Below are 57,671 nucleotides of genomic sequence, written 5' to 3' on the forward strand. Positions count from 1 at the left end.
TTGGAACACTGCGAGAAGCCATGGAGCATGTCTTGACTTTAGCGTCCTAGCTAACCTGGCGGTTGCTATAATAAAGATTAGAGTTTGTTTTAATTCCTGATTTTGTAATACCAAGGTTGAATTAGAACTATTGGTTGTTTTAGGTAAAAAAGATACTCATTTATAGAATTCATAACGCCATACAGCAACCAATTTTTGGGTTAGGAAAATTTTTCTCTCTTCCCTGTTTACTGTTTCCTGTTCCCTTTACATAACCTTACTGCTATTAATTCACCTGCGTCGAGGAAATTGGTAATGATCCCCAGTATGACAGATTCAGCTGTTAAAGCAGCGATGAAAGCTATTACCGAAACTTCAGCAACCACATCAGAAAAAATTGAGATGCTGATTGAGATCGCACAGGGGGTTCTTAAAAAGCCCAAAACTGCTAATGATGTATGGAATGCAGTTGCACTGTACGATAAAGCTGATGAACTATGTCAAGGGGAACATCCTCTTCTAAAAGCTCGAGCTAAACTAGGTAAAGCCAATGCTTTAAGGACAATTCCAGATAATGGAACACAATTACTTTTACAAGCTAAAACCAATTACCAAGAGGCTTTACCAGTTTTACAAGAGTTAGCTTCACCCCCAGAATTAGCAGAAGCACAAATGAATTTGGGTTTGGTATTGCAATCACTTATACCGTTTAAATTAGCTCAATTTACGGAATGCATCCAAATTTATCAACAAGCTTTGCGAGTCTTTACCTATCAAGAGTACCCCCAGGAATACGCTATTTTGCATAATAATATTGCGATCGCATATCTTTCTATGTCTACAGGTTCGCAACAACAATATTTATATGAAGGTTTAGCGGTACAGTCATTTGAAACTGCATTGAAGCACATTAACCTGATCGAACACCCGAAAGAATATGCAATGTTGCAAAATAATCTGGGTAATGCACTGCAATATTTACCATCTTCCCATCCCTTCAAGAATAATTTGCGGGCTGTTACCGCTTATGACGAGGCGCTAAAAATACGTAACGCTCAAGATACACCTTTAGAATATGCAAATACAATTGCGAATAAAGCTAATGCTCTAATTAACTTACCAGATAATCCAGAAAAACCGGAATCAGGAAATAGTAGAAATCTCCAAGAAGCAATTAATTATTATCAACAAGCATTTGAGATTTTTATTAAAAATAAACAAGATGAACAGGCACAAGTTGTCAGTCAAGCATTACAAGAATTGGAAGCCGGGAATGAGTAATAAGTAATAAGTAATGAGTAATGTTGACGTAGGTGAGGCGCGTTAGCATTCGCCGCTCGCGGCGCGGTCTAGCGGGACACGTAAGTGTACACAGCGCACAGTAACGGGTAACGGGTAATGGGTAATTGGTAATTGGTGATAAAGAAATTAAATAAATATTAATTCTATATAGTGTTTTAGTTTTTCTTTGTGTAACTCCTAGAAGTAAATATCTTTATTCTGTAGTTGCTATTCAAAAGGAGAAAAAATATGTCTGAAATTTTGGCTAACCCAACAGTACAAGAATTAGTGACGAATTTAGCCGCTGGTGAAATCAATTTAACTACAGGATTAGTGTGGTTAATATTGGCAGCACTTGTATCTTTAACTGGTGGTGCTATTGGGGGAATGATTTTAGCCGGAAAAGATTTGGGCTATAAGTTCTCCGCTATTCTTGGTGGAATATTTGGTACTGCTAGCGTAATTCCCGCAACACTTGTAGGTTTATTTGTTCTCAATTTCTTAGCTGATTTATAGGAGGATTTATGTTAGAGATTGGCTGGTTTTCTACCAAGTTATTTTTTAAAGGCAAAATGCTAAGAGATCCAATCTACTTTTTCCAACAGATTGGAATTGGTTTTAGTATTTCCCTGTTATTACTAATGTGGTTGTCCCAAACTTCAATTCCTTTTTGGGGTACAATCGCAATATCTAGTTTCATTCCTGGGAGCATGATGCCATTCTTACTTAAGGATTTCAAAATTAAGTAATTATTAGGTATTGGGGATTATGGATTGGGAATTGAATATTACACATCAAACAAATAGTTCTTTCCAGGTCTCAAACATTTTCTACGGGTAACTCATTACCTTTCCCGATTCAAAAGCACGGGTTTTCTCTTCTTCCCAAAATATCTCTTATGAATTTTTATCATACCGAACAAAAATGAATGATACTGAATTGGAACCTGCAAGCATTGATGAATTGGTAAAGGAAATCAATCGCTTTGAAACTATTATTTCTGAATGGGATGAAAGCCAACGGTGTGTGGTAGTTGGTATACAAAGGGCTATTGAAGACTTGCATAAAGAAGCATTGACACGATTGATTAAGAATATCAAACAAGAATCAATGCCAGTTTTACGTCAAGCTGTTGAAGATGAGGTTGTCTACGGAGTGTTGCTATACCACGGACTAGTTAAATCTCCCTTACAGCTACGGGTTCAAACAGCTCTTGATCAAGTTCGACCGCGCCTACAAAGCCATTATGGTGATGTAGAATTGGTTTCAATCAAATTACCAGATACAGTGGAAGTCAGATTGACTGGAACTTGTAGTCATTGTTCTGCCTCTGAGTTAACCCTATCCCAACTTGTTGAAGAATCTATTCAAGACCACTGTCCTGAAATCAAACAGGTTATTGCAGTTCGATAAAGAAACGACTTAAATCTCATTCTCCCTCCATAACAAGATTTAAGTTTTAAGGTTTTTTACTGTTCCTCCTTAAAAGGAGGATTTTCAACCCTCAAGAATTTCACAGTTAATTTAGACAGTTAATTTAGCTCGTTGATTTATTTCCTATGTCCGATTCCCCATGTTCTATACCTATTTCCCATACCCCTCTAATGTCACCTAAAGGTGCGGCAGTTATTTTAGGACATAGTATTAAGCCAGGGGAATTAGCTATTCCGATCGCACCAAGCAAAATAAATATGTTTGGACCTCGAGGAGCTTGTTTAATATCGGAAAATGGTCCTTTGTGGGTTGCAGATACAGGACATCATCGCCTATTGGGATGGCGAAATATTCCGGCTACCGATTATCAACCGGCTGATTGGGTAATCGGACAACCAGATTTTTGCCATGAGGGACAAAATGCTAAAGGTATAGCAGGAAAAACAACTTTTAGTGTTCCCACAGGTATATGTAAATTTGGAGAAGGTTTAGCAGTCGCCGATGCTTGGAATCATAGAGTTTTGATTTGGAGAACCTTACCAGAAGATAATAATGTTCCAGCTGATCTAGTTTTAGGTCAAGCTAATTTTACTGATAACCAGGCTAACCGAGGTCAAAAAGATGCTGCCGCCAATACCTTAAATTGGTGTTATGGTGTTTTTTCCATTCACAATAAATTGTTTGTTGCCGACACTGGGAATCGACGAGTATTAATTTGGCATCAGTTACCGGAAGAAAACGGTCAATCTGCAGACTTAGTCTTAGGACAACCTGATATGATTTCTCACAATGAGAATGGTGGTGATCGCCCTTCAGCATCAAGTATGCGCTGGTGTCATGACATTACCTTATGGGGAGAGCATCTGGTTGTAACTGATGCAGGCAATAATCGCGTTATGATCTGGGAAGGAATACCAACAGCAAACAATACTCCTTGCAAAGTAGTTTTGGGACAAAAAAACTTTATTTCTGTAGAAATGAATCAAGGGGTTTATTTTCCTAATGCTAGTAGTTTAAGTATGCCCTATGGAGTTGCTGTAATTCAGAATCAAACTCAAAGTCAAACTCAAAATAAAAACCAAGATTGGTTATTAGTTGCAGATACGGCAAATTCTCGATTATTAGCTTGGAAAAAACCCTCGTTGATAGAATCTTTGCAGGGAAAAGCAGCTGATATTGCGATCGGACAAAACAACTTTCAAAGCAAAGGAGAAAACCGAGATTATGGATTACCAACTAGAAATAGTCTTAATTGGTCATACGGAATTAGTACATGTGGTAACAAGACAGTAATCAGCGATTCAGGCAACAACCGCATTTTAATATATTCCCCTCTTTCTTTTCTCTAAAGAGGATGTATTGGGAAGACCACGGACGACATACTTGAGCACCTAAAATAAGTGCAAATTAATTAGCAGCTTCGGTTATGTACTGCTTTAATTTTTTTGTCCGTGCTTGTGTAGTTTCTCCTAAACAACCATAATAAATAGTAGGAGCCAGTGTACCTCCCTCAACCGAACTTCTTTCAAAATCACAGCTAGTATCGCGAAATCTTATCCATACCTGCTGTGCTGCGACCAGTTTTTTGCGTCTTGATTCCTGTAATTTTGGTAGCAACTCTTGATAGGCTTGATTCAATTTTTTATCGTCTTCCTTATAAGATATTTGAGCGCATTGATTCATTTGTTGCTGATTTAAATTTCCAGCATCATCGCAGTTAAGTCCTTGAGCTATAACTGTTTCTTTTACTGGCGTTAATTCTGATGTTTCTTTTGTTTTTGATACTTGTGATGCTTGAGGTATTTCTGAGGTTTTCTCTAGCTTAGTAGTAGTTTTTGCAACGCAACCTACAGATACAATGCATATTAAAACGGGTAATATTCGGCGCATAGAATCATCCCATAATCTTGCACTAATAAGATAAAAGCATAAAAAATAACCATATGTTTGAAAAATTTACATTGCTTATTGGCTTTGATTAACACATTAAGAATATTGAAATTAATACTGAGATATTAAAAGTAATTAATGTTTTATGATGCGAGATGTTAATACTCAAGGGACACAATAGCCTCACTGCGGCACTTTAGCACCTATAGCAACCAACAATGAATAAAATAAACATATTACTCTTGTTCCCTTTTCGTTGTTAAGCAAGATATGATGTCCTAACCTATACACTGACTCCTATGTTACTGAATTGACATTTGTTTATAATGCTTAAACCTTTTGTAAATACTTAAACTTATGCGCTTCACATCCTACACAATTAATCAAAATAAAATATGCCTATAGAAGAAATTAGAATTTGCGGTACAGTCCAAGGAGTAGGTTTTCGTCCTACTGTCTATCGTCTTGCTAAAGCTTGCGAATTAAAAGGAAATATTTGCAATGATGGTGAAGGGGTTTTAATTCAAGCATCTGGTAGTAAAACATCTATAGAAAAATTTATCCATAGGTTGTACGCAGAATGTCCGCCATTAGCAAAAATTGATCGACTCAAACGAACTCCCTATCAAGGAAAATTTGACTATGATGATTTTGTCATTTCTGACAGCATCACTACAAAAGTCAAAACAGAAATAGCTCCCGATGCAGCAACTTGTCCCCAATGTCAAAAAGAAGTCTTCGATCCACTCAGCCGTTACTATCGTTATCCTTTTACCAACTGTACTAATTGTGGTCCGCGTCTGAGTATTATTCGTGCTATACCCTATGACCGTGACAACACGAGCATGGCAGCCTTTTCTATGTGTCCGCAATGTAAGCAAGAATATAACGACGTGACAAACCGTCGCTTTCACGCCCAACCTGTTGCTTGTTATACTTGTGGTCCTCAAGTCTGGTTGGAGCGTGCTGATGGTAAACCCATTACAGCAGCGATGTTTTCAATGGTAGATGACATTGATGCTGTTTGTAGCCTGTTGCAGAAAGGTGAAATAGTAGCAATTAAAGGTTTAAGTGGATTTCATATAGCTTGTGATGCGACCAATGAAGCCGTAGTGCAAAAACTACGCGATCGCAAACGACGCGTTCGTAAGCCTTTTGCTTTAATGGCAAGAGATATAAAAATAATTGAAAAATACTGTATTCTCAATCCAAAAGAACGAGAATTACTTGAAAGTCCTGCAGCACCCATTGTGTTATTGGGGATTAGGGAATGGGGATTGGGGAATGGAAATCGGGAAATTAGTAGTCAAGAAAAGTTTCCTGCGATCGCTAAATCCGTCGCACCGGGTCAAAACACTTTGGGTTTTATGTTACCTTATACGCCCTTACATCACTTAATATTGCGACGGATGGAGCGTCCAATTGTTTTAACTAGCGGTAATATTTCTGATGAGCCACAATGTATTGATAATAATGAAGCAAAAACCAAATTAAATAAAATTGCTGATTATTTTATCTTCCATAACCGAGATATTCTCAATCGCGTAGATGACTCAGTTGTTCGAGTGGTTAACGATAACTCAAAGGGAAATACACAAAGTAAAAGACTTTTAACTCTGCGTCGGGCTAGGGGATATGCACCAGCACCCCTTAATTTACCACCTGGATTTAAAAAAGTAGCGCCAATTCTCGGTATGGGTGGAGAGTTAAAAAATACTTTTTGTTTATTACAAAATGGACGAGCAGTTTTATCCCAATATTTAGGCGATTTAGAAAATGCTGCCACATTTCAAGCCTATCAAGAAGCATTACATTTATATTTGAATCTATTCGAACATCACCCCAAGATCATAGCTATAGACAAACACCCAGAATATCTTTCCAGTAAACTGGGAAAAGAACTCGCGAATGCGAATCAAATAAAGTTAGAAAATATCCAACACCATCACGCTCATATTGCTGCTTGTATGGCAGAAAATAATATCCCTTTAAATACTTCTCCGATTTTAGGTATTGCTTTAGATGGCTTAGGTTACGGCGAGGATGAAACTATTTGGGGTGGAGAATTTTTATTAGTAGATTACCGCCAATTTACCCGCCTTGCAACCTTTAAACCTATAGCAATGATTGGTGGAGAAAAAGCTATTTATCAACCTTGGCGTAATACCTATGCTCATTTAATATCTGATTTCAATTGGCAAGAATTAGAACAAAAATATAGCAACTTAGAAATTATCAATTTCCTAGAATCAAAACCACTATTCTTGCTGAATCAATTACAACAAAAACAAATTAATTCTCCCCTCGCCTCATCAGTAGGACGCTTATTTGATGCGGTCGCAGCAGCTATCGGTATTTGCCCAGAAGAATGTAGCTATGAAGGACAAGCTGCTATAGAAATGGAAGCATTAATTAACAATAAAAATTTAGAGAATTGTGAAAAAAATCAAACTTATCCTTTCCAAATCAAAAACTTAGATAAAATTTACTATATGGACCCACATCCCATGTGGAAAGCCTTACTAAATGATCTCCAATTTCATGTAGGTCAACAAATAATTGCGACAAAATTTCATTTAAGTTTAGCGAACGCTATTACACGAATCGTTGATTTACTCCGCCAAAAATATCCTATAGATCGAGTTGCACTCACAGGAGGAGTATTTCAAAACAAAACTTTGTTACAACAAACAACCAGATATCTCAGTTCCTTAGGAATAAAAATATTAACTCATAGTTTGATTCCACCAAATGATAGTAACTTGTCTTTAGGACAAATAGTAATTGCAGCAGCAAGAAATGTTAAAGAAAAAAGTTAACGGGGAACAGAAAAATGTGCTTAGGAATTCCCGGTCAAATTATAGAAATTAATGACACCAACGATAAATTAGCAACTGTCAGCATCGGTGGAGTCAAACGCCAAATTAACATTGCTTGCATCGTAGATGAAGAACATCCTCCTCAATCCTGTGTTGGGGAATGGGTGTTAGTTCATGTTGGTTTTGCTATGAATCGTATTAACGAAAAAGAAGCAGCAGAAACATTAGAGCTATTAGAAGAAATGGCGGAATTGATGGTTGATTATTGAAGAGGTAATTGGTAATTGGTAATAAGTAATAAGTAATAAGTAATGAGTGATGAGTGATGAGTGATGAATTAATTTTTCTGACTCCTGACTTCTGACTCCTGACTTCTGACTTCTGACTTCTGACTCCTGACTTCTGACTTCTGACTTCTGACTTCTGACTCCTGACTTCTGACTTCTGACTTCTGACTCCTGACTCCTGACTTCTAACTCCTGACTCCTGACTTCTAACTCCTGACTTCTAATAAATATGAAATATGTTGATGAATTTCGCGACAATTATAAATGTGAAGCCTTATTGTGGCAAATAGGAAAACTATCTCACATGATAGGTAGACCCCTAAAAATTATGGAAGTCTGTGGGGGTCACACTCATTCGATTTTTAAATATGGAATTGAGGAGATTTTACCAAATACAATTGAATTAATTCACGGTCCTGGTTGTCCGGTATGTGTAATGCCGAAAGGTAGATTAGATGATGTTATTTCTATTGCTGAAAATTCTAATGTTATCTTAACAACTTTTGGCGATGCCATGCGAGTGCCTGGTTCTAAAAATAGTTTGCTACAAGCGAGAGCGAAGGGTGCAGATATTCGTATGGTTTACTCACCCTTAGATTGTCTGCAAATTGCTAAAGATAATCCCGATAAAGAAGTAGTATTTTTCTGCATTGGTTTTGAAACTACTGCTCCTAGTACTGCTTTAACTATTTTGCAAGCAGCAGCGGAACATATTCCAAATTTTAGTATGTTTTGCAATCACGTACTTGTGATTCCTGCTCTAAAAGCATTACTAAATAACCCTGACTTACAGCTCGATGGTTTTATTGGACCCGGTCATGTGAGTATGGTTATAGGAACTCAACCGTATGAATTTATTCCCCAGAAATATCACAAGCCAGTTGTAGTTTCCGGTTTTGAACCTGTAGATATTCTCCAGTCAATTTGGATGTTGTTGTGGCAATTTTTAGAAAAACGTTGTGAGGTTGAAAACCAATATAACCGTCTAGTAACAGAAACTGGAAATCATCAAGCTTTAGAAGCAATTAATCGAGTATTTGAAGTTCGAGAAACTTTTGAATGGCGAGGTTTAGGTGAAATACCTCATTCTGGGTTAAAAATTCGTTCCGAATACGATCAATTCGACGCCGAACAAAAATTTACTATTCCCTATTTTACAGTTGCTGACCATAAAGCTTGTCAATGTGGGGAAATCCTTAAGGGAGTATTAAAACCTTGGGAGTGTAAAGTTTTTGGAACTGCTTGCACTCCAGAAAACCCAATTGGTGCTTGTATGGTTTCTTCCGAAGGTGCTTGTGCAGCTTATTACAAATATGGGCGATTATCTCAAATTCGTAATGCTGATCGCTCCATTCCGGAAAAATTAATCAAATAAAATAAATTTAAGTTAAAAAAATCGCTGAAAAATCTTCCTACTTATCTTAATAAGAACTATTATTTGAGGATTTATTATGCCATTTGTTACAGTTCAAATTGCTAAAGGTCACTCCATTGAAAAGAAGCGAGAATTAGCAAAAGCAATTACTGACACTTTGGTTGCGACTATGGGTACAAAGCCTGAATGGGTAACCGTTCACATTGATGAGTTTGAACGAGATAATTGGGCTGTTGGCGGTACGCTCCACTCGGATAAACACAAAGGTAGACACCTTGAAAAAGGTGTTTAATTGGAAAAGGTGTTTAGAACTAATCAAAATATTAACTGTAAAATATTTTAAATTTGAGGTGCATTAGTTTTTAAATTAATGTACCTTGAAAACCTAAAATTATAGCAAATGCAATTACGGGCTGCTAACTTAAAAGATATTGAATTTATTCTTAAGCAAGAAAACCGAGATGAATTCATTAACTTTGTTTTTTAATGGACCAAGGAAGAATATACACGAAACTTAAATCATCCTGACAAGCAATATTTCATCATTGAAAATAGTTCTGCCGAAACAAAAGGTTATGCTATTATATCTGGTTTAACATCTTCTAATAGTTTTATTGAATTAACTCGAATTATTATTACTGAGCCAGGAAAAGGATATGGGAAAAAAGCATTAATACTCATACTAAAAAAATATTTGAAGAGCACAAAGCCCATAGCTTATATTTGGACATAATTGAAACAACCAGCGTGCTATAAATATTTATCAATCTCTTGGTTTTAAGGAAGAAGGAATATTACGGGAATCTGTAAAGTGAGAGAATTAATATGATTCATTAGTACTGTTCTCAATGCTAGGAAATGAATATTTTCTAATTTACAAATGATTAAAATAAGTCATAAGTTGTAAGCGGTCAAAATCAAAGTCATTAAAAAAACAAATTAATCCTATTAAGTAGTTTTACTCTGTATTTAAGAACAGGAAATTAATATGAAAATAACTTCACATAATGCATCACATAATTCGTTATTTCAAAATATAGAAAGAGTCCGCCGTCGCCGAGGTAAAGTACGCGAGCGTAACATCACCCTCGCACATGGTAGTGGTGGGAAAGCCATGCAAGATTTAATTGATGATATTTTTGTTGATACTTTTGATAATCCGATTCTTTCCCAGTTAGAAGACCAAGCAAGTTTTAATATCGCAAGTTTAATGGAACATGGGGATAAACTGGCTCTTACCACTGATTCCTATGTTGTAGATCCTTTATTTTTTCCTGGCTCTGATATTGGGGAGTTAGCTATTAATGGAACTGTTAACGATTTAGCTGTTAGTGGTGCTAAACCCTTATATCTTACTTGCAGCGTTATTTTAGAAGAAGGATTTTCTGTAGAAACTTTACGACGTGTCGCCACAAGTATGAAAAGTGCGGCAAAAAAAGCAGGCGTTCAAATAGTTACTGGTGATACTAAAGTTGTCCACCGTGGTGCGGCAGATAAACTATTTATCAATACCACCGGAATCGGCATAATTCGCCCTGATGTTTGTATCTCTGCCAACAATATTCAACCTGGAGATGCGGTAATTATTAATGGTGAACTAGGGAATCATGGTGCTGCTATTTTAATTGCCCGTGGGGAGTTAGCTCTAGAAACTGATATTGAAAGTGACTGTCAACCACTACATGATTTAGTCAAAACAATCCTTGATATTTGTCCTGAAGTTCGTGCAATGCGGGATGCTACTCGGGGTGGTTTAGCAACGGTTGTAAACGAATTTGCTCTGAGTTCTAATGTGGGAATTCGCTTAAAGGAAGAATGTATTCCCGTATGTGAAGAAGTCAAAGGTGTTTGCGAAATTCTTGGTTTAGACCCCTTATATCTTGCAAATGAAGGTAAATTAGTAGTCGTCGTCGGATCTAAAAATGCCGAAACTGTTTTAGCTGCAATGCACTCCCACCCCTTCGGGAAAAATGCTCGGATTATTGGCGAAGTCATTTCCTCACCGACCGGTGTAGTCCTATTAAAAACTAGTTTCGGTAGCGATCGCATACTGGATATGCTTGTTGGCGAGCAACTACCGAGAATTTGTTAATTGTTAATTGTTAATTGTTAATTGTTAATTGTTAATAGGTAATTGGTAATGGGTAATGAGTAATGAGAATTACTTAATAATTACCAGTCACCAATCTCCAATCCTTGGTCCCTAATACCCATATGCCGCAAGGCGGCGGGCGGGCTATCCCCAGTCGCTAATCGCTAATCCCTAATAATGCACGAACTTGGAATCACTAAAAACATTGTGGCTATTGTCACAGAACACGCTCAAGGAAAGAAAGTAAATCGCGTGTTATTAGAAATTGGTCAACTTTCAGCAATTATGCCTGAATCTGTACGATTTTGCTTTGATGTGGTGTCTCAAGGTACTGTTTTAGCCTCAGCTAAACTGGAGATTTTAGAAACTCCCGGTGTAGGACACTGTTGTGAATGTGGAGCGGAATTTACTTTAGAGCAATATGTTTTTAGATGTAATTGTGGAAGCTCAAAAATAGACGTAGTTGCCGGTGAAGAATTAAAAATTAAAGAAATAGAAGTGGAGGAAATATGTGTGTAACTTGTGGCTGTTCTGATAATGGAAATACAAAAATAACCGATCTCCACAAAGGTGAAGTAGAGACAATTCATTCTCATACTTTAAGTGATGGTACAGTCATTACCCATTCTCACAGCCACGAGTACCATGCCAAACCAGCTTCAGAAATTCATGCTCAGCAGCATGGTACAACTATATCTTTAGAAAAAAATATTCTGGCTAAGAATAATTCAATTGCAGCCCAAAATCGCAGATGGCTCAATCACAGAGGTATCCTAGCATTAAACTTAATGAGTTCTCCTGGTGCGGGGAAAACTACCCTTTTAACTCGTACTATTAATGATTTAAAACAACATTTGAGTATTAGTGTGATTGAAGGGGATCAAGAAACCTTCAATGATGCAAAAAAAATTCAAGAAACTGGTTGTCCTGTAATACAAGTCAATACGGGAACAGGTTGCCATCTAGATGCGACAATGATACAGAAGGGTTTGCAAAAACTCCAACCGCCCAATAATTCCTTAGTGGCGATCGAAAATGTAGGAAATTTAGTTTGTCCTGCTTTATTTGATTTAGGAGAGAACTTCAAAGTTACCATACTTTCTGTAACTGAAGGAGAAGACAAACCAATCAAATATCCCCATATTTTTCGTAGCAGCCAAGTTATGATTGTTACGAAAATTGACTTAATCCCATATCTACAATTTAACCTGGAAAGTTGTATAGAATACGCACGTCAAATCAACCCACAAATTAAAATATTTCAGTTGTCAGCATATACTGGCAATGGTTTAGAAAGTTGGTATAATTGGATTGTTAAAAATGCTACTAATAAACGTTCAGCTTAAAACTTAAAAAATTGAAAACTTGAAAAATTGAAAACTTGAATTTTTAATTCAAGTCAAATTATATGTAAATGCGATTGGAATTTAATTAATGATTTCATCGCAAATTATTTTTGCTCTGTAATATATTTCAATTCAATCTCAATTTAATTGCTACATACTAGGAGGCAAATACATATGCTGTAAAGCATTACATTTACCTATCCTTCAGTTTGGTGTGTTGCATCTAAAGATTAGGCGACAGCTTAAATAGTTTTAAATCAGAGTTTTAAGTTAGATTTCTTGACACTTAAGATTTCTATAAACGATTCCCTATTATTTATCAATAATTTCTTAATTACTCCTTATTCTCTTCTTTATCGCCTAACAGCGAAATCTTATTACGAGAATAATATAATTGCATGTGTTTGCAACGGTTGAGTTTGGTTCTTATTTGCTAACATTTTTTAGCTATAAACATGGTGCCTAAAAATAATAAATCTTCCCGACCAAATAAACGTTACAGATACGTTGCTTTCTTCGGTCTTGCATTGGTAGTTCCAGGTTTAGTTCTTCCTTTAAGTTTATTTATTAGTCGAATTGGTAATTTTTCTTTATCATTAAATGAATTAGAAGTACCTAAGACTTTAAACGTTAATAATTATATTAAAAAGCCACTTGCATTAGAGCAATTTTGCGATAAATACGAAACTGTCGGGAGGAATTTTGAGCCCGATAACGATAAAACATCAGTTGCAGCAGAAATAACCTTCAAAAGTACTGATTACCCCGATACTTTGACTTTGACAGCTGCACCTTTCCCAAATATCCATGAGCGAGCGCAAAAAGCTAAAGTTCCGGTAGTCATGTATCATGACATCCTACCGAAGAAGGAAGTATTTTTTGACGTTACCCCTAAAGAATTAGAAGCGGATTTTGAACTAATTAAATCAGAAGGGTTAACCCCCATTAGCTTACATCAACTAATTACTCATTTACGTACTGGAAATCCCTTACCAGAAAAACCGATTCTATTAACCTTTGATGATGGTTATGGGGGTCACTACGAGTATGTTTATCCTTTATTGCAAAAATATAACTATCCAGCTGTATTTTCTGTTTACACCAAAAATATGGGGATCGATACAGGTCGTTCCCATGTAACTTGGGAGCAATTAAAAATAATGTCAAAGTCTCCATTAGTTACAATCTCCAGTCACAGTAAAACCCACCCTCAAGACTTGACAAAGATGTCTGATGAGGAACTCCAGGAAGAAATCGTAGAGTCTAAAAATATTCTGGAAAGGGAATTAGGGGAATCTATTGATTACTTTACTTATCCAGCCGGGAAGCACAATGATAGAGTAAAAGAGCTTGTTAAAGAAGCCAGGTATGTAGCTGCATTAGCAATGGATGACAATAAGGAAATATTTGCTGGTGAGTCTAAAGACTTATTTGCAATCGGTCGTTTTGGTCAGTCTAGTTTAGAGGAAATTGTTAAGCAAGCTTCAGGTGGTCCATCATTACCAAAGTGTGGTTTCGACTTCCAAGCAACAATCCACAAAGAAAAAGTTAGAATTGGTAGAACTCCCCTAATCTTAATTTCTGGCGGTAAACCTGAAACTATTCATGCTGATACTCGCTATCAGGTTCCAGACATTATCAAAAATACAGGTGCTGTTGCTGCAGTAGATGGTGGTTTCTTCTCTCTTAAATACCTCAACTCCAATGTGATGATTGGACCAGTTTTAAGCCAACGAGGTGAAGGTTTTATTCCTGGGAATCCTGGAGAAATTCCCAAATTAACAGGTCGTCCTCTAGTTTTGATTAACAACAAAATGGCAAAATTTGTGTTTTTTAATTCCGAGAAACATAACACCTTGGAAGGGATACAATCGGAACTAAATTCTGTTAATGATGCTTTTGTCGCTGCTGCTTGGTTAGTCAAAAACGGAGAACCTCAACCTAGAGAAACATTTGGTGACCTTTATGGTTTTGACGCAATACGTTTCCGGGCTTTTTGGGGTATTAATCAAAATGGACAACCAACTATTGGAGTTAGTGCAAAACCAATTGATTCAGTAAGACTAGGAAAAGTATTAGCTGAAGCTGGTTTACAAGAAGCAGTGATGTTGGACTCTGGTGCAAGTACTTCCTTAGCTTATAAGGGTGAATCGCTGGTGGGATACAAACCCCGTCCAGTTCCTCATGTAGTTGCTTTATTTCCAGCTAATACTCCTATTGAGTCTTCAGAAACGGATGAAAATTTAAGTAAACAAGAAGATAATGGGAAACAAAAAGCAGGGAACAGGTAGACATCACCTTTTTCCTGGTCCCTAATAAATAAAAATATTGGGTTTAAGTCCCCCACAAGCGTTGATGGTAAATGTTGGTGGGGGTTTTCAAAGCCCCATCACACGCATTCACTGTTCCGTTTTTGTTTATTTATTTTGTTTATACAGCACTTTGCAAGTAAATGAGGTACATTTCCCCTGTTCCCTACATTATAAAAAATATGTGTACTTCACTTAAATGAAATCAGTTGTATGTAAAAATCGTGGAACTTTTTAATTTAATTTTTAGTTAATATTTTACTAGTTCATTAAAAGCTCTACAATATCGGTTCTTACCTACGGTACGCTTACGCGTTCATCTTTGATGCGGCTAACACGAATGATTTAGGATTGCTATACAAGTAATATCAATATAAAAGCTAATTCTTATTTATGTTTTAATTGAAAAAAATTTGTGATTCCTTCTTTGTCTAATTTTTATTTAAATTCTTATACTACTTATAGTAAAATTAAATGTATTTACCTTTGTGCTTTTTTTGCTCAGTTTTAGTCTGTAACTAAGCCCGTCAGTACGACAAAGCAGTCAAAAATGTCACATAGTTTTAACATTAACTTTTGATATTATTAAAACAATCAATTATTTTAATTCTTTATTGTCGTTTTATTACGTCCACACTTTTCAGAATCTATTTGATAGTTAATATTTGGGGAAATTGTTTTAAATTTTACGATACTTAAATTAATACATCTTAATTGCAAGGTATTACATTTAACAACTTAATCCTAGCTAAATTGAATCAGTATAAAAAAATGACAGAAGATTAGATTTTTTAGTCATCTGATGGATGTATATTGTTACTAAATGTTCCCTACCTTAAATTTTTAAATATCTGCATGTTTCAAATAGTTGATATTACTAGAACTCCTTCGTCTGAGCGCATGATTGAACTTTGGGGAAAGCGTTACACAGTTGACATATCTTCTCTCTCCCAAAATCCTAAATTCTATGGAGAATTGATAAATGCAGCTTCGCCGGAATCTCGATCTCTAACAGCTGCTAAATTATTGAATAATTCCTTAGATCGCACAACCAATCAGATTGCCACTCAAGCACAATCTCTATACGACTATATCCCCGAGATTATTGGTGAATTTCATATGGGGCAGCGAATTACTGAATTCGCGTTTCAAATTTATCAAAGATTATTAGAGTCCTATCAACAGCAGTATGGAGTTGTTGTCAACACTACAAAAAATCTAAAAGCAACAATCAATGACTCTGATCAATTTAATCTTACCTTATCTACAATCCCAAAAGTAGAAGATTTAGCAAATCAATTAGAAGCTTTGCTGTTTAAATATCAAGACTTACACTTGATGGCAAAAAATTGGCGTGTGGTTGGCTTTCTTACAACATTATTCAATTTTACAAACAAATTTCTTGTCAACCAGTTGACGTCAGTTGAAAAAGTATTGGTATGTCCTTACTTTAAATTTATTGAAGAACATGTCGCCATTCCCTGGCAACGAATCTGTGCAGCAGCAGCCCAACATGAACGAGACTCAGAGCCTTTAGCTTTAGTTGAACAAATGTTTCCTCAAACCTCTGAAATTAGCTCGACAGTTTACTGGAAACTTTTAGAATCGTTTCCCGCTCATCGTAGTGCAAGAGGAGGATTGGGCAATCCAGATGTAGCACACTCTTGTCTTCGTGACTTCGACATGTTCCAAGCTTACTTGTGGCTATGTGTACTAGAGGGAAATCAGCAATCTGTAAAACAGGAATTGGTACGCTTGTGTGTAATGGTTATGCCAAATGTTGGAGTGAGATGGGAAATGATAGATAAATCCAAACAAATCTTATTTGAACAGATAGAAAAACGCACCTCTCCAAAATACAAACCTCTTTTGCTAAATTACACTCAAAATATTGAAGCAGAGTTTTACCACATGCGTAAGGAAATGTGTCAAAAGGATGAGTTAGTCGAAGTTCCTTTTTACCCCGAAGAAGACTCAAATTATCATCCGATGACGGGAGAAACTGATTCAGCACTATTGAAAGCACAATTGGAACCTTGATTTTCTCCACAGCCCACTTTTACCTGTTGCTATTACCGCTGACCAGGTAGCTCGGAGTAATCTTTCTGCATGATATCTTTTGAATATAAACCAGTGTTTTATGATGGGAATTTAACGATTGTTGAGTGTTGGTACCCATCCTCAAAAATATATATAAATCTACAATTTTGCGTAGTTTTTATGAAATGCAAATAAACTATCGATAAAGACGTAGCATTGCTACGTCTCTACATTTTGATTACTAATTGTGTGAGTAATTTGTAACCCATTCAATGAGTGCTTGATGTAACCCATCTAGGGTATGTTCTTGTGCCTCAACATCAACGCGCCCAATTAAGGAATTGCAGGTTTTAGAAGTTTGTGGACCAATAGAAGCAATACAAACTCCTTCTAAACAATGGGACAACAAAGATGATTGGGTATCTCCAGTATTTTCAGCAAATATTTTTTCTGCTAATTCATAGAAAAATGCTACGGTTTTAGAACTAGCAAAAGTAATCACATCTACCGCTCCACTTTGCAAAGCCAACTCAGCGGAAGGAGGAACACCCTGGGGACAACAAGATTGGTAAGCTGCAACTTCTAGTACTTGTGCACCCTGTGCAGTCAATCCCCTAACTAAAACTTCCCTACCACCACTTTCAACTCTGGGGAACAAAATCTTTTTACCTGTTAGTTCTTCTGGAAAATGTTCTATTAAAGAATCAGCAATGAAATTTGGTGGAATAAAATCTGGTTGTAAACAACGTTTTTTAAGGCTTCGAGCAGTTTTTTCCCCCACTACAGCAATTTTAGTATTAACAAGTGCGCGTATATCTTTACCCCGTGCGATCAATCTTTCAAAGAAATAATCTACACAATTAACAGAAGTCAAAATTAACCAATGGAAATCAGCTAAATTCGCGATCGCAGCATCTAAAGCCTCCCAGCTAGAAGGTGGAGCAATTTCCAATGCTGGCATTTCAATAACATTGCCACCTGATGTACTTAAAAGTTTTTTAAATTCACTTGACTGTCCAGTGGCACGGGTCACTAGAATTGTTTTACCATTAAGGGGAAGCTGCGAATTTTTAGAAGTAACAGCTTGTGAACCGGTAGATCGGGGTTTTTCTGTTTCATGAATAGCCATTTTCTTCGAGTGTAATGCTCGCTTAAGTGGATTCCTTAGATACATAGTCTCAAATTCTAGAAACGAGCGTAACCCCACGACCTCACCAATAACAACCACTGTTGGTGAGAGATTTATTCCGGATACTTTTTTCAGAATAGTTTCTAAGGTTCCCGTCCACACTTCTTGTTGTGCTGTTGCAGCCCAACGAATAATAGCAATTGGTGTATTTTGTGAACGCCCATGTTGTTGTAGTCGCTTCACTATTTCAGTAATGTTGCGTCCACCCATCAAAACTACTAATGTGTCTATTTTTGATAGTGCTTCCCACTCAAGGTTATTTGGTTCGTGACCGCTAAATACAGCAAAACAGTGGCTGAGAACTTTATCAGTGAGAGGAATCCCTGTCAATAAAGGTGCAGCTAAAGCCGAGGAAATTCCAGGTACGACTTCAAATTCACAATCTTCTTTGCGCAAAGCATTAATTTCAATTGCACTGCGTCCAAAAATAAATGGGTCTCCTGACTTCAGTCGAACGACTTGTTTACCTTCTTGACAATACTTAACTAATATTTGATTAATTATATTTTGGGGAGTACTAGGTTTTCCACCGCGTTTACCTACATCCAACTTCAAGCAATTATTTGGTACCAAATCCAGTAAACTAGCATCTACAAGGGCGTCATATACCAATACATCAGCATGATCTAAAAGCTGATAAGCCCTCAAACTTAAGTATCCTATATCTCCTGGTCCAGCACCTACAAGGTAAACCTTACCCTTATGTTCTCCCATTCACCTATCACCAGTTGTCAGTTAAAGTTGTCAGTTAACAGTTTATGGCTTGCGCCACGCCCTTACGGGCTACAGTTAATGCGCAATACTTACAGTACCCTTACACTAGATTGCGCACGCAATACCTAGAGCTTTTATGGCGACGGCAGATCCGCAGGTAAGGCATTGCTATTGCTACGCTAACGGCGCAAGCCGCGTGCATTCGTCTTTAGACGCGTCCAAACCGGTACGCTTACACTAGCCGCTAACGGTTCTCAGTTAGCAATTAACGATAACCAATTATCCATTAGCAATCCTCAGTCGCCGTCGCTATATGCCGCAAGGCGGCACGCAGTGCTATCCCCAACTACCACTTATACTTGTTGAGATTAATTTTGCCTTCTGCACTAAATTCAATACCTTCATTTTCAAGTAAATTTCGTTGCAGATAGTCCATACCTCGACGTAGTGGAGAATAGGAAATTTCACCTTTAGCATTGATTACCCGATGCCAAGGAATATCTGAATCCTTATCAACTTGATAAAGAGCATAACCTACCAAGCGCGCTTTACCATAGAGTTCAGCTAAATCAGCAACATTACCATAAGTAGTTACTTTTCCCTTAGGAATCTGGCGCACTACTTCATATATCCGCTCGTATGTAGACATTGTTCTCAGTTATCATTTACTCATTACTTGTTACTTGTTACTTATTACTTATTACTCATTACTCATTACTCATTACTTATTACTTATTACTCATTACTTATTACTCATTACTCATTACTTATTACTTATTACTTATTACTTATTACTTGTTACTCATTACTTATTACTTATTACTTGTTACTTGTTACTTATTACTCATTACTTATTACTTATTACTTGTTACTTATTACCAATCCCCTACTTCTGACTAATTTTCTGCAATAATTCTTCAACTTTCTTAGCTTTTATTGGTTGGCGTTGTGCTTGTAATAATTCCTGGGCTTTTTTGAGATTACTAATTGCTTCTTCTTTCTTTTCTTCTTCCATCAAAGCATTACTTAAACGTAAATAAGCTTCAGCTTTTTTCGGTGCACGATTAATGATTTCTTTAAATTCAGTAGCAGCTTCTGCAACTTTACCTTGTTTCATCAAGCTATCACCTAAGAATAGATGAACAACATCATTTGTTGAATTAATTGCAATTACTCTACGAAATGCAGCTTCTGCACCTTTATAATCTTGTTGCTGATATAAATCTATGCCTTTCTGAAAGCGATTAGAGGTGATTAAAGTCTTAATAGCAAAGTAAATTAAGAGAACTATACTACCCGCAACTACAGCAACCGCAAAAATATTATTTGATTGTAAATTTTCCAGCATCATTTTCAATTATTACGTCTTGATAGTAAGGGTAAAAAATTTTGTTTTCCCAAAATTTAGGAATTAAAGAACTAAATTAATAACAAGTAGCGATTGAAATAACTACTAAGAAGTTAGTTGATTTAAGCCAAAAGACACGCAAAAGGAAAAATCAAATATTCAACAAAGAATAACTTCCAAATAAATTGGTAGTAACTAGTTGTATCAATTTTGTCTTGCAAATCTAGGTCTCTACTTTTAAACCACATTAAAATCAACGCAGTTAAGTGGGAAAACATTAGAAAAGAGGAGTTAACAAACTCAAGATCCAAAAACCCAACTAAAATTATGCCGACATAAGAGACGCTTAAAACCCAACGTGCCAAATTAAAAACAGTTTCTTTTCCTAATTGAATAGTAAAAGTAGTGATATTGTACTCAAGATCGCCATCAACATCAGGGATATCTTTAAAAATAGCGATCGCAAAGGTAAAAACTAGGATAAACCAAGTTAGTGCCCAAACTGGTGGTGGAATAATTTGTGATTGTTTAAATACCCAACTAAAGTGCAGAAATAAACCCAAGTTTACAATGGTTCCTCGCACTGAGAAAATACATAATGCAGCTAAAAAAGGATAACGTTTTAAGCGAATTGGTGGTGAAGAATAAGCGGTACCAATTGCCAAACTAATAGATACCATTCCCAACAGAAACGGACTCAGATACCAAGCAAGAAGCAGAGATAAAATACCTGTACTTGTAACAATTATCCTACCTGTACGCAGCGATAATTCTCCCGAAGCAAGTGGTAAATGTGGCTTGTTAATTCTATCAATCGCCACATCTTCAAGCTGATTCAATCCGACAATATAAATATTTCCAAGCAAACAAGAAATCCAAGTACCAAAAAACACTCCTAACTTTAATTCAGAATCTGGTAGTAAAGAAATTACTATCAAATATATGCCTAATACGCTTAAGGTTGTACCAATAATCGTATGTGGGCGGGAAAATTTCCACAAAGAATAAAACCAATTACTTTGAGATCTTAATTGTTTAGTTATTTGACTCATGATTTGGGGATTAGCGTTAGCGGTAACGTGGTGTTAGCCATATGGTGATAGCACTGCGTGCCCGCCATGGGGATTAGAGATTGGCGTTAGCGCAGCATATAGCGACTGGGAAATGAATAACTCATTACTCATTACTCATTACTCATTACTCATTACTCATTACTCATTACTTATTACTTATTACTCATTACTCATTACTCATTACTTATTACTCATTACTTATTACTCATTACTTATTACTCATTACTTATTACTCATTACTTATTACTCACTTCGTCCCGTAAAGTAAGCCAAAGCGAATTAACCCACTTTTGTAACCTTCGCTCATTAAACCTAAAGACAAAGCAGCTTGTATTGTGTCCCAACCAGATGTCAACAAACCGAAAATTGCTTTGGGATTGAAGGCTGATTGAATCACTAAATCCCAAAATGGCGCTACAGCTTGCGACCAATCAGCAGTACGAATATTGTTTAAAGAGATATTCCGAGCGATCGCTTCATATTCTGGTAAAGAAATCACGTAAGGTAAGTGATAAACCCGATAAATTTCAGCTAAATGTTTTTCTTCTTGTGCTGTTAGGGGTAATCGATCCGTAGGTCGATGACACCAAGTTACTACGATAAGTTTTCCGCCAGGTTTGAGCACGCGATAGCATTCTTGGATAAACTTGGTTTTATCTGGCATATGTTCGCCACTTTCAAGTGACCATACCAAGTCATAAGAATTATCTGCAAATGGCATTTCTTGAGCATCTGCAACTTGAAAATTTGTTCTAGCAGCAAAACCTAGTTCACGAGCGCGTTGGTTTGCTCGTTTCGCTTGTACCGGACTTAAAGTAATACCTGTCGCCTTAGCACATAATTTTGCTGCAAGATATAAACTGCTACCTCCTATCCCACAACCTACATCTAAAATGTTTTCTGCTTGTTCTACCCCCGACCAACTAAGTATTTCCTCAATCAGGTCTATTTGTGCTTGTTTGCGGTCTTTTTCCTCTTTACCATCTACACCATAGAAACCATGATGCATATGTTCGCCCCAAGTTTCTTCCCATAATGAAGAAGAAGCATCGTAAAATTGCTGGATTTGTTGGTATATTGTTGCACTCATGAAGTAAGCAATGTTAAGAAAAGTTAGAATTTAAAACTACATAAAGTTAGGCTACCATGTGTTTTTATTTGAATTAGGGTGTTTTTCTCCGTCGGGATAGTACCAACTAAATCATCCTGTATAATCATTTGTTTTTGTATTTTTAAATGACTGTTTCTCGTACAATTTGTTTTGGTTTTCTCACAGTTATTGCTGTTGGGACTATTTTATTGATGATGCCTTTTTCTACCAGCAGCGGTAATTGGAATAACCCTATTGTTGCTTTATTCACGGCTACTTCGGCTGTTTGCGTTACTGGTTTAGCTGTGGTGGATACTGGCACATATTTTTCATTTTGGGGTCAACTGTTCATTTTGCTGCTAGCTCAGATTGGTGGTTTGGGTTATATGACCACTACGACCTTTCTGATTCTGCTAACTGGGCGTAGATTTGACCTCAGACAGAAGATGGCTATTCAGCAAGCTTTAGACCGTAGGGGGATGCAAGGTAGCGCCAAAATTATTCGTTCGATTATTGCTACTACCCTAATTTTTGAGATTACAGGCATATTATTATTACTTCGGGGATTCGTACCCGAACATGGATGGGCTAAGGGACTATGGCTAGCTATTTTCCATAGCGTTAGCGCTTGGAATAATGCTGGTTTTAGCCTGTTTGCTGATAGCTTGTCGGGATATCAGTCTTCAAAACTAGTGATATTGACTATTAGTGGGTTAATTATTTTTGGCGGTATTGGTTATCAAGTAATTTTAGAAACTTTTGTTTGGTTGCGCGATCGATTTCAGGGAAGAAGAGAAAATCAAATTTTTTCTTTAGATTTTAAAGTAGCTATTAGCACCACTGTATTTTTGTTAGCAGTTGGAACTGTTGCATTTTTTGGTGTGGAATTAAGAAACATTGAAACATTAAAAAGCTTAAATTTTGACGGAAAGTTTTTAGCAGCTTTGTTTCAATCAGTTACTACTAGAACTGCTGGTTTTAACAGTATTGATATTGGTAGCATGACTAATACCGGGTTATTTATCACAATAGCTTTTATGTTTATTGGTGCATGTCCTGGTGGTACTGGTGGGGGAATGAAAACAACCACCTTGAGAGTGTTAACTAGTTGTACCAAAACTATTTTGCAGGGAAAAGAGGAGGTTTTGCTGTATAAACGTAGAATCCCAATTCCTTTGGTCCTCAAAGCCATTGGTGTTTTAGTTGGCTCAGTTGCAACAGTGATTGTTGTTACTACTGTTATTTCCCTTACTGATTCGAGTTTATCATTTTTAGAAATATTCTTTGAAGTAGTATCTGCCTTTGCTACAGTTGGTCTTTCAACTGGTATTACTGCTGCTTTATCAATTCCAGCTAAGTTGATTTTAGTTGTCACCATGTATATTGGTAGAGTTGGGGTGCTGCTATTAATGTCTGCGATTCTTGGCGATCCCCGACCTACTAGTATCCACTATCCTGAGGAAAATTTACTTGTGGGATAGATATAGCGCTACGTGCAAGTAAAAAGTCATTAGCATCGCGTGTCCGTAGGACATAAACTTACTATATATAGACTTTAGGATTTATAAATGTCCTAACCTCGCGATGTAGTGCTATACAGGTTTTAGTACGTCTATGAAGAACAGCATTTAGCAATGTCCTAAACTAATTACGTAGTGCTATACATTTAATAAACAGAGAAATAACAAATTCTAAGCTTTACGATGCATAGCCTTACGAGTTAAATTGATCGCAGATGATAATATTTCTGCTGCACATTTAATTTCTTCGTTTGTTGTAAATTTACCGATACCAATTCGCAGCGCTCCTTCCATCACCTCCAGTGGTAAATCCATTACTTTGAGCACGTGGGAGGGAGTTTCTATACCGGATGAGTTATTCATCTGACGTACTTAATTTAGTCAATTATGTATTCTGATATGACCAATCTGCCATAAAGCCCTGTGTAGTAGCCAAAGATAATAGAGGAAGAAATGTATTTCTATATGCAGAATGAAGAATCTCTAAATCAAGCAAGTTATTTTGATCTGATATTTTTAAGTCAGTTAGATATGATTCAATATATTTATTCCATTGTCTTTCTGGAAGATGCTCAGAAGAAATCATCAAACCAATATGCTGAAGTTCAACGAATTTAATAAAATACTTATCTACTGATGGGATATTATTCGATTTACTAGAATTAACTGATGGAATTGTCGGAATCAAATTCCAAAGCTGATCGTGAGCAACAAAAGACCAAGGTAAATAATGGTCAAGAGATAAATTGTCTGTATTTAAAGCAAAGTTAGAGTAAATACAGTGAGCCTCTGTATTTTCTAAAACAAGTTTCCAGAATTTAGTCTGACTTGTTAATGATTCTCTTTGCTGTGGGGGAAATAGTTTATTTGCGATCGCTGGTACATTTGGATTACATCTTTGCATATAGCAAAGCCATTTCCAAGATACCCAGCCTCTAATAACTGAATAGTTTTCTGCAATATATTCTACCCAGTCTTGATGTAAAACAATTGCCGTACAATTTTTTAATTTTTGAGAGTCAAAGCAATAAATAGGTTTTGTTAATTCAAATTTATCATAGGTTAGACTGACAAGAATTTGATTTATTTTTGCATCTGCTAAACCCTTAGTTTCTGAGGTAAAAAACGGACGAATAAGGCGAAAGGGAACATACCTACTTATAAAATTAATAATGTCATCAATGTTTTGATAATGAAGTGTTTTTCGTAAAAACTTTTTATCAGCATCTCTAAATTTTAAGATTGGCCCGCTAATTTCTAAGTTTAGAGAATCTAATTTATTTGTAACTTGGTCTTGCCTTCCAAAGGAAAGTTTAAAGTAAGTGTGAGGATACCAAGCATTTGCCAACATCTCTACAACTATTTCTCGAAAGCTAATAGGTGATAATGTATCAAATTTTCTTCTTGCGATGATATCTAATATTGAGAGAAAAAATAGATACTTGTAAGAGTTAGTTGTATTGTGAAAAACTTGAGACAATATTGAGACATTAACTCGTTCTGATTGAGGTAGCTTTTGTTCTGAATTTATCTGAGTTGTGTGTGTCACATTTCCTAAGTATGCTTCTACAAAATCTGTCGCAGCAGATATGTTGATATGTCGTAAAGTTTGAACAATCTCCACCACTCTTTCCGCTGTAGGGTCTGTACGTTCATGAAACCAACGAAAGACAATGGGACGTTCAACACCCAACTCTCTAGCTAATAGGCTTTGACTAATGTTGTAAGACTCTAATACTTTCCTTAGTGCTCGACCTGCTTTTCCCATACTTCCAGTGATTAAATAGCAGGTGGTATTTTAACATTCACGTTTACTTAAATGTTAACTAAAACAGAATAAAAAGTTATCGTGTATGATAACAAAATAGTTACTAATAAATATTGATAGGTCGGGTCAATGAAAATATTTGAGTTCAAGCTAAAAGGAAGAGAAAAGCAGTTTTGCTGTGTCGACGATGCTATTCGTACAAGTCAATTTGTGCGTAACAAATGTTTAGGGTACTGGATGGACAACAAGGATAAAAAAGTCAATAAATATGCATTGAATAAATATTGTGCAGTGTTATCTGCTGAGTTTCCTTTTGCGGACGAACTCAATTCAATGGCTTGTACTTACGCTTGGGGAGATTTGCCCTATGCAGTCAGTTGGCGCAAGTCTGCTGTCTAACGGCGAGTTACCGAACCAAGAATCTCTGCGTCTTTAGACCAGGGAGTGTCAACCAACCATGGCGAGGATGAAATGTCTCGTGACGAGCAAAGACATAATTGATATCGAGTACTTTTTCTGTTGCTTCTAGTTTAGAACTAGGAAAACTCGTTGCTTTCACGATGGTTATAACTCCTAGATTTAGTGTAATAGGTATAGATATTAATAAGAATTGACAATAGTCATAGTATTTAACTTTATTCTTGTCAGTATTTACCCATAGAAAATTTAACTCTAGCAATTATATTTACTAGTTAATACTTACCTACAAGAAAAATCATACTTATCTTTGTACATTTATTTTATTGTTACAATTTTTACGTATATTGTCGATTGATACTGTTTTTTTTAAACAAGAAGATACATTTATTCAGATAAACTATAAACAAGCTGAAAAGGCTAATAAAGCAAATATTTATCAAGAAACTTCATTTAAAGACCTGAGAAGATAGTTTTTCGAGCGAACAAGAATTAAAGGTTCTTCAAAAAGATTAAAAAATTCTCTCAAACAAAGGAGAAATATATTTTATGGGTGCAAATCATATTAGACGACTTGCAATCATTGGTGGAACTCACGGTAACGAATTTACGGGAGCTTATTTAGTAAAAAAGTTGGAACGTTTTCCCGACTTAGTAAAACGCTCCAGTTTCGAAACCATAACTCTGCTAGCAAATCCCAAAGCATTCGCAGTTGCAAGACGCTATGTAGATCGGGACTTAAACCGTTGTTTTTCTATTAAAGACCTTGAAAATCCTCAGCGTTCCAGTTATGAAGATAAACAAGCCAAGGTAATTCATCAAGTATTAGCTGCAGAAGAAAATTCTAAGGTTGATGCGATTTTCGATTTGCACAGTACGACCGCTAATATGGGATTGACCATCATTCCAGTTAGCGATAGTCCATTCAATCTACAATTAGCAGCTTATTTAAGCAATATCGATCCAACAATTAAAGTTTACCAGTGGGAGCAAAGTCACGATCGCTGCTTTTTGCGATCAAGATTTGAACTGGGATTGACCATTGAAATTGGACCAATTGCTCAAGGAGTATTGAATGCATGGTTTTTTGAGCAAACAGAAAAACTACTTTGTATGATTCTCGACTACATCGATGCTTATAACCGAGGTCAAGCACCAACAGCACCTTCCCAACTAACCATTTATCGATGTACCGAAATTGTTGACTATCCACGAGATGAAGAGGGGATACAAGCAATGATTCATCCACAATTACAATTTAAAGATTACGCACCTCTTAATCCTGGCGACCCACTGTTTCTCAACTTTGAAGGAAAAACCATTTTTTACGAAGGTGAATCAACAGTTTATCCGGTTTTTATCAATGAAGCTGCTTATTATGAAAAAGGTATTGCTGTATGTTTAACTAAAAAAGAACAAATTCCTATAAAGTCCTTCACTCAAGTTGAAAAGTAGTTTTAGTATGAAGCATGATTTAACTAGTGCAATTAAGGTTAGAGTTATTTAAACTAGATATTATCGGACTCAATCAAGAATGAAATCAACAACTGATTTTAAATGTCCGATTTTATGTCTTTAATCTAAACAGCAATAATTAAGGAACTATAGAGTGAGTCTGTCATCATTTGCGTTTTTTCGCGGCTTGCGTAAAGACAATCAGCAATTTGCTGTAATTGGATTAGGTCGTTTTGGTCGTTCTGTTTGTTCGAGTTTACATAAGATGGGCTACCAAGTACTAGCCACTGATGTAGATGAAAAGCAGGTTGCAAAAGCCCTGACAGACGAAATTACCGGTCATGCTTTACAATTAGATTCTACAGAAGCCAGCGCTCTAGAAGAAGCAGGAATTTTTGAATTTGATACCGTAATAATTGCCATTGGTAATTATATCCAAGAAAGCATCATTACTACTCTTAATTTAAAGGAAGGGGGAGTATCCCGGGTAATAGCCAAAGCTTCTAGTGAAGTTCACAGCAAATTATTGCGCCGAGTCGGTGCGGATCATGTTGTTTTCCCTGAAGATGAAGCAGGTTGCGCTTTAGCAAGAACACTGACTAAACCATCAATTCTGGATAGATTTGAACTCGATCCAGATAATAGCATCATTGAATGTATTGTTCCCGAAGATTTTCATCATAAAACTATTGCTGAACTGCAACTTCGTAATCGTTACGGTATAAATGTTCTTGCAGTCAGCCACGATGGTAAATTTCAAATTAATCCGGAACCAAGTCAACGTCTAGAAGCAGGTACAGCAATTGTTGTGATTGGCTGCAATCAGGATATTAACCGTTTGCCAATTTAAGTGATGGGTAATAGGTGATTGGTGATTGGTAATTTCTTATTAGGGGGATAGTAACTAATTAACTGAACTTGAATCAAACATCTTCATAGGAAACATCTTTTACAAAACAAAGAGTTGTATAGATTTTTCGGAAACCGATGGATTCATAGAGTCCCAATGCACCATTAGGATTATCTGCATCTACCCCTAACTTGGCGACATCCATCCCAGCAGCTTTAAGTTGATGCAAGTTGCTCAGTAAAATCGCTTTTCCTATTCCCATACGACGGAACTCACGTCGCGTTGCTACAATACTAATCCACCCTTCTTTATATTCTTTATGTAGATTGTCTTCTGGAAAGATTTCACCATAACAGCAGGCAACGAATTTACCATTAGAATCAACTGCAATCAAGTCTAAGTCAGATCTATAGTTTTCACTCTTAAGCCAGTGCTGCAAGTTTTCCAATGTCACATCATGATGATTCCAGTGGTCTTGAAAAGAATCATTGAATAGCTCCATCCACTTGATTACATCCTGCTCTGGGTTTGTTTGACGCCAAGTAAAACCTTCCGGAAAATCTGGTTGAGGAATTTGCTCAGATAGTGATCGCTCCATCCGTAAAAAGTAGCGATCTATAGTGAAGTCGCGATTTTTTAAAGTCACAATGCGTTCAGAAAAAGAATCTCGACAGCGAGAACGCAGCTTAACTTCAAAACCACGCTCTTGTCTTACCTGACGCATTCTTGATTCACCCCATCGAATAATCTCAGACTGCAGAGCACTATTCTTAAGATTAGGATGAACGTAAATTGATAAATAACCGTCAATAGAATCGCTTGGTTCAGTTATCCATAAAGAACCGAAACCAATAAGCTTTTTATCAATATTTTCCCATAAGCATATATCGCTTTCTTGGTCGAAACTAGGAGTATTGAAATCATCTCTTAGTTCAGAAACTGATGTTTTTTGATCTAACTGATAAGTCGCATCACAAAAATTAATTAGATTAGCGATGGCTTCTAAATCTACTTCCCCTGCATAAGGACGCATATTTATATTATTAGTATTATTTTCCATAAGACATATACGAATAAAAAACTAACCATTACCCATTACCCAAACCCGAATTATTGTTCTCGTAAAATTCCACGCACCTTCATTAAAATTTTTCCTAACTTATTTTTTCCAGTACCATCAGCACCGCAACCCCAGTAATAATCACTTCGTGCATTTTCAACAATTAACTCATCACCAGTAGCAAACAAAATTTCTTGAATTTCGAGATGATTTTGAAACTTACACAATACTGCTCGGCACATAATTTCATCTTTCACACTTTCCCAATCATTCCGTAGTGGGTGTTTGCGAGAACGTCCCATATTTGCAGCATCTTTTGGAGTTGTGACATCCCGTATTCTCTCAAACCAAAGGCGATCGGTTTCTACAAATTTTTGGGCTTGAAAATAATGTTCGCTAGTTATCCACCAATCTCCATCCAACTTAAAACCATGTTGAGAAAAATTAGAAAAACAGCCATAAATCTTTTCACGAGCACTGTAAAAATAAATTGTCATAATATTGCTCTATTAAATATTTAGATATTCTTAAAAAAATATAGTAGGGTATATTAGACGTGCAAAAAAATATGTTTTAAGATTACTTTCATCGCCACGCCGTAACGCAACTTAATCAAGGCAGATGTTTTGATATAAACTTATGTATGAAATTTTTTTATTTAAAAATCATGCTTAAAATCTTCTAAAACTTATTTATTCAAAACCTAATTTTTGCCGAGCATCAAGATAAATTTGATAAACAGAATTATTAAAACTGACAAATATAATTTTTTCTAAATCATCACTGCCCTTAATAAAATTCAAAGTTGACTCAAGGGCAATATTACAAGCTTCTTGAAGTGGATACTCATAAACACCACAACTAATAGCAGGAAAAGCAATATTTTTTATCTTATTTTCGACTGCTAATAGCAAACAGGAAAAATAACAAGAAGCTAATAATTCTGCCTCATTTTGTGTCCCACCTTGCCAAATCGGACCGACAGTATGAATGACGTATTTTGCTGGTAATTGATATCCCTTAGTAATTTTTGCTTCTCCTGTCGGACAACCATTTAGCAAACGACATTCTTCTAGTAGCTCGGGTCCTGCGGCACGATGAATTGCTCCATCCACGCCGCCACCTCCCAGAAGAGAATTATTCGCAGCATTAACTATCGCCTCTACTTCAAGGGTAGTAATATCTGCTCGAATCATCTCAATTTGAGTTTTCATATCATCACCAAAAACATTGACGCTCTAAATAATAAATCGATTGCACTTTATTCAGATATTCAGGTGTTTTGTAGTTTACATTCCTCCTTAAATTGGATTTGGCTTGAGAAAGTTTGATATTTTTTACTTGTTTATTGTGGCTTTGAAAAGCTCTAAATTGGAAAGCTCTAAAAGATATATCTAACTTTAAGGTTAAGTGAACTTTCAGCATTTTCTCTTTAACCTATTTTTTGTTGCATCCCTCTTACCTACATGATACTACAATTGTATTACAGAAGAAATTATTTTAATTTTAATAAGTAGTTTTTAATAGATTATTTTTAGTAATTTATTTTATTTATCAGTTTATGACCCTAACGAGTTAAATTTTAAATTTAATAATCACCAATTACCATATGACGCTTTCACTAATCGCCAATTCCTAATCCCTAATCCCTAATCCCTAATCGCCAAAAAACTAATGGGTCGCCAAAAGCAAACCCATTAGCTTCTTAATCACTCACAACTGACGCACAACTCTGTGCTTCCAACCATAGTTTGTGCAGGAAAAATTCAGTGCGATCGTTAATTGCAGTTACAAATAAACCATTTGCATCTTCACAGCCATTTGATAACCAAGCACCCTTGAGACTTACTTCTACGCATTCAGAATCACAAACACAGAAACTGAAGACTTCTCTATCTTCGCGTTTGGCTTCGGCTTGAAGTGTTTCCAATCCCAATACATCAACAGGAAGCAAAAAAGATGCAGTACTTGGTTCCACGCATAGAGGTTGACAAACTCGCAGCGCTAAAATCACTCTAGACTGTACCCAATCCTCCAAGGACTGAGTGAGGTATTCAAGGTGAAAGTTAGTTTCCATATAAGTTAATTTCAGCATTCCTCATGCTCTCCTGTTATTCCAGGTTTGCTTCTTGCGCAACGCTCTTCCAGAATTCTTCAGCAAATAAAATCGCTGGGTGGATTGGAGCCTTGGGCTTTGTGCGTAACTTCATCCCCATCTCTCGGGGACTTTTATCTCCTTTGCGGAAATTACACCTTTCGCAAGCAGTAACAACGTTATCCCAAGTATGTTGACCGCCTCTGGAACGAGGAATCACATGGTCTAATGTTAGGTTTTTAACGCTACCGCAATATTGGCAACTATGGTGGTCTCGCCGCAATACTTCTCGACGATTAACGGAGGGAACTTTCCATATCCGTTCGCCAGAAGCAGTTTTTAAACGGATTTGTCTGGGTACGTAAAGTACTAAGCTTGGTGAATGAACTCGCCATCCTTTTTCTGTTATTAATTCGATGGGTTCTGCTTTCTTTGTAACAAGCAGTACAACTGCTCGCTTAATGTTTATACGAGACAATGGCAGGTAATTTTGAGAAAATACCACCACAGATTGCTCTAAGATTTGTCTTGCGCTCGTCACAGCTTGACTCCTCATAAATAAACCCCCGCTTCAAACATGGTCGGAAGCGGGGGCTTGGAATTGACTGTTAGTCTTTTAGTCCTTTATCGGTACAGTATTTCTCAACCTGTACCTCCCGCGTTTTCGTTCTCGTTGGGGTGTTAAATCTCGCCCACGAATTTTTGTATATATAAAATTGGTATATTCACGATGTTTGTTAAATTCTGCAATTAACCGCCTTTTAAGGCTATTTACACCCACACATAAAAACTCCACTCCCATTACGCCTGATTCCCGACTGTAAAAGCCGTGGGAATAACGCGAGGAAGTAGAGGTGGGTTGAGTTAATATCACAGAAAATTTCACCTATATAAGAATTGTTTGTTTGATCCTTTCTTTAAACATACTACACTTGTATTACTATCCTGTCTATAGTTTTGTACATAAAAGGAGCAAAAATCATGCATACAATTACTCGCACTCCCACCACCGACATGGAAGTTACTAGCATTCGCTTGGAGCGAGAACTCAAAGATAAACTTAAAGAACTTGCGGGCAATCAGGGATATCAAGCCCTGATCAGAAATATTCTGTGGAATTATGTTCAGCAAAAATCGGGAGATTGGAAGCCGCGATTTTCCAAAACTGATATTAGAGCCAGTATCGCTGCAACCGCTCAACAAGAAGAACGTTGTGTTCTCACTGGTCATTTAATTCAACCCCAACAACCAATGCTTTTAGGATTAACAAGAAATGGCGATATGGTACCTTTGAGTGTTGAGAGTTTAGCCGGATAACTATACGGTCCGGCAAAGTGCAGCCCAGCTATCTTTAAGATTGAAATCTTGGGACGGCTGGGCTGCTATTGCAACCAGAATTTGTAGTTGTAGAAATTTTTTGGCAGTTTCTGATTCCAATGTAAAATATTTTAATCAAAAAACTTATAGCAATAATTAATTTTAATTATATTAATTTAAATTATAATTTATTTTATTTGAGTATAAACCCTGTAGACTATTGCCAAATTAACCACAAAGTTCATCGTCACCACTTAATATGTAGTGAGACTTGAGAATATTGGGTTGAGCATTTGTTTTGCTGGAAAATTTGAAGAATATTAAGTAAGTTCACTCAACTTCATCTTTGAGTAAATTTGGCAGTTTAGACTTTGAGGTGTTATCACATTTAATCATAATACTTAAGTAAAAATAAAACCAAAACTAAAAGTATCATATTTATTTAAATTCATCAGTGTTAACGCGGATTCTTTTTGGCGTATCTTGGTCTGAATTATAGAGTATTTACGGTTTATGTAGATTTACTCAAAGGATATTCTGAATCAAAGTTAGGAAGTGGTAAATTCATCATCTTTCTAACCTAATTTAAATTTTTCCCTTGTAGCTTCTTAGGTATAAGCATGGGTTAGTACTTTTACTCAGTATGAACGTGTTTATACAACATGTTAAAAATTATTCAGATTATGTAGCCAAATTATTTGGTCATCTGAAACATAAAAGAGCTATAACAAGTGAGAGATATTGCTCAGAAATATATGAGTTCATCAGGGTGCAGACAAAGCGATCAAGGATTACGGAAATTCCAGGAGTCGGGAACAAATAAAATGGGGTCATTATCCAAGAGTGTACCAGGAAGAAAAAAGCGTTTATCGTCCTTGCCGCAATACTCTGATGAATTAGATATAGATCGACAACACAAGTACCGGGTTAAGCTGATGCTGCATGAGCAATATGATGCCCACCAGTTAGCACAAAAAATTAATCAAAGTATTGCCAATAGCCCAACTCCAGAAGAGATGCTGCAAGAGATTGCCGAGTTATTAGGCTTGGCTTTTAAAGTCGATTGTTGCTGCTTGGTTACAGTTACTAATGGAAGTACGGGAGAGACAATTACAGCAAATTGGTGTGCCCCTAAAGACTTAGATTTACCACAAGCAAACGAAATATTATCCAGCGACCAATGGGAAAAACATGAGTTAGTATTTGCATCTGAACCGCCAAAAATTGAAGACATTAATTCAATTAATAATACTTTGGCAATCGCTCACGGGCATTTACCCTTACCAATCAAATCGGTACTGGTAATTCCCACAAGATTTGGCGGAAAAATTGACGGTGTAGTCTTTTTGATTAAATCCCAGCCCTATGAGTGGAAAGACTCAGAAAAAGAACTGCTCAGGGCGATTGAATCATCATGTGCGATCGCTTTTTCACAAGTAGCGCAAATCCAGTTGATTGCTTCCCAGAAAAAGTATGTGGAAACTTGTGCTCTTCATCAAAGTTTAATTCAGCAGTTAACAATTCTGAGTCGCAGCAACCTGGAGCTAAATCAAATGCTCCAATCTGCGATAGCAGCTACTGCTGAAGCATTGGAAGCAGATCGTGGTTTATTGATATCGTTAAAATATACTAACCCCTTATTTCGCTGGAATCGTTCCAAGGAAAATATTCCTAAAGCCAAAGCGAGAATAGTCGGTAAATGGTCAAAAAACCTAGACAATATTGTCATCGAACAGTCAGAATCTGCCGAAGATGGCTCTTACTGGCTAAAAGATTGTGGTTTATCCCGGCGTGCTTTTTCTGATTCTGGAAAAGCAGTAGTCATTAATAATAATTCTGATCGTCGCCGTGGTGACACATCTGGAATTGCACCAGTGTTTGCATTAGATGTCTTACCAGCATTGCTTTTAGTTCCTTTGGAAAGTCAAGGGAGAGTCTTAGGATTTATGGCGCTACAACAGTCTGTAGCCCGCTGTTGGAAGCCTGCTGAATTAAATATGGTGGAAATGGTATGTGCTCAATTAAGTAACGCGATCATCCAAAATCAAACTTTAAGACAGGTTCGAGCTTTAGTAGATGAACGTACCGATAAATTACAGGGTAGTTTAGAAGTTCAAGCTAAATTGTATGAAAGAACTCGCCAATACGTAAAACAGTTAGCAGAACTCAACGAGCTTAAAGATGAATTTCTCAGCAATATGAGCGATCGCCTACGTTATCCTTTGACGAATATGCGGATGGCGTTGCGTAATCTACGTCAAAAGGGAATAGATCCTGAACGTCAAGCAAGATACTTAAATATTCTTGAAGAAGAATGTACTAAAGAAATTGACTTGATTAACGATCTGCTCACGCTGCAAAAACTAGAAACCCATCAAGAGCGTCCCCAATTAGAAAGCATTGATTTAAATACTAAAATTCAAGATATTACAGAACGTTTTAAGAAAAAGCTCTCAGATAAAGGATTAGAAATTTTATTTGAATTACCAGCAGATTCACTTGAACTGCAAACGGAAATAGAAAGTTTTGAGCGTATTCTTACTGAATTACTATCAAATGTTTGTAAATATTCCGAACCTGATACAAAAGTAGAATTGCAAGCAGAACACCAAATTTCCGACTCCACAGATAAAATATCGATTAAAATCATTAATGTTGGTAGGGGTATATCTCAAGAAGAAGCCACATATATTTTTGATAAATTCCGTCGGGGTAAAGGTCGGTGGACTCCCGGTACTGGTTTAGGATTGGCGTTGGTAAAATCTTATGTACAGCATCTTAATGGAACGATCGCTGTTGACAGTTCTGAAATTCCCAACTCCGAATTAAGCAAAATTTGTTTTACTTTGACTTTGCCACAATTTGCTGAGGAAACTGAACCACCAAATGAAAGTAACTGAAAAACATTACGCGCCTAAAAAAATCAATTTTTCCGCTTTTAGCAACAGCAATACAAATCAGGAGAATTTGACTGCAGACGCGGTTAATTCAGAAGCTGTTGATGTCAAAGTTGAAAAAATTTCTGAGCGACAACGACGCATTAGCGCTAATATCCACATTCTCCGCCCGATAGAACAGGTCTGGAAAGTACTTACAGATTATGAGGCTTTGACTCAGTTCGTCCCTAACCTTGTAAAAAGTCGCCTTTTACCACATCCTACGGGGGGTATTCGATTGGAACAAATAGGTTCTGGGCAATTATTACGGATGAATTTCTCGGCACGAGTTGTTCTCGATCTGGAAGAATATTTTCCTGACAAGATTTGTTTCGAGATGGTTGAAGGAGATTTCAAAGTTTTCTGCGGCTGTTGGCTGCTAGCACCGATTTATTTGGAAGGGGAAGTTGCAACAAGTCTGTGCTACACCATCGAAATCTTACCCAGACTAACAATGCCAGTGGGATTAATTGAACGTCGAATGAGTGATGACTTACGTTCAAATTTGCTAGCTGTTCGCCAACGCACAGAAAACCTATTTAGCTACGCTTAAAATTTGCTATGATTCAGGTAGAGAAAGTCAATACTTCTCTACCTTAAAGAGCATTTTTATGCTTGATTTACAGATTTTTAAAACCAATAACTATATAAAATCAAACTAATAAATTAAACTTATATTTTAAATTATTAGTAAATACATATTTAGAATGAAATCTCTTTAAAAAATAGCAAGAGATTAAAAACTAATAGTTTAACTTTAAACAAGGTCTACGGAAGCTTTAGATTTAAACTAAAACATCAAATAAAACAGTAAGGTTTGCTATTACGTTTATGGTGTTTTAAATTTCCGATAAATTCCTGAGGATTTTAAATTTTTACTAGCCTAACAAAATATAAAAGCTGTAACCCAATAAACTAGGTTACAGCTTTTATAATCTTGTCATTTGTCTTTGTATACCCCCAAGGGAATTCGAATCCCTGTTACCTCCGTGAAAGGGAGGTGTCCTAGGCCTCTAGACGATGGGGGCGCGATGGGGCGCGTGCCTCAGACTTTTAATAATTTAGCGGAGTTTCTTATTTGTGTCAACAGTTTTGAGCAAATTTTTGAGCGGCTCAAAATACAAAATCCTCAACTTCAAAGGAGTATCCTAGTATTATGTCAAGAAAGGAATATCAACCTGTTGATTAAAAATGTCTCATATTACCTTTGAAAAACAGAAGTGAGGATACAGTCAGTAACTAGGGGAATATTGCCTCAAGCTCTAGGTTTTACATTCGCCAATTTTAACTTCTGCCAAAGTTGATTTGACATCATTTATAAGTATATAGACTTTGAGACCCGGCTAATCTTTAAGACAATTCAACGCAAGACAAAAGTATACTATAGGAAACCTTTAGTGTTACTAAATTAAAATAGATGTATATGTTAAATGAAAACGTCAAAACAGATTACATTTAATTGCCGTATATCAAGGATTAGAGCTTATGTACAATCGATGGGAAATTAAATCCTAATGGGCAAATATTTCTGCCTAACGTTTGACAAAGGGGGTAAAATTTTGTTTATTTCCCTAAACATGAGTATAAAAACTATCTGTATTTCCCCGTCTAGCAAGGGTATAGTATTGCAGCCAGTGCAGTTAGTCTTTACTATTCTTAACAAAAGATTTTGAAATATATGGCTCAAAATCTCGAATATGGAAGAATCTTTTGAAATCACTTTGCAGATGGTGATAACCATCGTCGCGGGCATTAGTGCTCAAGTGCTTGCTGCCTATCTTAAATTGCCTGGCATTGTATTCTTATTGTTCTTTGGCATTTTGCTTGGCTCTGATGGCATTGGGCTACTACATCCTCAAACGCTAGGAACTGGCTTAGAGGTAATTGTTGCCCTTGCCACAGCGATTATTTTGTTTGAGGGTGGATTAGATTTAGACCTGCGTGAGTTGGGTAAAGTTTCTACAACCTTGCAATTACTGGTAACTTTAGGGACTCTGGTGACACTGCTCGGGGGTAGCATGGCCGCACACTGGCTAAGTGAGTTCCCTTGGCCAATCGCTTTCCTATATGCCTCCCTAGTTGTAGTAACTGGACCTACAGTAGTAACTCCCTTACTCAAACATATAAAAGTTGACCGACAAGTAGCAGCAATACTGGAAGGAGAAGGAGTTTTAATTGACCCTGTTGGGGCTATTCTTGCCGTTGTCGTCCTCGACACAATTTTGAACAGTGATGCTGGTCCAATTAACGCCGCCATTGGTTTGTTACTGCGTTTGGGAGTAGGAGCAGTAATTGGTGGTGTTGGTGGTTGGGTCATGAGCTTAGTTTTCAAGCGTGCGAATTTCCTCTCCTTCGAGTTAAAAAACCTACTAGTGCTGGCAGGATTATGGGGTCTATTTGCGCTATCCCAAAATATTCGCAGCGAATCTGGACTAATGACCACCGTAGTTGCAGGGATTGTATTTGCCAATTCTTCAGTCCCTGAAGAGCGCCAACTACGTCAATTTAAAGGTCAATTAACCATACTAAGTGTATCTGTGCTGTTTATATTACTAGCCGCAGATCTATCAATTGACAGTCTATTAGCCTTAGGATGGGGTAGTTTATTTAGTGTTTTAGCACTAATGTTTATCGTGCGCCCGATAAATATTTTGCTATGTACTTGGAATAGCAATTTTAATTGGCGACAAAAACTATTTTTAAGTTGGATCGCACCAAGGGGAATTGTTTCAGCCTCTGTTGCTTCTTTGTTTGCAATTTTGCTAACTCAGCATGGTATCAACGGTGGTGATGCCATTAAAGCTTTGGTGTTTTTGACAATTATCGTAACGGTAGTTTGTCAAGGACTAACAGCAGGTTGGTTAGCTAATTGTTTACAAATCACTTCTAAAGAAGCTACGGGAGTTGTAATTGTTGGCTGTAACCCCTTGAGTATGTTAATTGCCCGCTTCTTCCAAGAGCGGGGAGAAAAAGTCGTAATGATTGACACCAACCCGGAGTCCTGCGAACAAGCCCAAGATCGAAACATTCAGGTCATTGCTAGCAGTGCATTTGATGTAGAAGTATTAGAAGGAGCGGGTCTGGGATCGATAGGAACTTTTTTGGCTGCGACCAATAATGGTGAAGTCAATTTTGTCTTGGCACAAAGAGCAGCAGAAGAATTCGATCCTCCAAGGGTTTTGGCTGTTTATCCGAGAGATCCTACCGCTAAAGTTCCTGCAAATAATAGTCAGAAGGTCAATCAAGCATTTGTATCCGACTTGGCAATTAAGCGATGGAATGAATACCTAAATAATGGACAAGTAAAATTGCTAACTACTACACTTAGCCAATCGGATATTGAAAACCAAAAAGAATCTCTCAAAGGCTTGGTGGAAGGAGGGGACTTAGTACCCCTACTTATAGAGCGAGAAAAACATCTTATGGTTATGCCCGCCTCCCAGCAATGGCAGATTGGTGATCGGATTATTTATCTGCTACACGATCCCAGACCAACTTTACTTAAGCGTCTTTCCGGAGGAACTCAATCAAATCGTCTATCTTTAGACAAACTACCTGAAGTAGAAGAATTTCCACTGGCAAAGCTATCTCAACTTTCAGCTAGCGATACATCAACAGCCTGATTTAATCTTTCTCGTTCTTCTACTGAAACTCCATTTTTGGCCCTCATTTGTTTTTCTTGCCAAATCAAACTTGATAGGTGAACTACAGCCAGCACAACTACACCTACAGAGAGGAGATAACTATGGATAGTGTAAAGGTGTTGTATTGTTACTGAATTAATTGCTCCACCGCCAGTAAGAATGTTTTTTAACCAAACTCCAACCAGGGGAATCGCCTGAATTGTACCGAGCTCAATATTAAATCTCCAGTATCCTTCCTGGGTCCAAGCCAAAATAATTGCTGTCCAGGAAAGCCCAATTGCCGTAAGAGCTAAGAGAATACCACTAATCCATGCACCCAACCAACTACGGCGAAATTGTCTACCTAAAAACATCACCACGATTTGTATTAAAGCGATCGCTATTATTCCATTCCCAGCCAAGCTGTGAATTTTACGAAAAAACCAACCATAAGGAACTTGGAGAGTTATCGCCTCCAATGATGTATATGCCCCACCTGCGGTTGGTTCGTAGTAAAAAGATAGCAAAATACCACTAAAAGCAGCGATTAAACTCAAAGTTAAGACTACGACCGATAAAATTGTTGCAATTCTCCTAATAACCCAATCGAATTGATTGATTTGCATTACTGAAGCTTCCTTACCAAAAAAATTATAGTTTTATTACAATTTTAACTAATAATCGTTAAGAAATGTTTCAGAATGTAAACAGGATAACTTAACTTAGATAATTAGCCCAGGTACTAAGTATATCTGGGGAGCCATACCACCTTTGCGGGCTTTTGGGGGAATGGCGAACATCTTCAATCACAATATTTTGAGCGCCTTCTAAATGGGCTGCTTCAATGGGGGTGATGCCATCACCCCACGTATTTCCTTTGCCGCAAGTTAATAAATAACTGTTATAAGCTAACCAACTACCTAACTTTTTATTACCAAAAACTGTTTTCCCCGCCACACAAATGTAATTTACATCCTTATAAAATGCTCCAGGGTAGTTTTGATTAACAAAATCAATAGTCCGGCGCGTCCAGCGTTCTTGACTAAAATGGGGTGTACCTAAAGTAATTAGATTTGCAACCAGTTTATGCCCATTGCATAGTAAAGATTTGTCATTACCTCTTCCGGAGTAAGGCAATTCTCCTAAATAAATTCGGGATATCCATCCTCCTGCGGAATGGCCGATTAAATTAATCTGGGGAACATTAAATTCAAAAAGGACATTTTTGACCGTTTGATCTAATTTTTGGAGAATATTAATGAAAGATCTTCCTCCCAGTGTCGGTATCCAGTCCCTTCTTCCCAAGGGCACAGTTACAGCAGGGAAACCTATTTCTTTGAGGGATTGTTCTAATTTTTGGTAGGATTTGGCAGACTCAAAATATCCCGGCAAAATAACTGTTGGTAGTGGCATTGCAGTCTTATTTTGAAAGCTTGATTTTTTTGTATTATTTTTTGTATTTCTTTATTAAGAATATAAACTTATAGGTTAATTTTACTAACGTGTGCCAATGCCAATAGGCAATTTTTACGGTCTGAGCGTAGGAACCGGCGATCCAGAATTAATTACTGTTAAAGGATTACGAATTTTACGAAATTCTCCAGTGGTAGCATTTCCTTCTGGTTTACAAGGCAAACCCGGAATCGCGGAAAAAATTATTAGTCAATGGTTGCAACCAGAACAAATACTGTTACCTCTGAACTTCCCCTATATCCAAGACGAACAAATCCTATTAAATGCTTGGGAAGAAGCAGCAAAACTTGTTTACGAATGTTTAAAAACTGGTCTAGATGTGGTTTTTGCCTGTGTTGGGGATGTCAGTTTCTACAGTACATTTACATACTTAGCGCAAACATTGAGAAGACTCTATCCTGATGTAACAGTTGTGGTGATACCAGGAGTTTGTTCTCCAATGGCTGCTGCTGCTGTATTAGGTATACCTCTCACAGTCAAAGATGAAAAATTAGCAGTTTTACCAGCCATCTATTCAATGAGCGATTTTGAAACTGCATTGGAGTGGGCTGAGGTTGTTGTACTGATGAAAGTTAGCTCTGTATACGCTAAAGTTTGGAAGATTTTGCAACAACACGACCTGCTAAAATCAAGCTTCATAGTAGAAAAAGCAACTTCAGAGGAAATGGTATTGCATCCCGACTTAACCAATTTAAGTAACTTGAAATTACCTTATTTTTCAATTTTGATTGTGCAATTACAATCTGGATATTTTTAAGATTCATGATTTTGAAAGCAAAATCACATCCATGTAGACTGAATCCCAGTAGTATATAAATTAAACTAATAAAATAACGACCAAAATACTCTTAAACGTGTTCTGTTTTCAGTATCTTTATAAGAAGTTATTATTTGTAGAGGGGTGCTCCTCCTCAGCCATTGTTGGAAATAATTAAGAACTTTAGACAATAAAATTACACAATTTCCATAGAGCCGAGTGAACGAAAACAAGTTACTATGTCTTACGTCTCATTGCTGAAAACCATACCAGATTTTTTTAGTCAACCTGTAGGGATAGCGGCACTAGCATCCGTTGGTATTCATGGTGTCATTGCTTTTCTGCTGCCCTTAATGCCGGTAGAGACAAAAAAAACCAAAGAAGTCAAAATTCCGAAAACTGTTGGACTTGTTGAACTCGACCAAGCCGATCGGCAACGTATTCCTCAAACAAATTCGACAAACGTAACGCCTAATCTACAGCCCAATATCCAAACGGCTGTCCAATTGCCTGAATTTGCAACAAAAGCCACTCCGTTACCAAGATTAGCTCCTCCTCCATTGGTAACACCTCCAGTTGCTTCGAATCAAATCATGCCACCTTTGCCTGTATCACGAAGTGAATTGGGAATAGATCCACTACCCAAAAATCGGCAAGTTAAAACAAGACAAAGTAATCCCTTTCGTATACGTCCAGAAGATAGGTTTGGAGCTAAAAAATCTTGGAGTGCTAGTAGACCGGAACTTAATTTTGAGGATCCTGTTAAGAATTCCAATGCTGGAGCGAATCAGAAGCTAAGAGCAAAAGTAGCCACTGGAACTAATACTAGGAATAACACTCAAAAAGATTTACAAGCTAGTTTACCTAAGGTAAATCCAGCTGCAATGCCTGCTGGGTTACCAGGAAAACCAATTCCGGTTTCTGGGGATGTTACTTCTGTTAGTGCTTTACCTCGGGGTAACCAAGTTTTAAATGACTCGTCAAGGGGATTTAATGTCACAAATAATACTAATCCTCTGACTTCTGGAACAAGATTGGTTACGGGAGTAACAAATTCACCACAGGTAAATAACGTTCAAACAGCCCAGGTCAAAGTTAAGTCTCCATCTCGGAAGAAAGTCATTACTGAACCCGAACTTATTGCTAGGGCAAAACAGATTACTCCCAACATTCAAATGCAAGCGGTTCCACTGCAACCCAGTCTTGACTTACCAACAGGTGAAAAGGCTACCAATGTTAAGGGAGGTTTAGTTGTTGATGGTGATGGTAAAATTAATTACTTTGAGTTATTAGACAAATCAGTATCATCTAATCTCAAAGTTGCTATCAGAGACTACTTCAAAAACTACTTCCAGAAAAATCCAATCAAGGCAACTGGAAAACCTAAGTATTTTTCTTTTAATGCTGTTTTCGAACCTAGTGACACCCTAAATCTCCGCGAACGTTTGCGTGCTATTAAAGACCAACGGGGTTTAAAAGTTAGTCCTTCACCAAGTGGTGCAGTCCCTGGTAGCAGAATTACTAACACAGAAAAATTATCTTCATCACCAATTGTTATTCAATCGGTAGTTAGAACAGACAAAGCTACTGATAATCCTGGAAATAATCAAACTTCTTATAATCAAACTTCTCAGCCGGGGTTTTTATCTCAGCGTTCACTAATTATTCCAGAGAATAGTAAAGGTAATTTAGAAAACCGTACCCAAGTCTCATCTTCTTCCAAAGAAAACCAGAGAAATTTGATTTTGCGGCTTCGCAAACTACGAGAGCAAAGACAAATAAAAACAAAAACCTCAGATTTTCAATAATCTCAGGTCATAGGGTTCGATTATTAAGTTTGATTAGTTAGTCATGTGGTGGTTCCAAATCCATCTCTTTATTATCCGTACCGTTAGGGTAAAGCATTATAAAAAATAGAATTCGGAACCACTTACCAAATTTTTTTGTATGCACTTAAATCGGAGATGAGGTATCGAATATCCCAATCCTATTACGTGCAAACAAAAATTATTTCTGTTGGACTAAACAAGTTACCACTAAGGTCAAGAAGTAAGCATTAATAACTGTTAACCTTCAACTACGACCTTACCAACCATACCAGCACCGCGATGGGGTTCGCAGTAAAAAGTGTATTCGCCAGCAGGAGCATCAGCAGGTATAGTAGTTTCAAATTCTTGACCTGGGCTCATTAGTAATTGCTTATGAGAAAGTTCTTTTGCTAGATCGGCACTTTTCGCAGGGTTTTGGGTTTTGTCAAAAACCACATTGTGGGGAGGAACTTTATTATTTACCCACTTGATGGTGTCACCAGGCTTGACTGTTAGTTTGGAAGGTTCAAATGCCAACATTCCTTTGTCATTGCCAAGCTTGATTGTGTATGTTTCGGCTGCAGCACTATCTACGAATACAACAAAGCTGCTGACAAAGAAGAAGATAGCACAAATAGCTAAACCAATACGTTGTAGATTTGCTGCAAATAATTTCATAAAACCTCTCGGAAGTGTTGAAATCCTAACTCTTGGAAGCAGGGTGGAAAAATTTAAATTTTTCAATATCATTCATTGTAAATAAAATTGACCAAAATATGACGCTTTGTCATAGATAGAAATTTTTTTTTAATGATTGCCTACAATTGTGAAGCTGAGATCGCGATCCTAAACTCGTGGAATTGGGAGTGGATGCTCGGGGATCGGGGTTCAAAAGTCAGAACATAGCGGTAAGTTCACAACCTGGCAGTTGAGGTATCGCTTTAGAGTAAGATGTCGTTGAAGAAGCTTTTGACTAAACTCAATAAATATAAATACTTTACGCTGGAGCAGAAGGGCGTCGGCAGAGCCTCTGACTAACGTCACGCCGGGCTAACCGTTAGCCACTAGCCGCTAACAGAAACCCCAAATAGAAAAGCAGAAGAATGTAAATCTGTGTTAAGATATTACCTCCTGCTGCTTTATTGAATATACCTAGGCTTAATCAAAAAAGTTTATAAATGTACTTTGACCTTTGTAAACCTAGAAGTATATTTTGCCACCACCCCATCTTTTACCAACAACCTTAGGTTGCAAAAGGATGTAACCTGCGATTGCTTCAAAGTCTTCTTCATTTAGGTTTCTCATTTCTGTGAAAATATCTGCACTTTTCATACTGGGGTGCAATTCAGAAATTTCAATTTCACCATCATAGGTAGTGGGATTTTTCATATAATCCACAAGCCCTTCAATGTTGTTCCGAGCAGGTGTAGCTAAAGCCAGAGTTTCTGGATCTAGCCCAACGTTCTGGTTAGTTTTGGTTACACCACCAAGATGACAATCGGCACAAGCGAATCTGAACAACCGCTTACCTTCTTTAATCTGTTTCAGACTTAGGACAACATCATCACCCTTATCATTTAAAGGTACCGTGCGTGTAGCTGTATCTAATTCTACTGCTGTTGCACTACCCAGGCAAAACTGAAATGTTAATAATAAAGTAGCTACAAAAATGCCAACTAGTTTTCTAAACATATTTCCCCTTAAGGATTTCGACTCTCAACACAGCAATGAATACCAGCGAGACTTAATCTTTTGAGTGTTAACTATTCTTGTTAACTGCTAATCGATCGATGACTGATTCTTTATTAACTGATTAATTCAGATTAAGCTGCTTTTATACAATTATCACGTGAATAGTGCAATTTGTTGCCCAAACTACCAGGATATCTTGTCTTAAGTATCTGTGATGGGGAGGTAAGGGAGAGTAAAAAAACTTAGATTAACAGTATTTTTCTTATTGCTTTGCTTTTAAGTTACTTTTTTCTCTCAGTAATTTGCGTCTTATTTTAACCTTTACCACCTGTAAATTTTACACTTTGAATAAAATACCGATTGAAAAAGCTATAGATTATTAAAACCGGTAATGTGAATACCATTGAAGCCGCCATGATGTAATTCCAATAGCTGATATATTGACCTTTGAAAGTGTTAAGCCCCAAAGGTAGGGTAAACATTTCAGGGTCGAACAGAATCACCACAGGTAATAAAAAATTATTCCAGCTATTCATAAAAACAAAAATTGCTTGGGCTGCTAATGCGGGTTTGGCGAGGGGAAGAACTATGTGGCGAAAAATTCCGAAGGTTGTCAAGCCATCAAGTGCTGCAGCTTCTTCTAATTCCCGAGGAAAATTCACAAAAAATTGTCGCATCATAAAAATAAAAGTAGCATTGACCATCCCTGGAACAATCATCCCCTGATAGGAATTAAGCCAGCCAAAGGCTTTTAAAATCAAGAAAGTAGGAATTAATGTTACCTGGACTGGTACCGCTAAAACTGCCAAAATTAGCAGAAACCAAAAACGTCTTCCAGTAAAACTCAGTCGAGCTAGGGCATAACCAGCCATTGAGTTGAAGAGTAAATTAGAAACTGTAATACTAATAGCTATAATTACGCTGTTTAGTAGCCAACGAAAAAATAAAGGTTCTTGGAGAAAAATTTGTTTGTAATTATTGAGAGTGAAGTGTTTTGGGAAAAAATTGGGTTCCCCACCAACTATTTCCGACAGGGGTTTAAAGGAAGCAGAAAATGCCCACAAAAAAGGAATGAGGGTGAGAATTGCATATAGAGCCAATACTAAATAAAGTATTATCTGTACCCAGGAAATACTCAGACGCTTAATCACACGCCTTCACCTCCGAATAACCGTCTCCCAAATAAAGTAACTATGATGATTAATATCGCTAATAAGAAAGCGATCGCTGCAGCGTACCCCATTTGCAAGTGACGAAATACAGCTTGGTATATTAATAAAACTATTGTTAATGTGGCATTGTTAGGACCACCCGTACCACCAGAAAAAATATAAGATTGGTCAAATAATTGGAAAGTACCGATGATACCGATCGCCACCACAAAAAATGTCACTGGCTTGAGCACGGGAATAGTGATATGAATAAACTTTTCCCACCAATTAGCACCATCTAATTCTGCAGCTTCATATAATGTCCTAGGTATATCTTGTAATGCTGCTAGGTAAATAACCATATAGAAAGGAGCAGTTGACCAAATATTCATCATCATGATGGCTTTGAGGGCTACGCCAGGATCGCCTAACCAGTTGTAAGTGGGTAGTCCTAAAGCAGTAAGCAAATCATTTAATAAGCCATTGGTGTTATAAATCCACATGAAGATGAGAGTCAGTACAGCGGAAGAAGTCACTGTGGGTAAAAAGTAAAGAATGCGCCACCAGTTTTTACCGCGAATCCCAGAATTAAGGGTAACAGCTAAAATGACTGCCAAAATTGTTTGTGCGGGGACAACAATGACAACATACTCTGCTGTATTTTTTAGGGCGATCCAAATTCGTTCATCATCAACAAGTTGAGTAAAGTTACGAACGCCAACAAACTGATACTCAATACTGCCCAGTAATTTTACATTATGCAAGGAAAGAAAAACAGCAAATACAATCGGCAACACTACAAAAATTCCTAGTATTAGAATAGTTGGTGCCATAAAAAAGTAGGCAGCCAAATTTTCTGTAATGTTGTACTTCCTTGGAAAGGGAGAAGTTTTCACTGTGAGAAGTACTTAATTATGATGTTAAATATCATATTGAATTTTGTACCACTGTAGGTCGATGTTTTTGGATTTGTTAAGTTCCTAAATCAAACTTTTTATTATCTCCAACCGTTTCTGTTTCGGTGATTTATAGTTGACTTTCAAGAATATTACTTAATAATTCCAGAATGTCCTGACGTATTGGTCATTGGTTCAATTCTTCCGCCTAAATACTTCCCCAAGAACTCTTCAACCTTTGCATAGAAATGCAGTCGATTTTGAGGACGCGTAAAACCGTGTCCTTCATCAGGATAGAGAATATATTCAACATTCTTATTAGCATTTCGCATCGCAACAACAATTTGTTCGCTTTCTACCTGTTTAACTCTTGGATCCTTAGCACCTTGTGCAATCAGCAATGGAGCTTGGATACGGTTGACAAAAAATAATGGTGAACGAGATTTGAGTAAATCCGCTTCTTTTTCTAAATTACCTACACGATAGTAGAATCTGGCTTTGACCATATTCCATTCAGCAGGAATACTTTCCATTAAAGTCAGCAAATTACTAGGACCAACCATATCAACACCAGCAGCAAACACGTTGGGTGTGAATGTTAAGCCAACTAAAGTTGCATAACCACCATAAGAACCACCCATGATTGCGACTTTTTTTGGATCTGCAATACCCTGAAGAATTGTCCAGTTCACTCCATCAATCAAATCTTCATGCATTTTTCTTCCCCATTCTCTGTTACCAGCATTGAGAAATTTTTTCCCGTATCCAGTAGAACCCCGGAAGTTAATTTGTAAAACTGCATAGCCACGATTTGCCAACCATTGCACCATGGGATTGTAACCCCAGGTATCTCGAATCCACGGTCCTCCGTGGACTAGCAATACTGTAGGTAGTTTATTTGGTGAAATTCCAACGGGTGTTGTCAGATAACCACGAATCCTGAGCCCATCGCGGGACCGATAGGATATTGGTTGCATTTGTGCAAGTTTGACATTTTCTAGAGCGGGCTTATTGCTAAACAACCGCTGACTTTTTTTAGTAACTCGGTTGTATTTATAATAATGTGTTGGTCCATTATCTGCGTTATAAGCTACCAACCATATTTTGTCTGCAAGGTCGCGGTCGAGTATGCGAAACTCACCGCCGTGAATTTTTGATAGAGCCTGAAAATCAGCAGTAATACTTTTGTCTAATACTTGCCATTGCAATTTATCTTTATAAAATCCAACAGCCTGGACGTATCGCTTTGTTGGGTGAATAAAAGTAGCATTAACGTCGTATTGTAAATTTTGAGCAATAATACTTTCTTTCCTGGTTTTCAAGTTCAATGCCGAAAGTCTAATTGTTTCAGCATTGTGATTACCTAAAATATAAAGTACTTTCCCATTCTCGGAAAATCCTAAGGCTGTACCGCTCTCATCTGGACCCCAACTACGAATGACTTTCCAGGGTTTTTGATAGTTATCTTTAATCGATAAAGTTGAGCCACCATCGGGAGTCATTCCTATCGCCGCACGTACTTTAAACTCCGCATCCGCAATTGTGTGAATGAAGTTACCAGTATTTTTCACCCTCAAGGTTGTTTTACCTGTTTTGAGGTTAACTTGATAAACATCATGTTTACGTTTATCCCTAATATTTAGACCTACTAATAATTGATAGGGAAATTTACGATCTAAAGCAATTATTCGTGCCTGGACATTTTTTTTGGGAGTTAAATTTGTAATTTTTCTAGTCTTGATATTTAGCGCAAAAATCTGGAAATTTCCATTATTATTTACATCTTGACTATAAATTATTTGCTCGTAATTATAACTCCATAAATAACTTCGAATGCAATATTTTTTATTGGTAGTTAAAATTTGATCGTTTGGTTTATCAATATTCCTAATCCATACTTGCAGTAAATTATTTTTATCCGGTGCCATGTATGTTATATATTTACCATCCGGTGAAATTTGTAGATTTAATTTATCTGGATTAGCAAACAAAGTTTCACGCTTAATTAATGGTGGCAAATTAGCCAAAGATAAACGAAGATTATTTGATATCTTAGCTGCTACTGATAAAGACAGAGGAAGTAACGACTTATACCTCCCATTCATTTCAAGTTTTGGATTTTGCATATTCATTAATATCCAGTTGGTAATAAAAATAAATGTTAGTTAAAAACCAATGTTTTTGAAGTTAGTTTTCAGACGTTTGTTGGTATTATGTTTTTAAGTATAATTATTTACGCTAAATTTTAATTACGAGTTATGCAAAACTTTCCTAAAAGAAGAATTTAGTAGAATTTGAAAATTTCACAGATTTTTCCCCAGGTTAAGTTGGCATCAACTCCGTTAATTTGGTGTATCTGTTGTCAGATTTTGCAATGTAATAGTCATTTTGTGAAATACTTTACAGAATCTTTAATTTATGTATGGGAACTACAGCTATCTTATATTGCTCTCAATTTAAACTAAATTGCCAAACTTTTTTCATAAAATGTTTTTACACGAGCAAAATATAATAATAATTCTAGATGAATTTATGCTTGCAAAAATCTTCCAGAGGCTTGATATGTGATACCTTTATAGTCAAAATAAATTACATCTTCGTACAAACTATATGCAAACCATATAACAGAATTAAGAATCCAAAATCCTATATTTACAAGTATTTCACTCCAAGTTCCAGCAAATTTATTCCGTACCTATTAGCTGGTAAACTGCCGTAGTCTCCGCGCTAAATAAAACCCGTCAGTCGGATATAAATTAAGAAAATCCGACAGTAAATTTCATCTACTGTCGCTCGAAAAACATAATTTTAGGTGATATAAAAATTCCCACCCCCAGTGATGATTTGGGGTTGGGAATTAATTCATTGATTATGAAAACTTCTACTCTTCAACACGATATCCTAATTCTGCTAAGCGAATCCGAGACTGACGCCACTTAGGTTGTACTTTTACAAATAGTTCTAAATATACTTTACCTGCAATTAACTTTTGAATCTGTTCTCGAGCGGCGCTCCCAATAGCCTTAAGCATATTACCACCCTTACCAATGAGTATGCCTTTCTGGGAATCACGTTCCACGTTAATAGTTGCGAGGACGCTAGTAATCGTTGGTGTTTCCTCAACTTTTTCAATTGCGATCGCAACCGAGTGAGGAATTTCTTCACGCGTCAATGATAATATTTGCTCGCGAATTAATTCACCCATAATAAAACGCTCTGGTTGATCGGTCACTAAATCGGGTGGATAATAAAGTGGTCCTGGCTCTATGTTTTGTATTAATAAATTTTGTAGTTCCGGAAGTCCTACTCCAGTTTTAGCTGAAAATTTAGTGGTCTGCCATTCTTGCGAGCGCGCCAAACTATAATAACTTTCATCCTGTTGGGAAGATAAATCCGGTTCTTGTTTGTCAATCTTATTTAACCCTAAAATTACCGACGTCGTGCTGCGACTTAGTAATTCTCCGATATAACGATCTCCTGTACCACAGGAAGCTGCTGCATCAACGACAAATAAAACAACATCAACAGATTCAATCGCTATTTTGGCATTTTGTACCAGAACTTTTCCCAACTGGTGATGGGGCTTATGGATTCCTGGAGTATCTACAAATATCAGTTGCGCTTCAGGTGTAGTTAATATGCCACGAAGGCGATTACGTGTTGTTTGGGCAACTGGAGATGTAATCGCAATTTTTTGCCCTACCAATTGATTCATCAAAGTTGATTTACCAACATTTGGACGACCAATAATTCCAATAAATCCAGATTTGAATCCAGGAGGAGATGAGGGAATAACCCCTTCTGACGAGCCTAATACTATGTTGTTCTCTATACTTTTCATTCGGAGTATCACTTTTATCTTTTATGAGCTGTAGCTCGTTATTTTGTGAAAAACTAGCAAATAAACTATAAAAATATTTTTTAGATTTAAGGTATCACGCTCTAAATATTAGTCTAATCCAAAAATAATAAATCTATTTAATATAGTGAAGTATATTCAATATAATAAAACTCAAAAAAATTCAAACATAAGTTATCATTTTTATATTTGCATTTACAGAAAATCTGTGGTTGATATTTTATCCTGTAATACCAACAGTCTCTAAAATTAACATATGTTTACAAAACAAAGCACTTTTTTGTGAATATTTTACTTTTGCATACTTAATCAATATATTTACTAAACTTGATTAGCCACTTTTTTAGAAAATACTTACAATATTCGTTCTCAGTTAAGAATAATAGAATAAAAGCGAATTCAGAAACAAAATCATATCACCTAACTGTAGTGCCATTTAAAGAGTACTTATATTTATCTATAAAATTTATTCGGGGTTATTTAAGCAAGTATCCAATAAAGCCGACTAATTGAGTGTTAGTCAATTTTAATGACATAATTTTAATCGGGCTGTTTACTCAAGTCATAAGGTGATAATTTTACCGGCCTGTTTAAGAATTAACTTGTCTCAATATGAATAACATTAGATTTTATCAATTATTCTTTTTATTACTACTTGAGAATAGAACCTGAAGTTTACCTTAACAAGGGGGATTTGGGGGGATTTAGGAGGATATGAAAATTCACAGCCTGAAATGTACAACTTTACGGAATAAATTATGATTATTAAATGCTATATTTAACTGAATTATTACAAATACATATTTATCTTGATATAAGACATCGATTATTAGTCAAACTATATAGTGATTAATCGTTTTGGAAGAAAATATCAATTAATTGTGTTAATTTACTTTTTTCACTAAAATAAAATTTTTGATATCGTTCTTCTCTAACAATTATTTTGCTAATTCAAGTTGAAACGCAAAAAATCATTCCTCTAGTAGTTGCACCGTATTTAGGAACTTTGTTTTTAATACTTAAAGCCATTTCATGTGATAAATTGAGCGAAGAAAGGCAGAATAAAGAAGACCTACTTATAATTAATATCAATAGTCGTTCTAAACTCTGTTCTTTTTAAAGGTAAGCCTTTCCTCGCACTTGCACCTGTATTTATTTCGAGAGCAGATTGCAATGTTTACAACCAGATATGTGTTAACGCTTGGTCATAGACAAAGGAATCACACAATCTCGGAAAAATTCAGTTTTTGATGACTGTTTTTTGTAACCCGATTTCTATAGGTGATTTGCTACAGAAATAGTTCCTAGTTAGATGCAACTCAACAACGTCCATGCCGTATAGTCACGTACGTTCGCGTAAAGCTAACAAGATTATCTTTTGTTTTAACTGCTACTGATTTATGTTCCTTGGAAATATCAAGACTTACGTCAACTCTCTAAATCAAACCTCATATTTTTGCTGGAGAAGCAGAAATTGTGTAGTAAGGTGCAGGAGATGAATAGGTACAATGTGGCTGTTTCCAACAAATTCCAGCCCATTCACTGAAATAAAATTAAACTGTAAGTCTTAAGTACAAAAATTTAGAAATCATCTTTTTTTTCAAGTACTGGTGCCTTTATTTAAGGACAACGGTTAAAATCTACGAAATTACTCGTCATGAAAAATGTTAAAAACACCTTGGTATCCTAAAATTCTTTTCTCATGTACCCTTACTTACATGCTTAGGCGGTGAAAGTTTGATTAAATATACATGACAAAATATTAATTTGATTTAACTTTTGTAAAGCATTTTGAATTTTATGGTCATTTCGTGGGGCAAAAATGTAAAAAATAAAAAAATATTAATTTTTTGAATAATTATCTACCATCATTCTTGCTGGCTAGTTAATTCCTTCTAGCTGGGTTAATATTGGGCTTTATTAGTTCGAATGTTAAAACAATCCAGATTTGGAGAATTCGAATTAGATCTTTCTAGATTTTAAGCAAATTCTTCCAAAATGCACCTTACGGTTAATAAAGATGTACCTTATGGTGAACGGGGACTTGAGTAAATACAAGCAAGAAAGACGAAACATTTTAGCCAATAAGCTTTTGGTTTATCTCTTTCACTTAACTTAATGAATTTATTATTTTGTGTAGATGACAGTCCTTCCAAAGTTGTCTCTAATCACTTATTTTCGATTAGAGCAACTTTTGCTACTTTACTTAAAATGACAATGATGTACTGAGGAGTCGTAAATTATTATGCAACTACTTCCACGACCTCAGAATGATAGCCAACCATCCGAAAAGTTGGACACTGAGCAACGTTTGGAACAACCAATGTTAAAAGTCATTGAAAAGCCGGAGATTACAACTAGTCCTAACATGATGCCGGCTCCAGCTCCGGGTTTAGGTTATCCTGAGGACTCAAGACTGCGTCAAAGAGTAGCGATTTTTATTGATGGCGCTAACCTATTTTATGCGGCAATGCATCTTGGTTTAGAAATTGATTACACTAAACTACTACGTTGTTTGACCAGAGAACGCCATCTGTTGAGAGCTTATTTTTATACTGGCGTAGATAGGACCAATGAAAAACAACAAGGTTTTTTGTTGTGGATGAGTCGTAACGGTTATCGGGTTGTAACCAAAGAACTTGTCCAGTTTCCTGATGGTTCTAAGAAGGCAAATCTTGATGTAGAGATTGCCATAGATATGATGAACTTTGCTAGATACTGCGATACTTTGATATTGCTGAGTGGAGACGGTGACTTAACTTATGTAGTAGATAACATCACGTATCAGGGTGTTCATGTTGAGGTAGTTAGCTTATCTTCTATGACAAGTGAAAGTTTGATCAGAGTAGCTGATTTTTACACTGACTTGGAGAATATTAAGGGAGAAATCCAAAAAGAACCTGGAAGTTAGCCTATGACCTATCATTTCTCTAAAAACTGCAACCAAGAGTGAAAAATTTATAGGGGATCTTGTGCCAGGTTCTTATGTATCCACGGCGGGGTATCGTATATGAATGCAGCAAATTTTTGCAGCGTTGTGAGGAATCATAAAATAGGGGTTTATCAAAAATCTCATGTTTTGCTCGTAGGCTTAGGAAAAAGTAAAAGTTACTATCCTGTAAGTAGCGAACAGAGAATTGCTTAAGTTAAATTACTTATTTTTTACTGTGGAGTGTTGTAAAATAATATATTATCCACCCCTCAAAAGCCGAAATTGCTATTTATAGTTGTCTGCAATGTATATTTAGATACTAAACACTGTAGAAATTAAAGACAAATAAATTTTCAGTCATCGCTGTGGGGTGTGCGGTGCGTACCAGTAGAGAGTTAATTAATTTAGCCCTCTATTCATAAATAATCCGCATCCATTGATAACCAGGATTCTTCACTCAGAACTACAGTTCAAGATAAATAAGTAAGTGGTTAAAGAGATTTGTTTTTTCCTTTTTTCTTCATTTATTTCAATGACGACTCTTAGGATTAAAAATTAATTTTCCACTGGCAGTGCTTTTACTTCACCGAAGCACAAGAGTGTCATAGTGGTTAACTCCCAATTGTTAATTGCTAACAAAAAATGCTTGTACTCACCAGTTTGTTTGGTATTGCTGTTGCGACTAAACTTATTTGGCTATAGTTCCAGTTCGAGAATGAGTACGTTCATAAATAAACAAAACCCGGTTTTAATAAGTAACCGGGTAATAAAAATTTATTTACCGTTCAAGGGTTTTCTGAGAACATAGGTTTGAAAAAACCAATAAAAAAAGTCTAGTCAAGAAAACCCATTAAGTTATAGCTGTCATCAATTTCATTTGATGCTATTGGTCGGTTACCCATCACAGAATAGGTTTCTGATAATTGGATATTACTCGCAGCAATTGGACGAATTCCAGAAAGGTTCATTGTATCCACAACCTGAATGGTATTCGCAGCAATTGGACGAACTCCCATTAGGTTAACTGTTTCTACTACTTCCAAGGAACTAGTACCAATGGGACGCGCTCCTGCGATGGCCATAGTTCCAGCGACTTCGAGGTCGCTCGAAGCAATTGGGCGAGTCCCAGCAACGATTAATTTACCGTTTTCTTCGTTTTTGGGCTTAGATTCTTCGTTTGCGGACATGTTAGCAGCTTTTCCTCCCTCATCATCTTTATTCAAAGCTTCACTTGAATTCTTTTCTACTTCCACTTTTAATTCTTCCTTATTTTGAGTCGGTTTTTGCCTAGAACTTGCTTTTTCTTCATTGCTGCTAACGCTCATAAGCTAATACCTCAAAATTGATAAATGAATTTTACTTAGGTTTTGAAAATGAAAATTTTGAAAGATTGAAATTTTACTTAGTTTATTAAATTTTAACTTTAAAAATCCTTGACTATATATAAGTATCTTCAAGTTTGATACATAAGTCAAACTTAATGATTAATATTTGTAAAGATTATTGTCTGTTTCTACTATTTTCAGACTGTCGATACCAATTCTAAATGAATTGCTTCACTTAGAAAAAATCAGCTTTAAGGGAGTCAGAGGTTAGAAAGTTAAGAATAGGAAAGAAGTCAGGATTCAGTTTTGCTCTAAAGAGTAACAGTATTCGTTACGATGAGAAGAACTAAAAGCGTCTTAGAAATTCGATGGTAGACTTTTCTTTGCAAGCTCCTTTTCAACCAACAGGCGACCAACCAAAGGCAATAGACCAACTTATTGATAGTATTAACTTTGGAAATCGTTTTCAAACTTTGCTAGGAGCTACTGGTACCGGAAAAACTCACACAGTAGCAAGAGTAATTGAGAATATTGGTAAGCCAACTTTAGTATTAGCTCACAATAAAACCCTTGCGGCTCAACTTTGTAATGAATTACGGGGATTTTTCCCAAAAAATGCCGTCGAATACTTCGTCAGTTACTACGATTATTATCAACCAGAAGCCTATATTCCCGTCACCGATACTTATATTGAAAAAACTGCACAGATCAATGATGAAATTGATATGTTACGACATTCTGCAACCCGTTCTTTATTTGAACGTCGAGATGTTGTTGTTGTAGCGTCAATTAGTTGTATTTATGGCTTAGGAATGCCAACAGAATACCTCAATGCAGCTATTCCCTTTGGGGTGGGAATGGAAGTAAACCAACGCGAAGTTATTAGAAGTTTGGTATCAGTTCAATATAACCGTAACGATCTAGAAATGGGACGGGGACGCTTTCGAGTTCGCGGGGATGTTTTAGAAATTGGACCAGCATACGAAGATAGAATTATTCGAGTGGAATTTTTTGGTGATGAGATTGATGCGATTCGTTATGTCGATCCAATCACAGGAGAAATTCTTCAGAGTTTAGAAGCAGTAAATATCTATCCCGCACGTCACTTTGTCACTCCCAAAGACCGTTTGGAGGAAGCTTGCACTAATATTCAAACTGAATTAAAACAACACAAAGCCCAATTAGAAGAAGTCAGTAAATTACTCGAAGCACAGCGGATCGATCAACGCACTCGCTATGACCTAGAAATGTTACGGGAGGTCGGTTATTGTAATGGAGTGGAAAATTATTCCCGACACTTAGCTGGAAGACAACCGGGAGAACCACCAGAGTGTTTAATTGATTATTTTCCTAAGGATTGGCTATTAGTCATAGATGAGTCCCATGTTAGTGTTCCCCAATTGCGGGGTATGTATAATGGCGATCAAGCTCGGAAAAAAGTATTAATCGATCATGGTTTTCGGCTCCCTAGTGCTGCTGATAATCGTCCTTTAAAAGCTGAAGAATTCTGGTTAAAAGTAAATCAGTGCATTTTTGTTTCTGCAACTCCAGGGAATTGGGAGATCGAAGTATCTGATGGTAATGTTATCGAACAAATTATTCGACCTACAGGTGTAGTGGACCCTGAAATTTTTGTACGTCCTACCGAAGGTCAAATTGATGATTTATTAGGTGAGATTAAAGACCGGATTGACCTGGATGAACGAGTATTAATTACTACCTTAACTAAGAGGATGGCAGAAGATTTAACTGAATATCTAGAAGAGAAAAATATTCGAGTTAGGTATCTACATTCAGAGATTAATTCCATCCAAAGAATAGAAATTATTCAAGACTTACGGGAAGGCCATTTTGATGTTTTAGTTGGTGTTAACCTATTACGAGAAGGTTTAGACTTACCAGAAGTTTCTCTTGTTGCAATTTTAGATGCAGATAAAGAGGGATTTTTACGTACCGAACGTTCGTTAATTCAAACCATTGGTAGAGCGGCGCGTCATATCCGAGGACAGGTTATTATGTATGCCGATCGCTTAACCGATAGCATGAAAAAAGCCATTGAAGAAACCGAACGTCGCCGTAAGATTCAAACTGAACATAATCAAGAGAATAATATTACGCCCCAACCAATTATTAAAAAATCAAATAATGCTATTTTATCTTTCCTAGAAGTTTCCCGCAGAGTAAATCTACAGGATTTAGAAACTGTTGATGAAAATCTTAATGAATTACCTCTAGAAGATATTCCTGATTTGATTAATAAATTGGAAGCAGAAATGAAAGAAGCGGCAAAAAACCTAGAATTTGAGGAAGCTGCGAAATTCAGGGATAGAATTAAAAAATTGCGTGATAAATTAGTAGGACGTTAAATAGTTAATTTTTTGTTTATGGCCTTTTTATTTTTAGTAGCAATTAGAGATTAATAATTGGGAATTGGGAGTAAGTAAAATACGTAAAATATAAATAATGATAGA

51 protein-coding genes, 1 tRNA gene and 1 pseudogene are annotated in these 57,671 nt (G+C 36.6%); 27 read left to right on the forward strand and 26 right to left on the reverse strand.

The window, feature by feature from the left end; genetic code table 11:
* The first annotated feature begins 294 nt into the window (after positions 1-294).
* The 5 genes from BC008_RS39530 (at position 295) to BC008_RS39550 (ending at position 4,043) form a co-directional block, all read left to right on the forward strand.
* Positions 295-1,260 (forward strand): tetratricopeptide repeat protein, encoded by a 966-nt coding sequence (locus BC008_RS39530; protein WP_027845897.1) that lies wholly within the window; start codon positions 295-297, stop codon positions 1,258-1,260.
* A gap of 249 nt (positions 1,261-1,509) precedes the next feature.
* Entirely contained in the window at positions 1,510-1,776 is a 267-nt protein-coding gene (locus BC008_RS39535) for a hypothetical protein (RefSeq protein ID WP_027845898.1), read from the forward strand.
* An 8-nt stretch (positions 1,777-1,784) separates the two neighbouring features.
* Complete coding sequence (locus tag BC008_RS51890; protein WP_027845899.1) at positions 1,785-2,009, forward strand: hypothetical protein; 225 nt, start codon at positions 1,785-1,787, stop codon at positions 2,007-2,009.
* Positions 2,010-2,184: 175 nt separating this feature from the next.
* Positions 2,185-2,673 (forward strand): NifU family protein, encoded by a 489-nt coding sequence (locus tag BC008_RS39545; RefSeq protein WP_027845900.1) that lies wholly within the window; start codon positions 2,185-2,187, stop codon positions 2,671-2,673.
* A gap of 146 nt (positions 2,674-2,819) precedes the next feature.
* Entirely contained in the window at positions 2,820-4,043 is a 1,224-nt protein-coding gene (locus BC008_RS39550) for an NHL repeat-containing protein (RefSeq protein WP_058184586.1), read from the forward strand.
* 58 nt (positions 4,044-4,101) lie between these two features.
* Here BC008_RS39550 and BC008_RS39555 read toward each other — a convergent pair whose 3' ends face one another.
* Entirely contained in the window at positions 4,102-4,584 is a 483-nt protein-coding gene (locus tag BC008_RS39555; protein WP_036267712.1) for a lysozyme inhibitor LprI family protein, read from the reverse strand.
* Positions 4,585-4,979: 395 nt separating this feature from the next.
* Here BC008_RS39555 and hypF point away from each other — a divergent pair, with 395 nt between their 5' ends.
* The gene (gene hypF / locus BC008_RS39560; protein ID WP_027845903.1) at positions 4,980-7,403 is read left to right on the forward strand and encodes a carbamoyltransferase HypF; all 2,424 of its coding nucleotides are present in this window, start codon (positions 4,980-4,982) and stop codon (positions 7,401-7,403) included.
* A 14-nt stretch (positions 7,404-7,417) separates the two neighbouring features.
* Positions 7,418-7,672, forward strand: a complete 255-nt coding sequence (locus BC008_RS39565) for a HypC/HybG/HupF family hydrogenase formation chaperone (protein ID WP_027845904.1) — start codon at positions 7,418-7,420, stop codon at positions 7,670-7,672.
* Here the strand turns inward: BC008_RS39565 and BC008_RS50910 are convergent.
* Positions 7,637-7,948: a hypothetical protein gene (locus BC008_RS50910; RefSeq protein WP_153009739.1), complete on the reverse strand. Its 312-nt coding sequence runs from the start codon at positions 7,946-7,948 to the stop codon at positions 7,637-7,639. The two genes, BC008_RS39565 and BC008_RS50910, sit on opposite strands and share 36 nt — an antisense overlap.
* Between BC008_RS50910 and hypD the strand changes: the two genes are divergently transcribed.
* The 7 genes from hypD to BC008_RS39600 all read left to right on the forward strand — a co-directional run bounded on the left by hypD (position 7,920) and on the right by BC008_RS39600 (position 16,852).
* Entirely contained in the window at positions 7,920-9,065 is a 1,146-nt protein-coding gene (hypD, locus tag BC008_RS39570) for a hydrogenase formation protein HypD (protein ID WP_036267181.1), read from the forward strand. The two genes, BC008_RS50910 and hypD, sit on opposite strands and share 29 nt — an antisense overlap.
* Positions 9,066-9,141: 76 nt before the next feature.
* Positions 9,142-9,357 carry a tautomerase family protein gene (locus BC008_RS39575; RefSeq protein WP_027845274.1) on the forward strand — a complete coding sequence of 72 codons (216 nt, stop codon included), beginning with the start codon at positions 9,142-9,144 and terminating at the stop codon, positions 9,355-9,357.
* 696 nt (positions 9,358-10,053) lie between these two features.
* The gene (gene hypE, locus BC008_RS39580) at positions 10,054-11,157 is read left to right on the forward strand and encodes a hydrogenase expression/formation protein HypE (protein WP_027845273.1); all 1,104 of its coding nucleotides are present in this window, start codon (positions 10,054-10,056) and stop codon (positions 11,155-11,157) included.
* Between the two features lie 177 nt (positions 11,158-11,334).
* Positions 11,335-11,676, forward strand: a complete 342-nt coding sequence (gene hypA, locus BC008_RS39585; protein WP_027845272.1) for a hydrogenase maturation nickel metallochaperone HypA — start codon at positions 11,335-11,337, stop codon at positions 11,674-11,676.
* Entirely contained in the window at positions 11,667-12,503 is an 837-nt protein-coding gene (hypB, locus tag BC008_RS39590; RefSeq protein WP_027845271.1) for a hydrogenase nickel incorporation protein HypB, read from the forward strand. Before hypA ends, hypB begins: the two co-directional genes overlap by 10 nt.
* Positions 12,504-12,958: 455 nt before the next feature.
* On the forward strand, positions 12,959-14,794 hold the full coding sequence (locus BC008_RS39595) for a polysaccharide deacetylase family protein (RefSeq protein WP_058184588.1): 1,836 nt from the start codon (positions 12,959-12,961) through the stop codon (positions 14,792-14,794).
* A gap of 873 nt (positions 14,795-15,667) precedes the next feature.
* The gene (locus tag BC008_RS39600) at positions 15,668-16,852 is read left to right on the forward strand and encodes a hypothetical protein (RefSeq protein WP_063800855.1); all 1,185 of its coding nucleotides are present in this window, start codon (positions 15,668-15,670) and stop codon (positions 16,850-16,852) included.
* Between the two features lie 241 nt (positions 16,853-17,093).
* Here BC008_RS39600 and cobA read toward each other — a convergent pair whose 3' ends face one another.
* From cobA to BC008_RS39625, 5 genes are all read right to left on the reverse strand, one after another.
* Positions 17,094-18,755, reverse strand: a complete 1,662-nt coding sequence (cobA, locus tag BC008_RS39605; RefSeq protein ID WP_027845270.1) for a uroporphyrinogen-III C-methyltransferase — start codon at positions 18,753-18,755, stop codon at positions 17,094-17,096.
* Between the two features lie 346 nt (positions 18,756-19,101).
* On the reverse strand, positions 19,102-19,404 hold the full coding sequence (locus BC008_RS39610) for an MGMT family protein (protein WP_027845269.1): 303 nt from the start codon (positions 19,402-19,404) through the stop codon (positions 19,102-19,104).
* Between the two features lie 237 nt (positions 19,405-19,641).
* On the reverse strand, positions 19,642-20,103 hold the full coding sequence (locus tag BC008_RS39615) for a tetratricopeptide repeat protein (RefSeq protein WP_027847006.1): 462 nt from the start codon (positions 20,101-20,103) through the stop codon (positions 19,642-19,644).
* A 122-nt stretch (positions 20,104-20,225) separates the two neighbouring features.
* A complete protein-coding gene (locus tag BC008_RS39620; RefSeq protein WP_027847005.1) occupies positions 20,226-21,155 on the reverse strand; it encodes a homogentisate phytyltransferase in 930 nt (309 codons plus the stop codon).
* A 268-nt stretch (positions 21,156-21,423) separates the two neighbouring features.
* Positions 21,424-22,266, reverse strand: coding sequence for a methyltransferase domain-containing protein (locus BC008_RS39625; protein ID WP_027841722.1), 843 nt, complete (start codon positions 22,264-22,266; stop codon positions 21,424-21,426).
* Between the two features lie 146 nt (positions 22,267-22,412).
* On the opposite strand from BC008_RS39625, the gene BC008_RS39630 reads away from it, so the two are divergent.
* Positions 22,413-23,747: a TrkH family potassium uptake protein gene (locus tag BC008_RS39630; RefSeq protein ID WP_027841723.1), complete on the forward strand. Its 1,335-nt coding sequence runs from the start codon at positions 22,413-22,415 to the stop codon at positions 23,745-23,747.
* Positions 23,748-23,957: 210 nt separating this feature from the next.
* Here BC008_RS39630 and BC008_RS39635 read toward each other — a convergent pair whose 3' ends face one another.
* Together BC008_RS39635 and BC008_RS39640 are read right to left on the reverse strand one after the other, a co-directional pair.
* Positions 23,958-24,149, reverse strand: coding sequence for a hypothetical protein (locus tag BC008_RS39635; protein WP_027841724.1), 192 nt, complete (start codon positions 24,147-24,149; stop codon positions 23,958-23,960).
* A gap of 22 nt (positions 24,150-24,171) precedes the next feature.
* Positions 24,172-25,554, reverse strand: a complete 1,383-nt coding sequence (locus BC008_RS39640) for an HNH endonuclease domain-containing protein (RefSeq protein ID WP_027841725.1) — start codon at positions 25,552-25,554, stop codon at positions 24,172-24,174.
* A gap of 129 nt (positions 25,555-25,683) precedes the next feature.
* Between BC008_RS39640 and BC008_RS39645 the strand changes: the two are divergent.
* Positions 25,684-25,893, forward strand: a pseudogene (locus BC008_RS39645) (RNA-guided endonuclease TnpB family protein); the annotation flags it as partial.
* 67 nt (positions 25,894-25,960) lie between these two features.
* On the opposite strand, the gene BC008_RS50065 reads toward BC008_RS39645, so the two are convergent.
* Positions 25,961-26,113 carry a DUF4007 family protein gene (locus BC008_RS50065; RefSeq protein WP_161938217.1) on the reverse strand — a complete coding sequence of 51 codons (153 nt, stop codon included), beginning with the start codon at positions 26,111-26,113 and terminating at the stop codon, positions 25,961-25,963.
* 407 nt (positions 26,114-26,520) lie between these two features.
* Here BC008_RS50065 and BC008_RS39650 point away from each other — a divergent pair, with 407 nt between their 5' ends.
* Together BC008_RS39650 and BC008_RS39655 are read left to right on the forward strand one after the other, a co-directional pair.
* Complete coding sequence (locus tag BC008_RS39650) at positions 26,521-27,426, forward strand: aspartoacylase (RefSeq protein ID WP_027841727.1); 906 nt, start codon at positions 26,521-26,523, stop codon at positions 27,424-27,426.
* A gap of 154 nt (positions 27,427-27,580) precedes the next feature.
* Complete coding sequence (locus tag BC008_RS39655; protein ID WP_027841728.1) at positions 27,581-28,276, forward strand: potassium channel family protein; 696 nt, start codon at positions 27,581-27,583, stop codon at positions 28,274-28,276.
* Between the two features lie 73 nt (positions 28,277-28,349).
* Here BC008_RS39655 and BC008_RS39660 read toward each other — a convergent pair whose 3' ends face one another.
* The 6 genes from BC008_RS39660 to BC008_RS48970 form a co-directional block, all read right to left on the reverse strand.
* Entirely contained in the window at positions 28,350-29,336 is a 987-nt protein-coding gene (locus BC008_RS39660) for a GNAT family N-acetyltransferase (protein WP_027841729.1), read from the reverse strand.
* Between the two features lie 50 nt (positions 29,337-29,386).
* On the reverse strand, positions 29,387-29,833 hold the full coding sequence (locus tag BC008_RS39665) for an NADAR family protein (protein WP_027841730.1): 447 nt from the start codon (positions 29,831-29,833) through the stop codon (positions 29,387-29,389).
* A gap of 195 nt (positions 29,834-30,028) precedes the next feature.
* Positions 30,029-30,550 carry an O-acetyl-ADP-ribose deacetylase gene (locus tag BC008_RS39670; RefSeq protein ID WP_027841731.1) on the reverse strand — a complete coding sequence of 174 codons (522 nt, stop codon included), beginning with the start codon at positions 30,548-30,550 and terminating at the stop codon, positions 30,029-30,031.
* Positions 30,551-31,041: 491 nt separating this feature from the next.
* The gene (locus BC008_RS39680) at positions 31,042-31,431 is read right to left on the reverse strand and encodes an alr0857 family protein (protein ID WP_027841732.1); all 390 of its coding nucleotides are present in this window, start codon (positions 31,429-31,431) and stop codon (positions 31,042-31,044) included.
* Between the two features lie 16 nt (positions 31,432-31,447).
* Entirely contained in the window at positions 31,448-31,972 is a 525-nt protein-coding gene (locus BC008_RS39685; RefSeq protein ID WP_027841733.1) for an HNH endonuclease, read from the reverse strand.
* Between the two features lie 75 nt (positions 31,973-32,047).
* A complete protein-coding gene (locus tag BC008_RS48970; RefSeq protein WP_153009740.1) occupies positions 32,048-32,305 on the reverse strand; it encodes a hypothetical protein in 258 nt (85 codons plus the stop codon).
* Positions 32,306-32,412: 107 nt separating this feature from the next.
* Here BC008_RS48970 and BC008_RS39690 point away from each other — a divergent pair, with 107 nt between their 5' ends.
* The 3 genes from BC008_RS39690 to BC008_RS39700 all read left to right on the forward strand — a co-directional run bounded on the left by BC008_RS39690 (position 32,413) and on the right by BC008_RS39700 (position 36,237).
* The gene (locus BC008_RS39690) at positions 32,413-32,748 is read left to right on the forward strand and encodes a ribbon-helix-helix domain-containing protein (RefSeq protein ID WP_027841734.1); all 336 of its coding nucleotides are present in this window, start codon (positions 32,413-32,415) and stop codon (positions 32,746-32,748) included.
* 824 nt (positions 32,749-33,572) lie between these two features.
* Positions 33,573-35,648, forward strand: a complete 2,076-nt coding sequence (locus BC008_RS39695; protein WP_027841735.1) for a GAF domain-containing sensor histidine kinase — start codon at positions 33,573-33,575, stop codon at positions 35,646-35,648.
* Positions 35,635-36,237 carry an SRPBCC family protein gene (locus tag BC008_RS39700; protein WP_036264855.1) on the forward strand — a complete coding sequence of 201 codons (603 nt, stop codon included), beginning with the start codon at positions 35,635-35,637 and terminating at the stop codon, positions 36,235-36,237. Before BC008_RS39695 ends, BC008_RS39700 begins: the two co-directional genes overlap by 14 nt.
* A gap of 402 nt (positions 36,238-36,639) precedes the next feature.
* Here the strand turns inward: BC008_RS39700 and BC008_RS39705 are convergent.
* Positions 36,640-36,712 (reverse strand) — tRNA-Glu (locus BC008_RS39705).
* A gap of 669 nt (positions 36,713-37,381) precedes the next feature.
* Here BC008_RS39705 and BC008_RS39710 point away from each other — a divergent pair.
* On the forward strand, positions 37,382-39,307 hold the full coding sequence (locus BC008_RS39710; RefSeq protein WP_027841737.1) for a cation:proton antiporter: 1,926 nt from the start codon (positions 37,382-37,384) through the stop codon (positions 39,305-39,307).
* Here BC008_RS39710 and BC008_RS39715 read toward each other — a convergent pair.
* Both BC008_RS39715 and BC008_RS39720 read right to left on the reverse strand, forming a co-directional pair.
* Complete coding sequence (locus tag BC008_RS39715; RefSeq protein ID WP_027841738.1) at positions 39,274-39,933, reverse strand: cytochrome b N-terminal domain-containing protein; 660 nt, start codon at positions 39,931-39,933, stop codon at positions 39,274-39,276. The genes BC008_RS39710 and BC008_RS39715 overlap by 34 nt on opposite strands.
* 91 nt (positions 39,934-40,024) lie before the next feature.
* Positions 40,025-40,720, reverse strand: coding sequence for an esterase/lipase family protein (locus tag BC008_RS39720; RefSeq protein WP_027841739.1), 696 nt, complete (start codon positions 40,718-40,720; stop codon positions 40,025-40,027).
* A gap of 97 nt (positions 40,721-40,817) precedes the next feature.
* On the opposite strand from BC008_RS39720, the gene BC008_RS39725 reads away from it, so the two are divergent.
* Together BC008_RS39725 and BC008_RS39730 are read left to right on the forward strand one after the other, a co-directional pair.
* Positions 40,818-41,537: a precorrin-2 C(20)-methyltransferase gene (locus BC008_RS39725; RefSeq protein WP_027841740.1), complete on the forward strand. Its 720-nt coding sequence runs from the start codon at positions 40,818-40,820 to the stop codon at positions 41,535-41,537.
* Positions 41,538-41,776: 239 nt separating this feature from the next.
* Complete coding sequence (locus tag BC008_RS39730; RefSeq protein ID WP_027841741.1) at positions 41,777-43,345, forward strand: hypothetical protein; 1,569 nt, start codon at positions 41,777-41,779, stop codon at positions 43,343-43,345.
* Positions 43,346-43,603: 258 nt separating this feature from the next.
* Here the strand turns inward: BC008_RS39730 and petE are convergent, their stop codons facing one another.
* The 6 genes from petE to era all read right to left on the reverse strand — a co-directional run bounded on the left by petE (position 43,604) and on the right by era (position 50,925).
* Positions 43,604-44,023: a plastocyanin gene (gene petE / locus BC008_RS39735; RefSeq protein ID WP_027841742.1), complete on the reverse strand. Its 420-nt coding sequence runs from the start codon at positions 44,021-44,023 to the stop codon at positions 43,604-43,606.
* Between the two features lie 522 nt (positions 44,024-44,545).
* Positions 44,546-45,037: a photosystem II cytochrome c-550 gene (gene psbV, locus BC008_RS39740; RefSeq protein ID WP_027841743.1), complete on the reverse strand. Its 492-nt coding sequence runs from the start codon at positions 45,035-45,037 to the stop codon at positions 44,546-44,548.
* A 314-nt stretch (positions 45,038-45,351) separates the two neighbouring features.
* Positions 45,352-46,185 (reverse strand): carbohydrate ABC transporter permease, encoded by an 834-nt coding sequence (locus BC008_RS39745; protein WP_027841744.1) that lies wholly within the window; start codon positions 46,183-46,185, stop codon positions 45,352-45,354.
* Positions 46,185-47,021 (reverse strand): carbohydrate ABC transporter permease, encoded by an 837-nt coding sequence (locus tag BC008_RS39750; protein ID WP_153009741.1) that lies wholly within the window; start codon positions 47,019-47,021, stop codon positions 46,185-46,187. The genes BC008_RS39745 and BC008_RS39750 overlap by 1 nt, the downstream gene beginning before the upstream one ends.
* 215 nt (positions 47,022-47,236) lie before the next feature.
* On the reverse strand, positions 47,237-49,210 hold the full coding sequence (locus BC008_RS39755; RefSeq protein ID WP_235596009.1) for a S9 family peptidase: 1,974 nt from the start codon (positions 49,208-49,210) through the stop codon (positions 47,237-47,239).
* 755 nt (positions 49,211-49,965) lie between these two features.
* Entirely contained in the window at positions 49,966-50,925 is a 960-nt protein-coding gene (gene era, locus BC008_RS39760; protein ID WP_027841747.1) for a GTPase Era, read from the reverse strand.
* Between the two features lie 2,263 nt (positions 50,926-53,188).
* Between era and BC008_RS39765 the strand changes: the two genes are divergently transcribed.
* Both BC008_RS39765 and BC008_RS52375 read left to right on the forward strand, forming a co-directional pair.
* Positions 53,189-53,854: a LabA-like NYN domain-containing protein gene (locus tag BC008_RS39765; RefSeq protein WP_027841748.1), complete on the forward strand. Its 666-nt coding sequence runs from the start codon at positions 53,189-53,191 to the stop codon at positions 53,852-53,854.
* A 99-nt stretch (positions 53,855-53,953) separates the two neighbouring features.
* On the forward strand, positions 53,954-54,088 hold the full coding sequence (locus BC008_RS52375) for a hypothetical protein (RefSeq protein WP_268768285.1): 135 nt from the start codon (positions 53,954-53,956) through the stop codon (positions 54,086-54,088).
* Positions 54,089-54,708: 620 nt separating this feature from the next.
* Here the strand turns inward: BC008_RS52375 and BC008_RS39770 are convergent.
* The gene (locus tag BC008_RS39770; RefSeq protein WP_027841749.1) at positions 54,709-55,200 is read right to left on the reverse strand and encodes a hypothetical protein; all 492 of its coding nucleotides are present in this window, start codon (positions 55,198-55,200) and stop codon (positions 54,709-54,711) included.
* 368 nt (positions 55,201-55,568) lie between these two features.
* On the opposite strand from BC008_RS39770, the gene uvrB reads away from it, so the two are divergent.
* The gene (gene uvrB, locus BC008_RS39775) at positions 55,569-57,566 is read left to right on the forward strand and encodes an excinuclease ABC subunit UvrB (protein WP_027841750.1); all 1,998 of its coding nucleotides are present in this window, start codon (positions 55,569-55,571) and stop codon (positions 57,564-57,566) included.
* Positions 57,567-57,671 lie beyond the last annotated feature (105 nt).

Source organism: Mastigocoleus testarum BC008 (assembly GCF_001456025.1).
Lineage (GTDB): Bacteria > Cyanobacteriota > Cyanobacteriia > Cyanobacteriales > Nostocaceae > Mastigocoleus > Mastigocoleus testarum.

What these genes read in the sequence shown, in the direction of transcription:
- BC008_RS39530 (WP_027845897.1), top strand. Translation starts at nt 295, where the DNA reads ATGATCCCCAGTATGACAGATTCAGCTGTTAAAGCAGCGATGAAAGCT.
- BC008_RS39535 (WP_027845898.1), top strand. Translation starts at nt 1,510, where the DNA reads ATGTCTGAAATTTTGGCTAACCCAACAGTACAAGAATTAGTGACGAAT.
- BC008_RS51890 (WP_027845899.1), top strand. Translation starts at nt 1,785, where the DNA reads ATGTTAGAGATTGGCTGGTTTTCTACCAAGTTATTTTTTAAAGGCAAA.
- BC008_RS39545 (WP_027845900.1), top strand. Translation starts at nt 2,185, where the DNA reads ATGAATGATACTGAATTGGAACCTGCAAGCATTGATGAATTGGTAAAG.
- BC008_RS39550 (WP_058184586.1), top strand. Translation starts at nt 2,820, where the DNA reads ATGTCCGATTCCCCATGTTCTATACCTATTTCCCATACCCCTCTAATG.
- BC008_RS39555 (WP_036267712.1), bottom strand. Translation starts at nt 4,584, where the DNA reads ATGCGCCGAATATTACCCGTTTTAATATGCATTGTATCTGTAGGTTGC.
- hypF (WP_027845903.1), top strand. Translation starts at nt 4,980, where the DNA reads ATGCCTATAGAAGAAATTAGAATTTGCGGTACAGTCCAAGGAGTAGGT.
- BC008_RS39565 (WP_027845904.1), top strand. Translation starts at nt 7,418, where the DNA reads ATGTGCTTAGGAATTCCCGGTCAAATTATAGAAATTAATGACACCAAC.
- hypD (WP_036267181.1), top strand. Translation starts at nt 7,920, where the DNA reads ATGAAATATGTTGATGAATTTCGCGACAATTATAAATGTGAAGCCTTA.
- BC008_RS39575 (WP_027845274.1), top strand. Translation starts at nt 9,142, where the DNA reads ATGCCATTTGTTACAGTTCAAATTGCTAAAGGTCACTCCATTGAAAAG.
- hypE (WP_027845273.1), top strand. Translation starts at nt 10,054, where the DNA reads ATGAAAATAACTTCACATAATGCATCACATAATTCGTTATTTCAAAAT.
- hypA (WP_027845272.1), top strand. Translation starts at nt 11,335, where the DNA reads ATGCACGAACTTGGAATCACTAAAAACATTGTGGCTATTGTCACAGAA.
- hypB (WP_027845271.1), top strand. Translation starts at nt 11,667, where the DNA reads ATGTGTGTAACTTGTGGCTGTTCTGATAATGGAAATACAAAAATAACC.
- BC008_RS39595 (WP_058184588.1), top strand. Translation starts at nt 12,959, where the DNA reads ATGGTGCCTAAAAATAATAAATCTTCCCGACCAAATAAACGTTACAGA.
- BC008_RS39600 (WP_063800855.1), top strand. Translation starts at nt 15,668, where the DNA reads ATGTTTCAAATAGTTGATATTACTAGAACTCCTTCGTCTGAGCGCATG.
- cobA (WP_027845270.1), bottom strand. Translation starts at nt 18,755, where the DNA reads ATGGGAGAACATAAGGGTAAGGTTTACCTTGTAGGTGCTGGACCAGGA.
- BC008_RS39610 (WP_027845269.1), bottom strand. Translation starts at nt 19,404, where the DNA reads ATGTCTACATACGAGCGGATATATGAAGTAGTGCGCCAGATTCCTAAG.
- BC008_RS39615 (WP_027847006.1), bottom strand. Translation starts at nt 20,103, where the DNA reads ATGCTGGAAAATTTACAATCAAATAATATTTTTGCGGTTGCTGTAGTT.
- BC008_RS39620 (WP_027847005.1), bottom strand. Translation starts at nt 21,155, where the DNA reads ATGAGTCAAATAACTAAACAATTAAGATCTCAAAGTAATTGGTTTTAT.
- BC008_RS39625 (WP_027841722.1), bottom strand. Translation starts at nt 22,266, where the DNA reads ATGAGTGCAACAATATACCAACAAATCCAGCAATTTTACGATGCTTCT.
- BC008_RS39630 (WP_027841723.1), top strand. Translation starts at nt 22,413, where the DNA reads ATGACTGTTTCTCGTACAATTTGTTTTGGTTTTCTCACAGTTATTGCT.
- BC008_RS39635 (WP_027841724.1), bottom strand. Translation starts at nt 24,149, where the DNA reads ATGAATAACTCATCCGGTATAGAAACTCCCTCCCACGTGCTCAAAGTA.
- BC008_RS39640 (WP_027841725.1), bottom strand. Translation starts at nt 25,554, where the DNA reads ATGGGAAAAGCAGGTCGAGCACTAAGGAAAGTATTAGAGTCTTACAAC.
- BC008_RS39650 (WP_027841727.1), top strand. Translation starts at nt 26,521, where the DNA reads ATGGGTGCAAATCATATTAGACGACTTGCAATCATTGGTGGAACTCAC.
- BC008_RS39660 (WP_027841729.1), bottom strand. Translation starts at nt 29,336, where the DNA reads ATGGAAAATAATACTAATAATATAAATATGCGTCCTTATGCAGGGGAA.
- BC008_RS39665 (WP_027841730.1), bottom strand. Translation starts at nt 29,833, where the DNA reads ATGACAATTTATTTTTACAGTGCTCGTGAAAAGATTTATGGCTGTTTT.
- BC008_RS39670 (WP_027841731.1), bottom strand. Translation starts at nt 30,550, where the DNA reads ATGAAAACTCAAATTGAGATGATTCGAGCAGATATTACTACCCTTGAA.
- BC008_RS39680 (WP_027841732.1), bottom strand. Translation starts at nt 31,431, where the DNA reads ATGCTGAAATTAACTTATATGGAAACTAACTTTCACCTTGAATACCTC.
- BC008_RS39690 (WP_027841734.1), top strand. Translation starts at nt 32,413, where the DNA reads ATGCATACAATTACTCGCACTCCCACCACCGACATGGAAGTTACTAGC.
- BC008_RS39695 (WP_027841735.1), top strand. Translation starts at nt 33,573, where the DNA reads ATGGGGTCATTATCCAAGAGTGTACCAGGAAGAAAAAAGCGTTTATCG.
- BC008_RS39700 (WP_036264855.1), top strand. Translation starts at nt 35,635, where the DNA reads ATGAAAGTAACTGAAAAACATTACGCGCCTAAAAAAATCAATTTTTCC.
- BC008_RS39710 (WP_027841737.1), top strand. Translation starts at nt 37,382, where the DNA reads ATGGAAGAATCTTTTGAAATCACTTTGCAGATGGTGATAACCATCGTC.
- BC008_RS39715 (WP_027841738.1), bottom strand. Translation starts at nt 39,933, where the DNA reads ATGCAAATCAATCAATTCGATTGGGTTATTAGGAGAATTGCAACAATT.
- BC008_RS39720 (WP_027841739.1), bottom strand. Translation starts at nt 40,720, where the DNA reads ATGCCACTACCAACAGTTATTTTGCCGGGATATTTTGAGTCTGCCAAA.
- BC008_RS39725 (WP_027841740.1), top strand. Translation starts at nt 40,818, where the DNA reads ATGCCAATAGGCAATTTTTACGGTCTGAGCGTAGGAACCGGCGATCCA.
- BC008_RS39730 (WP_027841741.1), top strand. Translation starts at nt 41,777, where the DNA reads ATGTCTTACGTCTCATTGCTGAAAACCATACCAGATTTTTTTAGTCAA.
- petE (WP_027841742.1), bottom strand. Translation starts at nt 44,023, where the DNA reads ATGAAATTATTTGCAGCAAATCTACAACGTATTGGTTTAGCTATTTGT.
- psbV (WP_027841743.1), bottom strand. Translation starts at nt 45,037, where the DNA reads ATGTTTAGAAAACTAGTTGGCATTTTTGTAGCTACTTTATTATTAACA.
- BC008_RS39750 (WP_153009741.1), bottom strand. Translation starts at nt 47,021, where the DNA reads ATGGCACCAACTATTCTAATACTAGGAATTTTTGTAGTGTTGCCGATT.
- BC008_RS39755 (WP_235596009.1), bottom strand. Translation starts at nt 49,210, where the DNA reads ATGCAAAATCCAAAACTTGAAATGAATGGGAGGTATAAGTCGTTACTT.
- era (WP_027841747.1), bottom strand. Translation starts at nt 50,925, where the DNA reads ATGAAAAGTATAGAGAACAACATAGTATTAGGCTCGTCAGAAGGGGTT.
- BC008_RS39765 (WP_027841748.1), top strand. Translation starts at nt 53,189, where the DNA reads ATGCAACTACTTCCACGACCTCAGAATGATAGCCAACCATCCGAAAAG.
- BC008_RS52375 (WP_268768285.1), top strand. Translation starts at nt 53,954, where the DNA reads ATGAATGCAGCAAATTTTTGCAGCGTTGTGAGGAATCATAAAATAGGG.
- BC008_RS39770 (WP_027841749.1), bottom strand. Translation starts at nt 55,200, where the DNA reads ATGAGCGTTAGCAGCAATGAAGAAAAAGCAAGTTCTAGGCAAAAACCG.
- uvrB (WP_027841750.1), top strand. Translation starts at nt 55,569, where the DNA reads ATGGTAGACTTTTCTTTGCAAGCTCCTTTTCAACCAACAGGCGACCAA.